55 protein-coding genes and 3 tRNA genes (2 of these 58 running past the window's edge) are annotated in these 55703 nt (G+C 58.2%); 30 read left to right on the top strand and 28 right to left on the bottom strand.

The window, feature by feature from the left end; genetic code table 11:
- From gyrB to BQ8011_RS01885, 6 genes are all read left to right on the top strand, one after another.
- Positions 1–832 carry the final stretch of a DNA topoisomerase (ATP-hydrolyzing) subunit B gene (gene gyrB / locus BQ8011_RS01905; RefSeq protein ID WP_034501020.1) on the top strand. Its footprint begins 1199 nt before the window's first position, so only the last 832 of its 2031 coding nucleotides appear in the window; its start codon lies off the left edge, out of view; it ends in the stop codon at positions 830–832.
- Between the two features lie 62 nt (positions 833–894).
- On the top strand, positions 895–3516 hold the full coding sequence (gene gyrA / locus BQ8011_RS01900; protein WP_072457027.1) for a DNA gyrase subunit A: 2622 nt from the start codon (positions 895–897) through the stop codon (positions 3514–3516).
- The gene (locus BQ8011_RS01895) at positions 3513–3905 is read left to right on the top strand and encodes a DUF3566 domain-containing protein (RefSeq protein WP_072457025.1); all 393 of its coding nucleotides are present in this window, start codon (positions 3513–3515) and stop codon (positions 3903–3905) included. Before gyrA ends, BQ8011_RS01895 begins: the two co-directional genes overlap by 4 nt.
- Before the next feature lie 222 nt (positions 3906–4127).
- Positions 4128–4204 (top strand) — tRNA-Ile (locus tag BQ8011_RS01890).
- Positions 4205–4233: 29 nt separating this feature from the next.
- Positions 4234–4371 carry a DLW-39 family protein gene (locus tag BQ8011_RS09045; RefSeq protein WP_173656063.1) on the top strand — a complete coding sequence of 46 codons (138 nt, stop codon included), beginning with the start codon at positions 4234–4236 and terminating at the stop codon, positions 4369–4371.
- Between the two features lie 18 nt (positions 4372–4389).
- Positions 4390–4465, top strand: a tRNA-Ala gene (locus BQ8011_RS01885).
- A gap of 301 nt (positions 4466–4766) precedes the next feature.
- On the opposite strand, the gene BQ8011_RS01880 is transcribed toward BQ8011_RS01885, so the two are convergent.
- A complete protein-coding gene (locus BQ8011_RS01880) occupies positions 4767–5942 on the bottom strand; it encodes a diacylglycerol/lipid kinase family protein (protein ID WP_072457023.1) in 1176 nt (391 codons plus the stop codon).
- Positions 5943–6022: 80 nt separating this feature from the next.
- Here BQ8011_RS01880 and serS point away from each other — a divergent pair, with 80 nt between their 5' ends.
- Both serS and BQ8011_RS01870 read left to right on the top strand, forming a co-directional pair.
- Positions 6023–7303 (top strand): serine--tRNA ligase, encoded by a 1281-nt coding sequence (gene serS, locus BQ8011_RS01875; protein ID WP_034501029.1) that lies wholly within the window; start codon positions 6023–6025, stop codon positions 7301–7303.
- 9 nt (positions 7304–7312) lie between these two features.
- A complete protein-coding gene (locus BQ8011_RS01870; protein ID WP_072457021.1) occupies positions 7313–8224 on the top strand; it encodes an HAD-IIB family hydrolase in 912 nt (303 codons plus the stop codon).
- Here BQ8011_RS01870 and BQ8011_RS01865 read toward each other — a convergent pair.
- Positions 8178–9365: an alpha/beta fold hydrolase gene (locus BQ8011_RS01865; protein ID WP_072457019.1), complete on the bottom strand. Its 1188-nt coding sequence runs from the start codon at positions 9363–9365 to the stop codon at positions 8178–8180. The genes BQ8011_RS01870 and BQ8011_RS01865 overlap by 47 nt on opposite strands.
- Before the next feature lie 127 nt (positions 9366–9492).
- Between BQ8011_RS01865 and BQ8011_RS01860 the strand changes: the two genes are divergently transcribed.
- From BQ8011_RS01860 to BQ8011_RS01845, 4 genes are read left to right on the top strand one after another with little or no spacing between them, the layout of a single operon-like run.
- Positions 9493–10131, top strand: a complete 639-nt coding sequence (locus BQ8011_RS01860; protein ID WP_072457017.1) for a TetR/AcrR family transcriptional regulator — start codon at positions 9493–9495, stop codon at positions 10129–10131.
- A 59-nt stretch (positions 10132–10190) separates the two neighbouring features.
- Entirely contained in the window at positions 10191–11072 is an 882-nt protein-coding gene (locus BQ8011_RS01855; protein WP_072457015.1) for a DUF5926 family protein, read from the top strand.
- 35 nt (positions 11073–11107) lie between these two features.
- The gene (locus tag BQ8011_RS01850) at positions 11108–11959 is read left to right on the top strand and encodes a glycosyltransferase family 2 protein (RefSeq protein ID WP_072457013.1); all 852 of its coding nucleotides are present in this window, start codon (positions 11108–11110) and stop codon (positions 11957–11959) included.
- The gene (locus BQ8011_RS01845) at positions 11959–13365 is read left to right on the top strand and encodes a DUF2079 domain-containing protein (protein ID WP_407639759.1); all 1407 of its coding nucleotides are present in this window, start codon (positions 11959–11961) and stop codon (positions 13363–13365) included. The genes BQ8011_RS01850 and BQ8011_RS01845 overlap by 1 nt, the downstream gene beginning before the upstream one ends.
- A gap of 144 nt (positions 13366–13509) precedes the next feature.
- Here the strand turns inward: BQ8011_RS01845 and BQ8011_RS01840 are convergent, their stop codons facing one another.
- From BQ8011_RS01840 to BQ8011_RS01825, 4 genes are all read right to left on the bottom strand, one after another.
- Positions 13510–15951: an HAD-IC family P-type ATPase gene (locus BQ8011_RS01840; protein ID WP_072457011.1), complete on the bottom strand. Its 2442-nt coding sequence runs from the start codon at positions 15949–15951 to the stop codon at positions 13510–13512.
- A gap of 75 nt (positions 15952–16026) precedes the next feature.
- Positions 16027–16272: a heavy-metal-associated domain-containing protein gene (locus BQ8011_RS01835; protein WP_072457010.1), complete on the bottom strand. Its 246-nt coding sequence runs from the start codon at positions 16270–16272 to the stop codon at positions 16027–16029.
- Positions 16273–16325: 53 nt separating this feature from the next.
- Positions 16326–16610, bottom strand: coding sequence for a metal-sensitive transcriptional regulator (locus BQ8011_RS01830; RefSeq protein ID WP_019126729.1), 285 nt, complete (start codon positions 16608–16610; stop codon positions 16326–16328).
- Positions 16611–16764: 154 nt separating this feature from the next.
- On the bottom strand, positions 16765–18027 hold the full coding sequence (locus BQ8011_RS01825; protein WP_072457009.1) for a hypothetical protein: 1263 nt from the start codon (positions 18025–18027) through the stop codon (positions 16765–16767).
- Positions 18028–18189: 162 nt separating this feature from the next.
- On the opposite strand from BQ8011_RS01825, the gene BQ8011_RS01820 reads away from it, so the two are divergent.
- On the top strand, positions 18190–19575 hold the full coding sequence (locus BQ8011_RS01820; RefSeq protein WP_072457007.1) for a hypothetical protein: 1386 nt from the start codon (positions 18190–18192) through the stop codon (positions 19573–19575).
- Entirely contained in the window at positions 19575–20123 is a 549-nt protein-coding gene (locus BQ8011_RS01815) for a hypothetical protein (RefSeq protein WP_072457005.1), read from the top strand. The genes BQ8011_RS01820 and BQ8011_RS01815 overlap by 1 nt, the downstream gene beginning before the upstream one ends.
- A 17-nt stretch (positions 20124–20140) precedes the next feature.
- On the opposite strand, the gene purB is transcribed toward BQ8011_RS01815, so the two are convergent.
- On the bottom strand, positions 20141–21607 hold the full coding sequence (purB, locus tag BQ8011_RS01810) for an adenylosuccinate lyase (protein WP_072457003.1): 1467 nt from the start codon (positions 21605–21607) through the stop codon (positions 20141–20143).
- Between the two features lie 150 nt (positions 21608–21757).
- Here purB and BQ8011_RS01805 point away from each other — a divergent pair, with 150 nt between their 5' ends.
- Together BQ8011_RS01805 and BQ8011_RS01800 are read left to right on the top strand one after the other, a co-directional pair.
- Positions 21758–21988: a hypothetical protein gene (locus BQ8011_RS01805; protein ID WP_072457001.1), complete on the top strand. Its 231-nt coding sequence runs from the start codon at positions 21758–21760 to the stop codon at positions 21986–21988.
- Positions 21985–23601 carry an alpha/beta hydrolase family protein gene (locus BQ8011_RS01800; protein ID WP_072456999.1) on the top strand — a complete coding sequence of 539 codons (1617 nt, stop codon included), beginning with the start codon at positions 21985–21987 and terminating at the stop codon, positions 23599–23601. The genes BQ8011_RS01805 and BQ8011_RS01800 overlap by 4 nt, the downstream gene beginning before the upstream one ends.
- A gap of 32 nt (positions 23602–23633) precedes the next feature.
- Here BQ8011_RS01800 and BQ8011_RS01795 read toward each other — a convergent pair whose 3' ends face one another.
- Both BQ8011_RS01795 and BQ8011_RS01790 read right to left on the bottom strand, forming a co-directional pair.
- The gene (locus BQ8011_RS01795) at positions 23634–24014 is read right to left on the bottom strand and encodes a phage holin family protein (RefSeq protein ID WP_072456997.1); all 381 of its coding nucleotides are present in this window, start codon (positions 24012–24014) and stop codon (positions 23634–23636) included.
- Positions 24015–24047: 33 nt separating this feature from the next.
- On the bottom strand, positions 24048–24845 hold the full coding sequence (locus tag BQ8011_RS01790) for a YwiC-like family protein (protein ID WP_231945338.1): 798 nt from the start codon (positions 24843–24845) through the stop codon (positions 24048–24050).
- A gap of 133 nt (positions 24846–24978) precedes the next feature.
- On the opposite strand from BQ8011_RS01790, the gene BQ8011_RS01785 reads away from it, so the two are divergent.
- Positions 24979–25971, top strand: coding sequence for a bile acid:sodium symporter family protein (locus BQ8011_RS01785; RefSeq protein ID WP_034501061.1), 993 nt, complete (start codon positions 24979–24981; stop codon positions 25969–25971).
- Between the two features lie 92 nt (positions 25972–26063).
- Here BQ8011_RS01785 and BQ8011_RS01780 read toward each other — a convergent pair whose 3' ends face one another.
- The 5 genes from BQ8011_RS01780 to BQ8011_RS01760 form a co-directional block, all read right to left on the bottom strand.
- Positions 26064–27260 (bottom strand): glutamate--cysteine ligase, encoded by a 1197-nt coding sequence (locus BQ8011_RS01780; RefSeq protein WP_034501063.1) that lies wholly within the window; start codon positions 27258–27260, stop codon positions 26064–26066.
- A gap of 12 nt (positions 27261–27272) precedes the next feature.
- Positions 27273–28037 carry a glutamine amidotransferase-related protein gene (locus BQ8011_RS01775; protein WP_034501066.1) on the bottom strand — a complete coding sequence of 255 codons (765 nt, stop codon included), beginning with the start codon at positions 28035–28037 and terminating at the stop codon, positions 27273–27275.
- Between the two features lie 112 nt (positions 28038–28149).
- A tRNA-Pro gene (locus BQ8011_RS01770) sits at positions 28150–28223 on the bottom strand.
- A 108-nt stretch (positions 28224–28331) separates the two neighbouring features.
- Positions 28332–29309, bottom strand: a complete 978-nt coding sequence (locus BQ8011_RS01765) for a metallophosphoesterase (protein WP_034501068.1) — start codon at positions 29307–29309, stop codon at positions 28332–28334.
- Positions 29310–29312: 3 nt separating this feature from the next.
- Complete coding sequence (locus tag BQ8011_RS01760; protein WP_034501180.1) at positions 29313–31484, bottom strand: transglycosylase domain-containing protein; 2172 nt, start codon at positions 31482–31484, stop codon at positions 29313–29315.
- Positions 31485–31628: 144 nt separating this feature from the next.
- On the opposite strand from BQ8011_RS01760, the gene BQ8011_RS01755 reads away from it, so the two are divergent.
- Together BQ8011_RS01755 and BQ8011_RS08905 are read left to right on the top strand one after the other, a co-directional pair.
- Positions 31629–32042, top strand: a complete 414-nt coding sequence (locus tag BQ8011_RS01755) for a WhiB family transcriptional regulator (protein WP_407639758.1) — start codon at positions 31629–31631, stop codon at positions 32040–32042.
- Between the two features lie 31 nt (positions 32043–32073).
- Positions 32074–32235, top strand: coding sequence for a Sp36 family protein (locus BQ8011_RS08905; protein ID WP_072456996.1), 162 nt, complete (start codon positions 32074–32076; stop codon positions 32233–32235).
- 83 nt (positions 32236–32318) lie between these two features.
- Here the strand turns inward: BQ8011_RS08905 and BQ8011_RS01745 are convergent, their stop codons facing one another.
- The 5 genes from BQ8011_RS01745 to BQ8011_RS01725 form a co-directional block, all read right to left on the bottom strand.
- Positions 32319–33002: a Crp/Fnr family transcriptional regulator gene (locus tag BQ8011_RS01745; protein ID WP_034501070.1), complete on the bottom strand. Its 684-nt coding sequence runs from the start codon at positions 33000–33002 to the stop codon at positions 32319–32321.
- A 196-nt stretch (positions 33003–33198) separates the two neighbouring features.
- Positions 33199–34113: an alpha/beta fold hydrolase gene (locus tag BQ8011_RS01740; protein ID WP_072456994.1), complete on the bottom strand. Its 915-nt coding sequence runs from the start codon at positions 34111–34113 to the stop codon at positions 33199–33201.
- A complete protein-coding gene (locus tag BQ8011_RS01735) occupies positions 34110–35603 on the bottom strand; it encodes a hypothetical protein (RefSeq protein ID WP_072456992.1) in 1494 nt (497 codons plus the stop codon). Before BQ8011_RS01735 ends, BQ8011_RS01740 begins: the two co-directional genes overlap by 4 nt.
- Positions 35604–35687: 84 nt before the next feature.
- Complete coding sequence (locus BQ8011_RS01730; RefSeq protein ID WP_072456990.1) at positions 35688–36593, bottom strand: hypothetical protein; 906 nt, start codon at positions 36591–36593, stop codon at positions 35688–35690.
- A 15-nt stretch (positions 36594–36608) separates the two neighbouring features.
- On the bottom strand, positions 36609–37466 hold the full coding sequence (locus BQ8011_RS01725) for an HAD family hydrolase (protein ID WP_083430016.1): 858 nt from the start codon (positions 37464–37466) through the stop codon (positions 36609–36611).
- Between the two features lie 123 nt (positions 37467–37589).
- On the opposite strand from BQ8011_RS01725, the gene BQ8011_RS01720 reads away from it, so the two are divergent.
- From BQ8011_RS01720 to BQ8011_RS01695, 6 genes are all read left to right on the top strand, one after another.
- The gene (locus BQ8011_RS01720; RefSeq protein ID WP_072456988.1) at positions 37590–38621 is read left to right on the top strand and encodes a hypothetical protein; all 1032 of its coding nucleotides are present in this window, start codon (positions 37590–37592) and stop codon (positions 38619–38621) included.
- Complete coding sequence (locus BQ8011_RS01715) at positions 38618–39757, top strand: TadA family conjugal transfer-associated ATPase (protein WP_072456986.1); 1140 nt, start codon at positions 38618–38620, stop codon at positions 39755–39757. Before BQ8011_RS01720 ends, BQ8011_RS01715 begins: the two co-directional genes overlap by 4 nt.
- Complete coding sequence (locus tag BQ8011_RS01710) at positions 39757–40794, top strand: type II secretion system F family protein (RefSeq protein WP_072456984.1); 1038 nt, start codon at positions 39757–39759, stop codon at positions 40792–40794. Before BQ8011_RS01715 ends, BQ8011_RS01710 begins: the two co-directional genes overlap by 1 nt.
- Positions 40795–40926: 132 nt before the next feature.
- Positions 40927–41127, top strand: a complete 201-nt coding sequence (locus BQ8011_RS01705; protein ID WP_072456982.1) for a DUF4244 domain-containing protein — start codon at positions 40927–40929, stop codon at positions 41125–41127.
- Positions 41124–41516 (top strand): hypothetical protein, encoded by a 393-nt coding sequence (locus tag BQ8011_RS01700; protein ID WP_072456980.1) that lies wholly within the window; start codon positions 41124–41126, stop codon positions 41514–41516. Before BQ8011_RS01705 ends, BQ8011_RS01700 begins: the two co-directional genes overlap by 4 nt.
- 5 nt (positions 41517–41521) lie before the next feature.
- The gene (locus BQ8011_RS01695) at positions 41522–42031 is read left to right on the top strand and encodes an Rv3654c family TadE-like protein (RefSeq protein ID WP_231945337.1); all 510 of its coding nucleotides are present in this window, start codon (positions 41522–41524) and stop codon (positions 42029–42031) included.
- Between the two features lie 26 nt (positions 42032–42057).
- Here the strand turns inward: BQ8011_RS01695 and BQ8011_RS01690 are convergent, their stop codons facing one another.
- From BQ8011_RS01690 to BQ8011_RS01665, 6 genes are all read right to left on the bottom strand, one after another.
- Complete coding sequence (locus tag BQ8011_RS01690; RefSeq protein WP_072456976.1) at positions 42058–44499, bottom strand: DEAD/DEAH box helicase; 2442 nt, start codon at positions 44497–44499, stop codon at positions 42058–42060.
- The gene (locus tag BQ8011_RS01685) at positions 44496–45083 is read right to left on the bottom strand and encodes a type III secretion system chaperone family protein (RefSeq protein WP_034501087.1); all 588 of its coding nucleotides are present in this window, start codon (positions 45081–45083) and stop codon (positions 44496–44498) included. Before BQ8011_RS01685 ends, BQ8011_RS01690 begins: the two co-directional genes overlap by 4 nt.
- On the bottom strand, positions 45080–45529 hold the full coding sequence (locus tag BQ8011_RS01680; RefSeq protein ID WP_034501088.1) for a YbjN domain-containing protein: 450 nt from the start codon (positions 45527–45529) through the stop codon (positions 45080–45082). Before BQ8011_RS01680 ends, BQ8011_RS01685 begins: the two co-directional genes overlap by 4 nt.
- 244 nt (positions 45530–45773) lie before the next feature.
- Positions 45774–46631 (bottom strand): DEAD/DEAH box helicase, encoded by an 858-nt coding sequence (locus tag BQ8011_RS01675; RefSeq protein ID WP_077209660.1) that lies wholly within the window; start codon positions 46629–46631, stop codon positions 45774–45776.
- Positions 46628–47215: a type III secretion system chaperone family protein gene (locus BQ8011_RS01670; protein ID WP_034501087.1), complete on the bottom strand. Its 588-nt coding sequence runs from the start codon at positions 47213–47215 to the stop codon at positions 46628–46630. Before BQ8011_RS01670 ends, BQ8011_RS01675 begins: the two co-directional genes overlap by 4 nt.
- Positions 47212–47661, bottom strand: a complete 450-nt coding sequence (locus tag BQ8011_RS01665) for a YbjN domain-containing protein (protein WP_034501088.1) — start codon at positions 47659–47661, stop codon at positions 47212–47214. The genes BQ8011_RS01670 and BQ8011_RS01665 overlap by 4 nt, the downstream gene beginning before the upstream one ends.
- 233 nt (positions 47662–47894) lie before the next feature.
- Between BQ8011_RS01665 and BQ8011_RS01660 the strand changes: the two genes are divergently transcribed.
- The 5 genes from BQ8011_RS01660 to BQ8011_RS01640 all read left to right on the top strand — a co-directional run bounded on the left by BQ8011_RS01660 (position 47895) and on the right by BQ8011_RS01640 (position 53001).
- Positions 47895–48965, top strand: coding sequence for a phosphatase PAP2 family protein (locus BQ8011_RS01660; RefSeq protein WP_083429966.1), 1071 nt, complete (start codon positions 47895–47897; stop codon positions 48963–48965).
- A gap of 210 nt (positions 48966–49175) precedes the next feature.
- Positions 49176–51047 carry a ribonucleoside triphosphate reductase gene (locus BQ8011_RS01655; RefSeq protein ID WP_072456974.1) on the top strand — a complete coding sequence of 624 codons (1872 nt, stop codon included), beginning with the start codon at positions 49176–49178 and terminating at the stop codon, positions 51045–51047.
- Positions 51044–51769, top strand: coding sequence for an anaerobic ribonucleoside-triphosphate reductase activating protein (locus BQ8011_RS01650; protein WP_072456971.1), 726 nt, complete (start codon positions 51044–51046; stop codon positions 51767–51769). The genes BQ8011_RS01655 and BQ8011_RS01650 overlap by 4 nt, the downstream gene beginning before the upstream one ends.
- Positions 51770–51963: 194 nt before the next feature.
- Entirely contained in the window at positions 51964–52362 is a 399-nt protein-coding gene (locus BQ8011_RS01645; RefSeq protein ID WP_072456969.1) for a DUF1304 domain-containing protein, read from the top strand.
- A gap of 39 nt (positions 52363–52401) precedes the next feature.
- A complete protein-coding gene (locus BQ8011_RS01640; protein ID WP_034501097.1) occupies positions 52402–53001 on the top strand; it encodes a LytR C-terminal domain-containing protein in 600 nt (199 codons plus the stop codon).
- Between the two features lie 16 nt (positions 53002–53017).
- On the opposite strand, the gene BQ8011_RS01635 is transcribed toward BQ8011_RS01640, so the two are convergent.
- The 3 genes from BQ8011_RS01635 to BQ8011_RS01625 form a co-directional block, all read right to left on the bottom strand.
- Positions 53018–53572 carry a TetR/AcrR family transcriptional regulator gene (locus BQ8011_RS01635; protein ID WP_034501100.1) on the bottom strand — a complete coding sequence of 185 codons (555 nt, stop codon included), beginning with the start codon at positions 53570–53572 and terminating at the stop codon, positions 53018–53020.
- Positions 53559–55022: an MFS transporter gene (locus tag BQ8011_RS01630; RefSeq protein ID WP_072456967.1), complete on the bottom strand. Its 1464-nt coding sequence runs from the start codon at positions 55020–55022 to the stop codon at positions 53559–53561. The genes BQ8011_RS01635 and BQ8011_RS01630 overlap by 14 nt, the downstream gene beginning before the upstream one ends.
- A gap of 132 nt (positions 55023–55154) precedes the next feature.
- A protein-coding gene (locus BQ8011_RS01625; protein ID WP_034501103.1) for a uracil-xanthine permease family protein crosses the window boundary here: on the bottom strand, positions 55155–55703 show its final stretch. Its footprint extends 819 nt past the window's final position; only the last 549 of its 1368 coding nucleotides appear in the window; the start codon falls outside the window, past its right edge — the gene reads right to left on this strand; its stop codon occupies positions 55155–55157.

Below are 55703 nucleotides of genomic sequence, written 5' to 3'. Positions count from 1 at the left end.
CCCCGCAGACGCGAAAGCCATTATTTCGAAGGGTCAGGCCGCTCAGGCCGCTCGCGTTGCCGCACGAAAGGCGCGTGAGGCGACCCGCCGTAAGGGCGTTCTGGAGTCGGCCTCGATGCCCGGCAAGCTGCGCGATTGCTCCTCGCGAGTGCCCTCAGAATGCGAAATCTTCATCGTCGAGGGTGACTCCGCAGGCGGTTCGGCCGTCGGCGGACGCGACCCCGAACACCAGGCAATTTTGCCGATCCGAGGCAAGATTTTGAACGTGGAAAAGGCTCGCCTGGACCGCGCCCTGAGCTCGGATACGATTCGCTCTCTGATTACGGCTTTCGGCACCGGAATTGGTGAGGATTTCGATCTGTCGAAGCTGCGTTACGGCAAGATTGTCATCATGGCGGATGCCGACGTGGACGGCCAGCACATTGCAACCCTGTTGCTCACGCTGCTCTTCCGTTACATGCGTCCCCTGGTCGAACAGGGACACACCTTCATCGCTATGCCTCCGCTGTACCGCATCAAGTGGTCGAATGCGGAGCACGAATTCGCCTACTCGGACAAGGAACGCGACGAAATGCTTGCCGCGGGAGCTGCAGCAAACCGCAGGCTTCCCAAGGAAGGCGGCATCCAGCGCTACAAGGGTCTGGGTGAGATGAATGATCACGAGCTGTGGGAAACCACCATGGATCCTCAGCACCGCATCCTCAAGCAGGTCACTCTCGAAGATGCAGCAGATGCCGATGAGACCTTCACCATCTTGATGGGTGACGACGTCGAGAGGCGCCGCACGTTTATCCAGCGCAACGCCACCGACGTGCGCTTCCTCGACATCTAAAGCCCAGCGACGGGGCCACACACGTGCGGCCTCGTCAGTAGAAAACGAAACGAAGGACCAAAGTGAGCGACGAACAGACAGTCGATGCCGAACACATCCGCGACATCGAACGTATTCGCCAGGTCGACCTGCAAAAGGAAATGCAGCGCTCCTACCTCGACTACGCAATGAGCGTGATCGTCGGGCGCGCGCTGCCCGACGTTCGTGACGGACTCAAGCCCGTGCACCGCCGCATTCTCTACGCGATGTACGACGGTGGTTACCGTCCCACCTCTTCATTCTCCAAGTCATCGCGTATCGTCGGTGACGTCATGGGTAACTACCACCCGCACGGTGACGCGGCGATCTACGACGCGCTCGCACGCCTCGTGCAGCCGTGGTCGCTGCGCGCCCCGCTGGTGGCGGGCCAAGGTAACTTCGGAACTCCCGGTAACCTCGGCCCGGCAGCACCGCGTTACACCGAATGTAAGATGGCACCCCTGGCCATGGAAATGGTCCGCGATATCGACGAAGAATGCGTTGATTTCCAGGACAACTACGATGGCCGCAACCAGGAACCGACCATTCTTCCCTCCCGATTCCCCAACGTCTTGGTGAATGGTTCGGAAGGTATTGCCGTCGGTATGGCCACCCGAATCCCCCCGCACAACCTGCGTGAAGTCGCACGCGGCGTGCAGTGGGCGCTGGACAACCCCGAGGCCTCGCGCGAAGAACTGCTTGACGCACTCATCAAGCTCATTCCCGGCCCCGATTTCCCGACCGGCGCAACGATTTTGGGCCACCGTGGAATTGAGGATGCCTACCGTACGGGACGCGGCTCCATCACTCAGAGAGCCGTTGTTAGCGTCGAAGAGATCCAGGGACGCCAGTGCTTGGTGGTCACCGAACTGCCCTACCAGGTCAACCCCGACAACCTCGCTGACAAGATCGCTCAGCTAGTTCGCGACGGTCAGATCCAGGGCATCGCGGATATTCGCGATGAGACTTCGGGACGTACCGGTCAGCGTTTGGTGATTGTCTTGAAGCGTGACGCTGTTGCGAAGGTTGTTTTGAACAACCTCTACAAGCGCACCTCCCTGCAAGAGAACTTCTCGGCAAACATGCTCGCGCTGGTCGACGGTGTTCCGCGAACCCTGTCGATTGATGGCTTTATACGCCACTGGGTTGCTCACCAGATCGACGTAATTGTGCGCCGCACGCAGTTCCGCCTGCGCAAGGCTCAAGAGCGTCTGCACATCTTGGACGGTTACCTCAAGGCACTGGATGCACTGGACGAGGTTATTGCTCTGATTCGTCGCTCGCCCACGGTCGACGAGGCACGAAGCGGCTTGATGGAGTTGCTCGATGTTGATGAGATCCAGGCCGACGCGATCTTGGCTCTGCAGCTGCGCCGCCTGGCCGCTCTGGAACGTCAGAAGATTTTGAACGAGCACGCGGAACTGCGTGCACGCGTTGAAGATCTGCAGGATATCTTGGCTAAGCCCGAACGTCAGCGCGCGATTATCTCCGAAGAACTCGGTGAAATCGTTGAAAAGTATGGTGATGAGCGCCGCACGACCATCGTTCCCTTCGACGGGGAAATGTCGATGGAAGACCTCATCCCCGAAGAGGATGTTGTCGTCACCATCACTCGCGATGGCTTTGCAAAGCGCACCCGTACCGACAACTACCGTTCCCAGAAACGAGGCGGTAAGGGCGTTCGTGGAACCCAGTTGCGCGGCGATGACGTGGTGGAACACTTCTTCGTCACAACCACGCACCACTGGCTGCTGTTCTTTACGAACCTCGGTCGCGTCTACCGCGCGAAGGCTTACGAGATTCCCGAGGGCGGTCGCGATGCCAAGGGCCAGCACGTTGCAAACCTCCTGGCATTCCAACCTGAGGAGCGCATCGCACAGGTTTTGGCAATTCGCACTTACGAGGACGCACAGTACTTGGTGCTGGCAACAAAGTCTGGCCTAGTGAAGAAGACCCCGCTGGAGATGTACAACTCTCCGCGAAGTGGTGGCATCATTGCCGTTAACCTGCGTGAGGATGAAGAGGGCAACCCCGATGAGTTGGTCTCCGCTCAGCTGGCTAACGCTGATGATGATCTGCTGCTGGTTTCGCGTGATGGTCAGGCCGTTCGCTTCGCGGCAACGGACGAGCAGTTGCGACCCATGGGCCGCTCGACTTCGGGTGTGCGCGGTATGAAGTTCCGCGACGACGATGAGCTCTTGACCATGGACGTCCCGCGTGAAGGCACGGACCTGCTCATTGTGACGGAGTCCGGTTACGCCAAGCGCACTCCGATCGAGGAGTATCCGACCAAGGGCCGTGGAACCATGGGTGTGCGCGTGGGTCGCCTTGTTGAAGAACGTGGCGGACTCATTGGCGCGCTGGTCGTGGATCCCGAAGAAGACATCATGGTTATCACCGAGTCCGGCAAGCTTGTCCAGGTCAATGCTTCCGATGTTCGCCCGACCGCTCGTAACACCATGGGCGTGATCTTTGCTCGCCCCGATGAGAATGACCGAATCATTGCAGTGACGCGCAATCCTGAGCGCGACATTGACGAAGAGGATGGTGAGCAGTCGACCTTAGAAGAGGAAAACTCTCAGGTGGGTGTCGGCGAAAATAGTGACGAAACCCCTGCACAGGATGTAGCGTCAGAGCATGACGACTCACAGGAGGTTCAGGAATGAGTGATCACGCATCCAATGACCGCGATGATCTTCCCCGTCAGGTAGACCTCGCGATTGTGCGAGTGGACGCCTGGGGAGTCATGAAGGTGGCATTCCTTCTCAGCGTTGCACTGGGAATCGCCATGGTGGTCGCAGTGTTGATCTTGTGGCTCATGCTCAATGCGATGCACGTCTTTGCGTCGGCAGAGAGCTTCCTGCAGTCCATCGGAGCCTCGCAGATGGCCTCGCTCTTGGACTACGTCAGGCTTCCGAAGGTCATGGCCTACGCGACTTTGATTGCTGTGATGAATGTCGTCATGTTGACCGCTTTGTCGGCACTAGGCACATTCTTGTACAACCTGGTCGCTTCGCTCGTCGGTGGCATCAAGGTCACATTGATGGATGACTGATCGGGCATTCGAGCTCGTTGGCCCGGGGGTATTGATGGGGACATCAATACCCCCGGGCCTGTGTTTCGCCTACTGCGGCGGCAGCCGCTAGGTCGAACTTTGCAAGTGATTCCGGGCGATAGCAGCATCTGTCAGCAATGAGTGGGCGACGTCACGATCAACAATTTGGCGCGAACGCCCGCTCGCATGTACTATTTAACGCGTGCCTTTCGGCATGGCAATGGGCCTATAGCTCAGTAGGTTAGAGCGCAGTCCTGATAAGACTGAGGTCGGTGGTTCGAGCCCACCTAGGCCCACCATCCGCAGGAACAATTGAGCGGAGGCTCCCATGAAGAAGTTTGTGAAGACTCTTTCGCTAGTGGCTTGTGTCGCTGCAGTGGGGCTTGTGGTCCGGCAGATCTGCCAGGATCTCTCCGACAATGAGGAACTGTGGACATCCCTTACGGATGACGTCTCGCAGGCGTAAATCTGGGGGAACCCCTTTGGGGCTATGGCGCAATTGGTAGCGCACCTGCTTTGCAAGCAGGGGGTTACGGGTTCGAGTCCCGTTAGCTCCACCACCAAAGGTCCAGCTTCGGCTGGGCCTTTTTCTTGTCTACGGTGTCTAGCCTGGTATTCGGAAACCGCGAATGTAGTACCGCGTTTAACACCGCACGTGGATACGGCGCATAGCGCATAGCAGCGCATAGCTCGCCGCGAGATCACACGCACGTCACAGACGGTTTTAGCTCGTCCATTCCTGGTTTAGCTCACTCACCTACCGCCTTAAAACGGCAATAGGCCCGGAATGGGTGAGCTAAACCAGGAATGTGTGTGTGGGGATAGAGAGGTGGCCTTCAGTCGGTGTTTACCCGGCAATGTTCAGCCCGCGATCAGCAGCGCGCCCTGGTCGATACGCACACCAACTTTGCGTGAGCGACCGATAGCATCGCCATCGACTTCAACAATGGCAGCTTGATCCAAGGAAAGCTCGCCTTCCGTGAGCTGCCTAAATGACAACTCCGCGGGAGATGCGGGCATATTGACGGCCGGCAAGCCCAAGCTTTGCCCAAAGACCTTCAAAGACAGGTGCGCCCAACCGACAATACCAACCTGCGTATCTACAGCGATGACATCGACTAAACCGTCATGTAAGGAAGCTTCGGGAGCCAAAGTTACGACGGGCAAATCACCGCAGTTTGCAAAGAGAACGCAACGGGCAGTGAATCGTGTTGACACATCACTGCCGTCAGCTCCCTTTCCCTTCAGGCGCGCACCCATGCGGGGCACATTAAGCGAGTTCACCGCTGAAATGACATATGCCGCCCAGCCAATAGTTTTCTTGAGCTCGGGGTCCGTCTTCGACATTGTTTCGCCGTCAAAGCCCATCCCAGCCAAGGTCACAAAGGGGAACTCGTCGTCCAAGGCAAGTGCGGCCTCGTCAGTGGAACGACGAGAATCCGAAGTTAATGCGGAGAGCAGTTTTCCCTCGCAGGGAAGGGAAAAGCGTTCCTCGGGGTCAATCATGCGAAGCCACGCCAAATCAACGCTGCGAGTGGACTCACCCAAAGCAACTGCCAGAGCATCGAGGGGAGAATCCAAGGGAAGCCCAAGATTGCGGGCCAAAACATTACCCGTACCCTCGGGCAGGATGCCCATGCGCACCCCGGTGTGAGCCAGACCAGCGGCCACCGCGCGGACGGTTCCGTCGCCGCCGGCTGCAATCACATGCGTCGCACCTGCGCGCACGGCCTTACGTGCCTGAGAGACACCGGGATCTTCAATAGTGGTCTCGAGGAAGTGAATGTCTCGCACGCCAAGAGCGCGCGCATCCATGGTCACCGAATTGCGGAAAGCCTGGGGATCCTCGTGCTTGGAAGGATTAAAAACCACCCAGGGGCGGATATTCTCAGCGATGCCAGGGGGAAGTGAAATCGCCGAACGATGCGCGCGGCGAGCACGAGATTGAATGAAGTATTTAGCACCAGCCGTCACGCCAGCGCCAGCGATTCCGGCCAGCGCAATCAAGTAGGGCGACGGTGGATGAAACTTACGCATACTGCAAGTGTAAAGGGCATATCGGCGCACGCGCTGATATTCGTCGGCACTGACGCGGGTGCGTGAACTAAGATGGCCCCATGATTGATGTGCGTGCATTGCGTGAAAACCCTGAGCCCGCCCGCGCCTCACAGCGCGCTCGCGGAGCTGACCCCGCCCTTGTTGACCAGATCCTCGAAGCCGACGTCGCCCGTCGCGAGGCCTTGCAGTCTTTCGAGGCCCTGCGTGCGACCCAGAAAGAGGTCTCCAAGTCCGTGGGTCGCGCCTCAGCGGAGGAACGCCCTGCGATCCTTGCACGCGCGAAGGAACTGGCCGATGAGGTGAAGGCTGCCGAGGCCGCCGCAAACGCTGCCGATGCCGAGGCCGATCGCCTCGCTCGCCTGCTCCCGAACCTGGTCCTCGATGGAGTTCCCGTCGGCGGCGAGGAAGACTTCGTTGTCCTGCGCCACGAGGGCCCCGCGCCTCGTGATTTCGCAAGCGAAGGTTTTGAGCCCCAGGATCACCTGGCACTGGGTGAGGGCTTGGATGCGATCGACACCAAGCGCGGCGCGAAGGTGTCGGGTGCGCGCTTCTACTACCTCAAGGGTGTGGGCGCACGCCTCGAACTCGCTCTCATGACCATGGCCATGGACCAGGCCGTCGCCAACGGTTTCGTGCCGATGATGACTCCGACCCTGGTGACCCCGCAGGTCATGGGTGGTACGGGCTTCCTCAACGAGCACTCCGAAGAGATCTACTACCTGCCCGCCGATGACCTGTACCTGACGGGTACCTCTGAGGTTGCGCTCGCCGGCTACCACGCCGATGAGATCCTCGACCTCAGCGCTGGCCCCAAGCGCTACATGGGTTGGTCGACCTGCTACCGTCGCGAGGCCGGTTCGGCTGGTAAGGATACGCGAGGCATTATCCGTGTCCACCAGTTCAACAAGGCTGAAATGTTCAGCTTCTGCCGTCCTGAGGATGCAGAAGAAGAGCACGCACGCTTCCTCGCATGGGAAGAAGAGATGCTCGCTAAGGTTGAGCTGCCCTACCGCGTGATCGATACGGCCGCCGGTGACCTGGGCACTTCTGCTGCCCGCAAGTTCGACTGCGAGGCCTGGCTGCCGACTCAGGAACGCTACATGGAGGTCACCTCGACCTCGAATTGCACGACTTTCCAGGCACGTCGCTTGGGTATTCGTGAGCGTCGCGAAGATGGCATGACCGCGGTGGCCACGCTCAATGGAACCCTGGCCACCACCCGCTGGCTGGTTGCGATTCTTGAGAATCACCAGCAGGCCGATGGTTCGGTCCGCGTTCCCGAGGCAATGCGTCCCTACCTGGGTGGCCTCGAGGTTCTTGAGCCTGTTGCCGCAAAGTAACGAGGCTGTGTGACCAGCTATTTGACGGCGCCGCTGAGCGGTGAGGCTCCCCGTCCTTTCGGGGAACTTGTGGAGGAGGCGCTCAATGCGCTTCCTTCCACTTTCCCGCGTGATATCACGCAGGTGATGGTCGCCCTCGACATCGACGGGACGATCTTGAGTCCCAGTGGTGCCAGCGCACAGGTCGTTGAATCGATTGCAGCGCTGAGTCGCGCCGGTGCGCAGGTCGTCATTGCGACCGGTCGCTCGATGGGTGCGGTCCTGCCAGTTCTCCCGCTGCTGGGTTTTCGCCGCGGGTGGATCGTTGCTTCCAATGGTGCGATCCTTGCTCGCGTTCACGAGGCCGGCTACGAGATTGTGCATCGCCACGAATTTTCCCCCGCCGAGGTCATCGACGAGGCGTTGAAGACTCTTCCGCATGCGCGTTTCGCCGTCGAAGACCGTAATCTTCGCTTGATTTCAACAGGTTTTCCCGAAGGGGAGATCGTTGAAGACACCAAGCTGGTGAGCGTTGATGAACTCAAAGCGATGCGCACGCCCAAGCTCGTCATTCGCGAGCCCGCTTTGGACCGCGATGCTTTCGAAAGTATCTTGTGTGCCCTGCCTTTCGCGAAGACTCACGAGGTTTTCGTTGGTTGGACCTCGTGGGCTGATATCAGTTCACTCGGGGTGACGAAAGCCAGTGGGCTTGATGAACTCCGACGGGATCTCTCGCTTCCCGTTGAGGGAACGGTCGCTATTGGCGATGGCACGAACGACATTGCCATGATTCAGTGGGCGGCCTTCGGGGTCGCCATGGGCGGTGCCACCGAGGAGATTCGCGTTCACAGCGATTTTGTTGCGGCAGCAGTCGAAAACGATGGTGCGGCCGCCGTCATGCAGGCGATTTTGCGCTGGTGCGCATCTCATGCGTGTGAGTGAGCCAATCACCCATAATCTCGAAAGCTCGGTCAAGATCACCAAGTTGGCAATGCTCAGCCATATCCGGGTCATCTGCGGCGTGGAACTCCCGGATATCAAGGCTTGCCGCATTTCGTAGTGCTCGACGCACATCCTCTAAGCGTTCAAAAGGCACGTACTGATCAGCATCTCCGGCCATAACCAGGCAGTGCTGGTTGATCATTCCTTCCAATGGGGCCATAGTGAAAGCTCCCATTGCCGTTAAGACATCGGTGGGCACACGTAATCCGGTGAGATCACGCGCCTGCTGGAGCTTCCATGCCAGATCGGCATTCATGTGGGGCAAAACCCTCATGCTTGTGTTGATGAGCCATTCAGGCTCTGATCTATCGATGAATCCATCAATTGCTGGACGCAGTGCGCGAGGTAGCGGCATCGTTAGCCCGTCCAGAAGGCGGTACATCATGTCGAATGCAATGACGTGGCTAATACGTGGGGTATATGCCGCAGCGCGCATGACTAGGTAACCGCCAAAAGAAACTCCCAGTGCAGCAGCACTTTCAATTCCGAAGAAGTCTAAGACCGCGGCAGTTGGGCGCTCCCACTGTGGTTCCAAAGGCATTCCTGCCAGTGCCGTATGCCCCTGTCCTGGTCCGTCGAAGACGATGATGTCGAAGGGGCGAGTGGGAAAGTGCATAGCAAAGCTCATGATTTCTTCGGCGTAACCGTCGAAACCATTCATCATGATGAGGGTGCGAGGGCTATTCGCGCCGACGGTCTTTCGATCCATCGAATCGGCTTGCCAACGCATTGCTGTTAGTTTGCCACCGCCATAGGGGATCTTGTGGCGAGTGAAGCCTTGATCTGCATAGGCGCAATCGAAATGACGTGACATCGAGTCAATAGACTCTTGTTTGTGTGGATCATTTCTTGGCAGGTAGAAGGCGGCAAGTTCATAGAGGCGCCACGCTGCATCTGCGTCGTCCACTTTGTCGAAATGCCGTGCCGATTGGAGCGCTAGCCTTGTGATGTCGTGAGTGGACTTGATGCGAGGCAAGAGATCTGTGGAGACGGCATCCATTCCTTCTCGGTTGAGAAGCGGATTAAATACGCGGTTGAGTTGCAGATCGAATTGGCGATTACCGGTGTACTTAACGAACATGAAAGCAGCCTATATCGTGTAATCGCAGGATAAAACGCACAAAACCTAACAATATGTTCGATAATGAACACGTTGTCCTTAAACGGTAGGATAACTATGAAACGACACGGAAAATGATCGGATCATCATGTCTTTGAATGAAGTTGACGCGAGTGATGAAAATACGGATCTCCGTATCCGAAAGACTCGTCGAGCGATCCGCGCAGGCTTCCTTGCCGTTTGTGAAAACAAACCCTACGACAAGGTCACTGTGACCGATATATGTACCGCGTCATTGGTTTCACGAACAACGTTTTATAACCACTATGTCGACAAAGATGCCGTCCTTACAGAAGTTGTCACACTTTTCATCAAGCAAATGACTCCGGCGATCAAAGGCCTGTGGCTGCAGGACACTCGAATGAGCGATCCCGAAAAACTCCGCCACGACCTCGCAAATTTCTACGCACAAAACGGTCACGAGCTCAAGACGCTCCTTTCGTTGCGTCGTGGGGCTGAAGGAGACCTGAGCGCACAGATCGCGAACATGTGTCGTACGGTTTTTGACCAGTGGGCACGCGGCCGTATCAAGGAATCCCTCCTTCCCCTGGCTTCCGATATCTACGCTTCCGTCGTACTCACTTTCATTGAACGAGGCGCAAGCGAAGCTCTAACGAACGAAGAACTTTCCCTGATCGGCACTCTTCAGTCCCTCATCATCGAGGCGACCGCGCCGAATCCGCATGACGCAGGCGTTTCGGGTGGGGAAGTGACGACGAAGAGATAGCTTCCCGCCTCTGCGAGCTTCGGCCTCGTGAATGCTGGGAAAACCGCTACGATAGCCCCATGGGAAAAGCCTCACGTCGTAAAAAAGTAGCAGTCAGCGCGGATCAACCGGCATACCGCCCCCCGATCCCCTTCGTGGAACGCCCCTTCGAAGGGCTACCCAACGAGGTTGAACTGGTCGCAATGCGCGAAATTATCCCCTGCGCAGTGCTGAGCGGGCGCACCACCGAAGAGCACGGCGGTGCAGAGTTCGACATCGTCACCCTTCTGCCCGACGGCCACCCTGCGATGATCCGCCCCGATGGGCGCATCCTCGTTGGACTACAGACGCGCTCGAACTCGGGCGATCTCTCCCACGACGTTGCCGCAGCTCTTCTTGCTGCCCTTCAGGCACAGTCCGACGGTGTCGACGGCGTCATCGATATTGATGTGCGTGAGCCCGCCCCTCGCCTTCAGGACATTGTTGATCCGAAGGCGTTTAGCGACATGGAGATCACCGCCGACTTCGGCTACTGGTTCGATCCGAATCAGGAACTCACCCCCGAAATGCGCGACGCGCTCGAACAGAACCGCGCCGACGTCGTTCCCACCGTTGCAGTTCCCGGAACCGAGGGCATGTACTGGTGCGAAATGAACCGCAACTTCGTCCGCTACGTGTCTGCTGCTCCTGAGCACAAGCTTTTTGATGCGCTGGCACGTTTGCAGGCGGTAGGAAATGCGCGCTTGGGCGAAGGTTCGCGCTTCGTCGGAGCTTTCCGCGCATGCGGCCTGGCAATCCCGGTTTTCGAGCTCGCTGAGGGCGCTTCGGCCGAAGACGTAGCTCAAGAAGCGAAGGCTCTTGCGGAAAACGTTGAGAAGGCGCTGAAGGACACCACCCCGCTGAGTGCAGACGAACGTCGCGCGCGCCAGGGCCTCGTTTCGCGCCAGGTGACGATCCGCTAACCGATCCCGGGGGAAGGTCGGGATAAACTAGCAGGGTGACTCCCGCTCAATCCGTCGAACCCTCACCTTCCCAGAAGGTCGCGGCGATCATCTGCGCCCACAATGTCGGCCGCCAGATCGCCTCGACCGTGCGCGCATGCCGAGCAATCCCGGGCGTTGACCTGCTCATCGTCATCGATGATGGTTCCGATGATGAGACGGGAAAGTACGCACGCGCAGCAGGTGCGGTTGTCGTTCGCCATTCCGTTCCCCGAGGCCGGGCCTCGGCACGCGAAACGGGCGTTAAGGTTGCCGCAATGCGTGACCGCGTTGATGCGCCCGGTCGACACATCCTCTTCCTCTCGGGAGACCTAGGGGAGAGTGCCGTGGATGCGGCTTTCCTTGTCGAGGCCATTTCCAGCGGCCGTGCGGACCTTGCCTGCGCCGTTCCCGCGGGCCTTGGCAGCGAGGATCCGAGCAGTGCGCGCAAAGAGACCGCCGCGCAACGCCTCGCACACAATACGATTCGCCGCCAAACGGGTTGGGATTCTCAAGCGCCCCTGTCCGAACAGCTGTGTATCACCCGCGAGGCGCTCAACGCGATCATGCCTTTTGCCAATGGTTACGGCCTAGAACTGGACATGAAGGTCCGGTTGCTCGCTTTGGGGATGACCGCTATCGAATTGCCCTGCGCTTTTGAGCACACGGGTGATGACCATAGCCTGGTCGCTTTGAACCGGCCGGCGAGCCTAGCCGATGTCGCGTGGACTTCGACGATGCTTGCGTTGCGTAAGGTTCGCCTCCGTCGACGCTATCGCACTCCAGTTTCGGCGCAGCGCGTGGGCATTCCCTTCCCAGATCCCGAACACACTCCGATTTCCCAATCACATCCAGGAGAAGTCAGTTAATGTCTGAAAAAGGTACCCGTTGGCGCCCCTTAGAGCTGCTTTCGGCTTATCTTCCCGCGGCCCTGTCGGTCCTGCTCGGTGCCTGCTTATACATCACTTTCTCTGTGGGACAGTGGCGCTCGCTTGATGTCCCCTCGTGGGATCTGGCTATTTTCACCGAAGCCGCGAAATCCTATAGTCACTTCCAGGCGCCGATCGTTCCCGTCAAAGGCCCCGGATACAACCTGCTGGGCGATCACTTCCACCCGATTTTGGTGCTTTTGGGGCCGATCTATCGCTTCTTCCCCTCAGGATTGACCCTGCTGGTTGTTCAAGATCTTTTGATTGCGGTTTCAGCGTGGCCGCTGGTTCGCCTCGCGACAAAGCAGGCAGGATGGCTCCTCGCCTCGATTATCGGTATCGGCTACGTGACCGCATGGGGTTTCCAAGGCGCTGTCTCCTCCCAATTCCACGAAATTGCCTTCGCGCTCCCCATGCTTGCGTGGGCCTCGGCCGCTTTCGTTGAAGGCCGTTGGGTGGCAACGATGGCATGGTCTGCGCCGCTTGTTCTGGTTAAGGAAGACCTTGGCCTCACCATCATGATGATCGGCTTGATTCTGTCGTGGCGAGGCAGGGATTCAATCAAGAGCTTCGCGTACCCCCTGTTTTTTGCGGCTTTCGGAGTCATCGCTTTCGTCGTGACGATTAAGCTCCTTCTGCCCGCTTTCAACGCTTCAGGAACCTGGGCTTACAGTCTCGATGGTTCGCAGGGCCGCGGAAACGTCACCTTGATCGAGAGGGCTCTGTGGCCCTCACAAAAGTTCGGTGTGATTGCCATGGCTGTCTTGGGTGCGGGGATTATTGGTCTGGCCTCGCCCTGGTTCTGGGTGATCCTACCGACCATCGCATGGCGTTTCCTCGGTTCCGTCGACTACTACTGGGATTGGAAGCACTGGCACTACAACGCGATTTTGGTGCCGATCCTTCTGGGCGCGCTCTTGGACGCTCACCGCAGGTGGAGTGAGCGCGAGCAATCTGATATTTCACGAGGCCTGGGCTGGGTGATGAGCCGACAGCGTCCCTTCGTCGCCACGGTTGCCTTGGCGATTCCCTGTGCGGCAGCGCTCATCACGGCCCCGCAGCTTCCCATGTGGAAGATGACGAACCCCGGGTTTGGAGCAGTGAGCCCGAGGATGGCTCAGGTCGAGGAGATCAATTCATTGATCCCGGAAAATGCCAATGTCGAAACGGATCTGACCCTGCTCGCCTATCTGATCCCCGATCATGAGGTCTATTGGGTGGGATCCGCGAAGGATGTTGCCGTGGATTACGTTGTTGTTGATCAGCGCGGTGCTGCGTGGGGAGAGCAGAAGAACGTTGAGGCGGTTTCCTACGCGCAAGGAGCACACCCCCGGTTCCACCTATAAGTTGATTTACAACTCGGGCGGTTTCCAGGTCGCTCAGCGCGTCAACTAGAAACGTTTACGCAAATTGATTGAGCGTCATTTCAGTCAAGACACACGGTGCCCCCGCGAGAAATCGCGGGGGCACCTGCATGAGAGTGATACTTTTCAGTGCGCGCGACGCAGCCTCATGGAGTTGAGGACAACATACACCGAGGACATGGCCATCGCAGCCGAAGCGAGCATCGGGTTGAGAAGCCCGAAGATCGCGAGCGGAATCATGATGACATTGTAGAAGAAGGCCCAGAAGAGGTTTTCTTTGATGACCTTCAGTGTTGCGCGCGAGATACGAATCGCGGCGGCAGCCATCGTCGGGTCCGAGCTCACCAGCGTCATGTCGGCGACAGCGATTGCACTATCGGCACCCGAGCCCATGGCAATACCCAATCCCTGAGTTGAGGCCTGTGCCAGAGCGGCCGCGTCATTGACGCCGTCACCGACCATGGCGACCTGGTGGCCCTCTTCTTGAAGGCGCATCACCGCATCGCGCTTATCTGCGGGAAGAACTCCTGCAATAACCGAGTCAATCCCCACCTGCGAGGCAACAAAACGTGCTGCAGATTCATGGTCGCCAGTGAGCAGAGTTGGAGTGATCCCCAGGGCTTTCAGCTGGGCAATCGCATCCCTCGACGACTCTTTCACCGTGTCACGCACAACGAAAGCACCCAGTAGCACTCCGTTAAGGTGCTCGGGAAGTTCGCGTGTCTGGGCCGTGAGTGTCGCTGTGGGTGCTTGAGCGGAAGCAAGCCGACGCGAACGCACCTGCGGCTCGTAGCCCGCTGCCTTGACGACCTCTTCAAGCTCAGCGTCGCTGTAATCGTGCTTGAGGGTGATTCGAGCACTCTCAGTTGCCAGATTAACCTGCGCATGAACACCATCGAGCTTGCCCAACTTGCGCTCAACCCTGCGCACGCAGGAGGCGCAGGTCATGCCGCCCACAGCCATATCGACGATGATTCCGCCGTCCTCGGCCTCTTCTGCGGGCTGTGAAGCTTGCGCCGAGGCGTCCTCGGTGGAGGAGCTTTCCTGCCACCCCTCAACGCGCGCGCTGGCCACAACGGTCGCTCCCGTGGCCTCGGCCTCGGAAATGGCGGAAAGCGCGGACTGAGGAAGGGAAATACCGAGCTCACCCAGCCAGCTCACGCGGCCGGCCAGAAGGAGTGCGCCGTCCTCGGCGAGCGCGGAAACCCCAAGTCCGGGGTGGTTGCGCAGCTCGCGAACCGGGTGCGAGGAAAGATCGCGCTCGCGGGCGGCGGTAGTGAGCGCGCGGGCAATCGGGTGCTCCGAGGCCGACTCCAGCGAGGCGGTCACGCTCAGTGCATCCACGCTGGCCTGGGCATCGGGGGAATTCGCGCTTCCATCGGGGAGGATCACGGACTCCAATGACATCGCGCCCTTGGTCAACGTGCCGGTCTTATCAAGGAGGATCGTGTCGATACTGCGCGTGCGCTCAAGGACCTCAGCCGAAGAAATGAGGATACCCATCTGGGCGGCCTTACCCGAACCCACAAGAAGTGCGGTCGGAGTGGCCAGACCAAGAGCGCAGGGGCAGGCAACAACCAGGACAGCAACGGCTGCAGTGATTGCGCTTTGAATACCGGCTCCGGCAAGGAGCCAGCCCGCCAAAGTCAGTAAGGAGAGGGCGATAATCGTCGGAACGAAGACCGAAGAAATGCGGTCGGCAAGACGTTGGACGGGAGCCTTCGTTGCCTGGGCCTCGGTAATCATCTGGCCGATGTGGGCCAGCTGAGTCTCTGAGCCGACGGCGGTCGCACGGACGATCAAGGCACCCGAGGTGTTGAGGGTGCCTCCCGTGACCGCGCTGCCGGGGGATACTTCGCGCGGGAGTGATTCGCCCGTCATCAGTGAGGTGTCCAGGGCGCTGGTGCCCTCTTCGACGATGCCATCGGTTGCAACCTTGTCTCCGGGGCGAACCTGGAAGAGGTTTCCGACGCGAAGTTCAGCTGCGGGGATGGTGCGGAACTGGCGATCCGCGCCACTTCCTTCAACGAGGATTGCGTCCTTCGCACCAAGTTCTAGAAGGGAGCGCAGGGCGTCACCGGAGTGGTAGCGCGTCCGTGCCTCCATCAGTCGGCCGGCTAGAAGGAAAGTGACGATTGCGCAGGCACCCTCGAAGTAGATTTCTGCGTGCGTTGCGTGGCTGCTCGCGGGGATGAGCGACATATGCATGCGCATGCCGATCATGCCTGCGCCGCCAAAGAGCAGGGCATACCACGACCACAGGCTCGAGGCGATGACACCGAGGGAGACCAGGGTATCCATGGTCGAAGATCCATGGCGTCCCGCCTGGAAGGCAGCGCGATGGAAGGGGGCGGCACCCCAGATCACGACGGGTAGCGAGGCGAAAGCGACGACCCACTGCCAGCCGGGGAACTGAAGTGGAGGAACCATGGACAGGCCCAGAACGATGATGGTGAAAGGGAGGGTCACAAGGAAGCGGTTGCGTAGATCCGCAGCGCGGCGCAGTAAGCCGTCTCCTAAGTGTTCGCTTTCGGTATCGGGTGATGTGTGGCGAGTTTCGGGAGTCATTCTGAGCGATTCTGTCGTATGTGGTTCGTGGGATATTCCGGGGGGCACCTGGCGGCGCCCCCGGTTAGTTAGGGGTCAGAAGTCGCGAGTGATTCCGACCAGTTCGAAGCCGGCCTCGGAGACGGCGTCGCGCAGGGCGTTGTCGTCGAGTTCGGTGTTGGTGACGACGGTCGCCTTCGAGGTCGCGCCGGAGTTAAGGATGACCTCAACATCGAGAACGCCGGGAACCTCCTTGAGTTCTTCGGTGACCGATGCGACGCAGTGTCCGCAGGTCATTCCGTTGATGGAGAGCTCGACAGTGCGATCAATTTCCTGTGCCATGATGGCGCCTTTCTTTGGTGGTGGAAACGGAGGAGAAAACGTGTGGTGTGCGCTTAGGACTTCACCAGTCGCGCGATTGCCTTTGTGGCTTCTTGGATCTTTTCGCGTCCTTCTTCTTCGCTGTGTTGAGCGGCGTGAAGAACGCAGTGGTTCATGTGGTCTTCAAGGAGGCCCAGTGCGACGGAGTCCAGAGCGGACTGCACTGCAGAGATTTGCGTGAGGACATCAATGCAGTAGGTGTCCTCTGCAACCATGCGCTGCAGACCCCTGAGCTGGCCTTCGATTCTGCGTAGGCGCTTGAGGTAATGCTCGGTTTCTTCGGTGTATCCGTGAGCCATAGTGATCCTCCTTATGTTTCGAAATATACCCCCGGGGGGTATATGCGTCAAGAGGGGAAAAATGTCTGTCCCCCCACTCCGAAGCGGTGCCGAAGTAGGGGGACAGTGACTTTGCTGAGTGCCGAGGCCGCGGGTGCCTCGTGCGCGCAATCAGTTATGCGCGCCGACGCGTCGTAGCAACGGTGGCCACACCTGCGAGGGCGAGCAGGCCGCCCAGCGGAAGGACGAAGTCAGCCACACCTGTGCGCGCCAAGGGGCTCTTCGGGTTCGTCGAAGGAGCTGTTGAGCCAGTGATGGAGGCAGGTGTCGTGGTCCCGTTAGGAGCCGGGGAAGGATTCTGCTTGATGGTCGGGGTCCACTTCGTGTTGTAGGTGACGCCACCGCAGGCGGACTGAGTGCGAGTCATACCCGCATTTGCCTTCCAATCCCACTGGATATCAGCGGTGTCGACGACAGTCTTTGCCGGGCGAGGCAAGTCAGTGACGGGAGCAGATCCAATCGCGCCTTCTTGTGTGTACTCCATTGCGGTGATCTCCACGGGAAGCGCATGTGCCGCATCATCGGAGGAGTAGGTGACCGTGAGTGAGGGTTGCTGCTTGAGCTCGATGGTGACAGGAGCCCCCACACCGTTGGTGAAGTTCACGGGGCGCACGCCAGCGAGGAAACGAACCCCGGCAAGGGCGGGAATATCCAAGCTACCGGTGACGCTGGGAGAGGTTGCCTGAATCGATGAGCTTGCGGAGGCATTCATACGCGCCTGAGAAACCGTCAGGCTTCCTTCGAGGCTCGGGAAGTACACCTTGTTAGGACGCATGGATGCATTGTCCAAGGCGCCGGCTGTGGTTCCATCGACCCAATTTCCGCTGGCGTCTTGGTGCATGAGGCGGTAGGTCGCAGAGAAGGTACCATTCACGACCGAAACGCTCTGGACGCGCATTGCCTTTGAGAAAGCCTCACCAGTTGCGGCATTGGCCTTCTCGAACTGCTCTTGTACTGCCTCGACCGTGTAAGCGGCAGTGTCGATATCGACATCATTCGTGTCAACGGTCATGCTGGTCGTCCACTCACCAGTGATGACCAAACGGTTGAAAGCAGCGGGATCCATGAAGCGGCCATAGGTAGCCATGCGTTCGTAATTTGTCCACACATTGGTCATATCAAGAACGCCCTGGAAGCCAATAGCGTAGCTGTCCTTGGGAGAAGCTCCACGGCAGACAAGGGCGGCACGCTGTGCGGGATCAACATCGGCGGGTAGAGTCACGATGTCGCTTCCGGGAGTGTAAACCTCGCCCGAGACCGAAATCGGGATGTCAGTTGACGCCTGTGAGCTGTGGAAACTGCCGCCGCCGACAAGAATTGCACCGGCGAGTACGGGAACGCTGCACAGTGCGAATACGCGGTATGACGAACGCTTCATGGAGGTCTTCTTTCTACGGGCTGCCAAATTTCGCGGAAAAGCGCGAGACATTCTGGAAAATTCTAACAGCGGATATGACTATGAATCCAGTAGCATGACCTCAAACTGTCCCCACCTGCACCCATGCGGGGTTAGGCTATCGTGAAGGGATAGGAGGGATTCATGAAAACGCGACGCTATCGCAACTACTACGCACGCAGGCGTGCCCCGCACTCCCTCTCCTCTTTCTACCTGCGCGTGAAGCTGATCCCACTTGCCCCCAAGCTCCTTTCAGCGCTCGCGGTTGGTGCGGCCTCGGCAATGGGATTTCTTCCCACGGATATTCGCAGCCGTTTGCGCATGCAATCTGACCGTCTGGGTGAGGAAGTTTCGGAACAGTCTCAGTCGATCTTCTTCCGCGAACCCGGACTCGATGTTCTTTTCGTGCGCGTACTCGCATCGATCGCAGGAACAGCCGGTGCGATCGTTCATGCGGCAGCCGCATTCGATGCGATCGTGGGATGGGATCGCAGTGGGAAGCTTCAGCGTCTTGCCCAAGTGACGCCTCGAAATGGCTACGAAGCGCTGATGGCAGGGATGCTCATTGCGGGAACATCCCTGGGGCAAATGACGGGTGGAGCCGCTCACGCGGATAAGTACTTTGACTCTGAGATGGGGCCGGAGATCATCGAGTATCCCGGACATCCCACATCTTCGGCCCATCGCCTGTGGGCTCCGCGCTCTCTTCAGGATATGGCGGCAGATATTGATGACCTGTACTGGGCGGGAACGTACGGTCAATCGATCAAAATCACCAGGGTCGGCGAAGGTGAGCAGCGGCGCTGGTTAGTGTCGATTCCGGGAACGAACCACTTTGATACGCCATCGACCCCTAACCCCGCGGATATGGAAACCAATATCCGCGAAGCTTTGGGACTGAGCTCATCCATGCGAATGGGCATTATTCGCGCTCTTCACCAAGCAATGAGTGAAGACGGCATCGTTCCATCCGACTACGCAAACGAGCCCATCATCATCGTTGCCCACTCGCAGGGTGGCCTCATTGCAGTCAATCTGGGAAGTTTGCCCCCCGAAGATGTCGGGGTCAAGGTCCAGGGGATTTTGGGGCTTGGGTCGCCGGGGCACCGGGCATGTCTGCGTTCCGATGTCGTCATGGTGGATGTCGCACACGATCAAGATGTTGTCCCATCGACTGATGGAGCTGGCGCACGTATCCGCGATCAACGGGTCATGGTTGGACGAAACCTGACTCAGCCGCGGATACAACCCCTGTACTATGCACACTCCTCGTCGACCTACACCGAGACGGTTGGCCGCTTGGAACGCAGGTCAGAGGTCACGCGATGGGACCGCGTGGGACAGGCGATCCGCGCACTGCAAGAAATGCTGCCCCGTGATGGCGAGCCCACGCGCGTTCGTCTCTATGACATTTGGCAAGAACTCGATGACCCGCACGGAAGTGTCTGGGCCAGGGTGAATGTCCTTGACACCGCTCAATCGCAGGACACCGCAGCTGATGGTGACCACAATTCTCACGGGGGGAACTGATGGCGCAGAATCGTTCAATTGCGCGAATCCTTGGGATTGTCCAGCAAGGGGCAGAGCAGATTTCACTTCCTCGTATATCCAACCGACTCGGTCTTGCCGCCTTGGGTGTGGCAAGCCTCGGGGTGGGGGCGGCACTCACGCGCTTGCGTCCGACGGATCGAAGCGGGCGATCCGAACGTTTCCAAGCCTTGATCGAAGACGCGCTTGAACAAAGTACGCCGCAGTGGGTGTGTACAAGTTGCCAGGTTCAGGTCAACGAAGGTTTTGGGAAACCGACCATGGTGAGCTTTTCGATCAACATGGAAGAAAATCAGCCAATAGATGATGATCGCGTCGACTTTGCCCGGAAGCTCCTTGAGGCTGTGGTGCGCGCCGTGTGGAAGAACCCCGAAATTGCACCAATCGGCATCCAAGGACGCATGAGCGTCAATGGCGAAGACACAGTCGATATGCGGGACCTCGGCTACTCTGCGCTCCAGGTACGCCCCGAAGAACTCTTCGAACGACTCGGAGCCCCGGCTATCGACCGAGGATGGACACCCGCCTAAGGAAGCGGGAAGCGACTCTACTCGGCGCTGATCCACTCAACCATGTCTGGGGCATACCCGGTATAACTCGCGGGAGTGAGCTCCATCAGTCGGTCTTTCGCGTCCTGAGGAAGATCCAGCGATGAAACGAAATCGCGCAGGCGAGTGGCGTCGATATCGTGTCCGCGAGTGAGTTCCTTCATGCGCTCATAAGGGTTGTCCATCCCCTGACGTCCCTCAAGGGAAGCAAGACGCATCACCTGCTGAATGGCCTCGGAAATCACTTCCCAATGCTCATCGAGCTCGGCGGACATGATCTGGGCGTTCAACTCAATGCCCTCAAGGCCGCGGGTCAAATTATCGATTGCGACAAGAGAGTGGCCAAGGGCAACGCCGATATTACGCTGGGTTGACGAATCCGTGAGATCACGCTGAAGTCGCGAGGTCACCAGGGTTGCCGCAAGCGTTTCAAGAAGAGATGAGGCGATCTCAAAGTTAGCCTCAGCATTCTCGAAGCGAATCGGATTGACCTTGTGAGGCATCGTCGAAGAGCCCGTGGAACCCTGAGCACCCAACTTTTGGTGGAAGTAGCCCATGGAAATGTAGGTCCAGCAATCCGTTGCAAGGTTGTGGGCGATGCGACCAAAGCGCGAAATATCGCTGTAGAGTTCGCTTTGCCAGTCATGGGACTCGATCTGAGTTGTCAGCGGATTCCACGACAATCCCAGCCGTTCAACAAAGTCCTTCGTGAGCAGTGGCCACGGGACAGCGGGCAAGGCGACGCGGTGCGCTGCCCAGGTGCCCGTCGCACCGTTCATCTTCCCCAGGTACTCAGTGTCTTCGATGCGTGAAATTTGGCGGGAAAGTCGGTAGACGAAGACAGCCAATTCCTTGCCGATCGTGACCGGAGTCGCCGGCTGACCGTGTGTTCGCGCAAGCATGGGGATACCGGCGCCGGCCTCGGCACAATCAAGTAAGCGCGCGAGAAGTCCACGTGCGCGCGGCAACCAGACCTGGCGGACTGCGGCTTGAATGTTCAGCGCGTGTGCAAGGTTATTGATGTCTTCGGAGGTCGCGAAGATGTGAACCAGAGGACGCAGCTGGGGAAGGACCGTATCGGGACCAAGGAGGGAACGCGCTTCTTCAAGTCGATTGTCGATGTAGTACTCGACTGCTTTGACGTCGTGACGGGTTTCGGCTTCGATTTGGGCGAGTTCGGCAATGGAATCAGCGTTGAATTCCCGCGGAAGCGCGCGCAAGTAGTCGACCTCAGCGTCAGAGAGCAAGGGAGCGTGGGCAATGACCCCGCGGCGAAGTAGCTCAATCATCCACTCGATCTCAACATAGATGCGGGTGCGGTTGAGCGCGGCCTCGGAGAGGTACTGGGTCAGTTCCTGCGTGTGCTGGCGATAGCGGCCATCGAGGGGCGACAAAGCTTGGCCTGCTGCTGCCAAGTCTGCATATCCGGTCTCGGGTGAAAACATGGATTCCTGCTGCGATGTCATGTCTTAATCATCTCAGACCTGCGGCATCGTGCCATGCGGGCGCTCGCGTCAGAGGGAAGGTCTATCCACAGGGATGCACCGTCATCGGCGTTTTCCACAGATTTTTGGTGCGCTCTGTGGGGGCGGGGTAGGCAATTTTAGGCTGAGCTCATGTGGTTCATTGCGGTGTGCCAGTCACTGAAGGTGATTGAAGACAATTGCGTTGCGATCAGCGAAGAACTGCGTGCTCATTCTTTTGATTCGTGGACGGGGCAGGGAAGTGAAGGGGCGCGCGCAGAAATTGAGCAGATTCGCAATGACTGTCGGGTGTGGGCGGCGTTGGCAATCGAAGTGCGCGACCTAGCCGAAATTGAGAGCGCGGCAGCGGGGGCTCAGACATGAGTGGGCAGTGCGTGTCATGGATGGTGGTTTCTTCGGATACAACGCGCATCGATACTGAGGCGCTTGTCGATGATGTTCTATTCCTGCGAAGGATTCGCGAGGCCCTTGATAGTCAGCTCGATGCGGCGCATTCGCTCAATCAGGAGTTGTGTGCACATCAGTGTGGGGGCGCTTTGCAACGTCTGTGTGCTCTGGGTGCACAACTGAGCGAGCAGATTGGTAGTTGTGCGGACAGGCTTGCTTACGTTGCGTCCATCCATGCCGCTGCCGAGGCCGACGCCGCTTCCTACCAGAAAACCGTGCGCAGGCTGGGCGGCAGCATGGGAGAGCTTTCGTGGGCGGGAGGATTGACGGCATCGCGAAAGATCGCAGGTCTGGGCAAATACCTCAATCCTTATGCTCCTTTCCTCTTTGCGCCGCTTGGCGTCTTTCATGGGATAGGAACGATTAGCACCCATGGGTTGTCCTTTGTTTACCAGCCATCGGATGCGTTTTTGGGGTTACGTACACAAATGGATGTTGCTGAACTATCTCGGCTGGTCAATGGGACTTCATCGCGTTCGGACGTTGAGGTTACTCGAGATGCTGCTGCACAGATGTCAACGCTGTATGCAGCAATGGGATGGTTGATGTTTGGTCGGCACTCGGGGGTGAGGATTTCAGCGCAGAACCTTCCCGATGACGCGCCGTCTGGGCCGACAAGCCAAGTACTCTTGGGAGTTGCGCAGGGAGGGCGCCCGACGGAATATTGCGGTTCTTTCGGCGCGGTCGTCTATGCGGTTAACGCTGTAGCAGCTTATCCACCGCATACTGCCTCTCCTCAATCGCAGGTTTCGCGTCCCCAGGCGGGTTCCAAGCTGGAGAAGGTCGAAACCCCGTTGAAGGCTTCGGAGGCGTTGGAACGTATCGGGCAACTTCGCTCCAGTGCAGACGAGGGGCAAATTGAAATTCTTCAGCACGTGACGGTAGACAGTGATGGAAGGGAGCATCGAGCGTGGTCGGTCATGATCAGGGGGACGCAAAAGTGGGGGCCGGGCGAAGATAATCCCCAAGATATGCTGACGAATCTTCAAGCAGTTGGGCAATCGAATTCCGATCAGCTCAGGGCAGTAAAAACTTCTATGGATATGGCGGGGATCAAGTCCGATGAGCCCGTTGAGTTTGTGGGTCACTCTCAAGGTGGGATTATTGCCGCACAGTTGGCCGCAGATCCGCAGGTGCGCTCGCACTACCGCGTTGCCTCGGTGCTGACCGCAGGGTCACCGGTCGCGGGATTCCATCCCGACTCAAGTGTTCCCATGCTGAATATGGAAAACACGCGTGACATTGTCCCCGCACTTGACGGTGGAGCGAATGCGAATCGCGGCCACGCATTGACCCTGCATTTTGACAGTGAGCACTTAGAGAGGAAACAAGGGCAGGACAATCCCATTGCCGCTCACGATATTGCGACCTACACCGAAGCAATTCGAGAGTGCGAATCGGTGGACGCGAGCCGCTATCGCAATATCGAGGACGTGCTTCACTGGGAAGAGGAAAGAAGAACTCGGCTGGGTATCACCGAGGCGACGCGCACGCGTTCCTACATTTTTGATACCCGCCGAGTTTCTTAAGAAGTGGCTCGAGGCCAGACGGCACTGGTGAATTACTTCTTCTTAGCGCCCGTGAGTCCTCCAAAAAGCGAGGAGACAACAGCGGTAATGATGGCACCAATGACGGCCGCGCCAAGGCCGGAAACGGAGAAGGGCAGGCCCATGGAGTCTGCAATCGAACCCGCCACCAGGAAGCCAATGCCGTTTGTGATCAGGGCGAAAAGGCCGAAGGTGAGGATGTAGAGCGGGAAGGTAAGAATCTGAATGAGAGGTCGAACAATGGAGTTTACGACGGTGAATACCAGTGCAATCAAACCCAAGATGACGACGGTTTCCGTTAGGGATGTACCGCGCGCAATGGTAATTCCCGGGACAAGAGCAGCTGAGACCCATAGGCCCAGCGCCGTTCCAATGAGACGCAGAATAAAGTTCATACGCCCCATTATCGCCGATCGGGTAATAGTCGACTAGGCGACGATTGCCAGGACCGCCGAGAAGAGACAGGCACAGGAGACGTATTCCCCAAGACCGATGATCAGGGGAGGGATCTTGAGGTGCTTGATCTTACGCAGTGCGGGGATAAGGATCGCGCGCAGGGCGATCACGACGAAAGCCAGAAGTACTCCGCCGGGAAGAACATGCATGAGCACTCCGATCAGGCATGCGACCACAAGTGCCAAGTGCCAGGCAACGGAGACGATATACACCGATGGCTTATTTGCCCCGCGGATGAGGGAGCGGACGTAGACGATAGACCCCAGCATGTAGGCGGCGACGGCTACCGCTGCGCACCACAGTTTGTACTGCGAATAGCTCTCTGAGGTAATCCAGATCGACAGGGGGAGGGTGCACGAACTCGCAAGAACGCTCGACACATGGGAGGCAATGGAGCGGCGGCGCTTGCGGAAGGCCTCGTAAGTCGCAACTGCGCAAAAAAGGGTGATGGGAATGATGATCCGTGCGATGGCATGCGGGCGCATGACAATAATCGGAACCCCGCACACGACAGCTATGCTCGCCCAGGTGAGGAAAGCCGGAAGGTAGGTGCGGCGGCGCTTGGGAGAGGCTGACCAGTACAGGCTCAGAGCATGGAAGCTGCAATAGGCGGCGGTCCAGGCTGCAAGGAGCAGGAATTGAATGGGCTGGGGATGGACAGTGCATATTCCGACAGCGATCGGAAGAATGGTCATGACCCAGGCGCCGTGTTCGTTTGAGAGCCACCCGTGCCGGACCAAGCTTCGCATCTTCGAGCCACGTTGATTCATGGGCAACAGTGTAGTGGGCCTATTCACTTAGGGAAACCTAAGAAATACGCGGAAAATGTGCCCGCGCTCACCGATATCCCATGCTCTGAGATGAAATTTTCGCGAACTGAATTCTCGGCGCAATGTTATAGGTATGTCAACAAACGATACACGCGAAGAAACCGTCCCATCCTCGGTTGCCGCCAAGCCCGAGCTTTCTCAAGAAGATCGTTCTGCCCGCATTGCGGTTACCGTATTTCCGCTCATCATTATTGCGGCATTCGCTCTGGGTCTGATTTTCCCGACCCATGCAGCAAAGCTCGCCTCGGGTGTGAACATCGGCCTGGGCATCATCATGTTCGGCATGGGCTTGACCCTGACCCTTCCCGACTTTGCCCTTGTCGTGAAGCGCCCCCTGCCCGTCATCGTCGGTGTTATCGCGCAGTATGTGATCATGCCTGGAGTTGCCTTTCTTCTGGCCAAGCTGCTCCACCTCGATCCGGCAATTGCAGCCGGCGTCATCTTGGTCGGTTGTGCCCCGGGTGGCACTGCCTCGAATGTCATCTCTTACTTGGCTAAGGGTGACGTTGCACTCTCGGTGACCATGACCTCGATTTCCACTCTTCTGGCGCCCTTCATGACCCCCCTTCTCACCAAGTGGCTGGCCGGTCAGTACATGCCCGTTGATGCAAAGAGCATGGCGCTCGCAATCGTTCAGATCGTTCTGATCCCCGTCGTCGCAGGCATCGTCGTCCGTATGCTTGCCGGTCGCTACGTTGAAAAGATCCTCCCGGCTCTTCCCTGGATCTCGGTCCTTGGCATCTCCTACGTGCTGGCAGCAGTCGTTGGCAAGTCCGCCGACAAGATCATGGAATCCGCACTCATCGTCTTCGTCGTGGTCATCCTCCACAACCTGCTGGGCTACTTCTTCGGATACTTCGCAGGCCGTATCTCGGGCGGCGATTACCGTGCAGCTCGTACGACCGCAATCGAAGTTGGTATGCAGAACTCGGGTCTGGCAGCCGGCTTGGCAACGAAGTACTTCAGCCCCGAGGCCGCGCTTCCCGGCGCAGTCTTCTCGGTTTGGCACAACCTTTCCGGTGCACTCTTGGCCATGTTCTTCCGCCGTTTCGGCAAGCAGGGCTGACCTAGATCTCACCAATAGTCCCGCTCTTTGCGGGCACGAAAAAGTGGGCGACGCGCGCGAAATGCTGCGTCGCCCACTTTCATTGTCTGCGTTTACTTCCGGTTTCCCGGACGAGGCGAACGTGCCCCTTCCGTCGTGGTCCCAGCAGTCACCTGCGGGGCGAGCGGGCGTCCAGCTGCGGTCTCAGCGCGCAAGTGAGCGACGACGGCCTCGAGACTGCCAGAGCCATCGGCGACCGCTTTCTGGCGCTGGTAACCCACGCCGACACTGCGCAGCGTGTGGATGAAGTCGAGTTCTTCTTGGCACTGAAGATCGTCAGCGATGGGCTCCAGTTCGCGCACGGTCTCATCAAGAAGATCGTCAATATGCCGTTCGTTGCCGTGGATGTCTTCGATGAGGACGGCATCCATTCCATATCGCGCCGCGCGCCACTTGTTTTCCGCGAGGAACCACGGCGATGTCCTCGGCAGTTCTTCGCCGCGGTCCAGGATGCGTGAGCCATATTCGACGAGGCAGTGGATCAGTGCAGTGATCGCGCCAATTTCGGCGACATTGGAGGCAGAGTCGCATACGCGAACCTCGAGGGTCCCAAGCCTGGGCGAGGGGCGAATATCCCAGCGGATCTCATCGAACTTTGAGATGATTCCGGTCTTCTTCATGTCCTGGGTATAGCCCTCAAGCTCTTCCCACCTGGTGAAGAGCTGCGGAACTCCAGCGGTAGGCAGCTGCTGGAAGACCATCGCGCGGTTGTCGCAGTACCCCGTGTCCGTGCTTGCCCAGTAGGGCGACGAGGCCGAGAGTGCTTGGAGCCTGCCAAGGTGGGTTGCGAGGAACCCAAGCAGTGGAAGAACCTTTGAGCGGTCCTCGATCCCAACGTGGACGTGGGTGCCGAAGAGCAGCATTTGGCGACCCCAAAACTGCGTGCGATTCACGAGTTCTGCATAGCGCTCAGAGTCGGAAACACGCTGATGGGCGGGATTTGCAAAGGGATGCGAACCTGCGCCGGTCAGGTCCACGCGAAGCGCAGACGTCACGGGGCGTAAGAGATCGAGTCCCTCATTGAGATCTGCAATCGCGTCCCTCACTCGGGTTTGTTTGCGCGAGACCAACTCGATCGTGTTTCGCAGCATCTCACCGTGGATGAGAGTGTCGTCGGGATAGCGGGCCGAAATCTCACTGAGGATGGCTCCCGCACACTGGCGTAGATCTTCTGAATCGACATCGATCAGCTGGAGTTCCCATTCCACGCCCAAAGTTGAACGCTCGGACTGAGCAAAAGAAATGGCCATAGCTCCCCCTCGTCAGGCTCGCTTGTAACGGTGGATAAACGATGCCAAAAGGTCGTGGGCGGGTTGTGTATCTGCCGCATCGCAGCGCGCGATAACGGCAGGCTTTTCTTCCGCAGGATAGTAGGTGTCCCCGTAGGTATCAATGCGAAGATGCATGCCTTCACGCGTAATTTCAGGATGGAATTGAGTGCCGTAGATATTGTGGCCCCAACGCAAGATCTGAACGTGGCAACGTGAGCCCGTTGCCAAGAGCTCGGCGCCGGTGGGAATGGCGCCGATGGCATCCGCATGCCCGGTATATGCGTAGAAGCTTGGGGGAAGAGCCCCGGTGAGCGGATCTACGCGCCCGGCCTCGGTCAAAGTGATCTCAGGAGCTTGGAGATCTTCGGAGAACCCCTGAACAAGGGGAGCCCCGGAAGCTCGTGCAAGGGATTGGATGCCGAAGCAAATTCCAAAGGTCGGGAAATCACGCTTGAGGAGGACGGCGGCAAGAGCATCAATTCGTTCTTCTACGCGCAGGTGTTCGTCAGTCTTCTTCTCGTGCGGGTGCTCGAATCCGAAGGGAGAACCCGTGATGATTACGCCCGAGTACTGCTCAAGGTCAATGTCGCTCACCGGGTGAGGTGATGCCTCATCGACAAGGGGAAGAGCGTGAAGATCACGGTCGTCAAGACTGCCGATAGCCTTCATCGAGGCCAGTTCATCGCGCGCAAGAATGCCATCTGGACGGCAGACGGCCACCAGGAAGGGGCGGTGAGCTGGTTGAGAAGCGTTCATAGCGCCACGCTATCAGGGCAAGTGCTCGGCGTGCGCGGACAACGAAGAAGTTGGGACTGTGTAAACGGGTAAGAAAAAACCCGCAGCATCAAAAGATACTGCGGGAATCACGTCGGGGTGGCGGGATTTGAACCCACGGCCTCTTCGTCCCGAACGAAGCGCGCTACCAAGCTGCGCCACACCCCGTGACCGTATGAGTATAGCCGCCTGAAGCTACTGCGCCAAATTCACATGCGCGGCGCGCGCCAAAAAGGGCACAATCACCGTGATTCAGCGGAGAGAAAGCTCTACTAATCAGTCGTGAATCGTCAGAATTGATACTTCGGGGCGCGTCGCAATCCGAACCTTGGCGTAGGGAGAGGTTCCAAGGCCAGCCGAAACATGCAACCACGAGCACTCATTCACTCCGGTTTCCCACACGTGCAATCCCTTGCCGAACTCGCGGGGAAGATCGCAATTCGTCACCAGCGAGGTCACGCCCGGAAGACCAATCTGGCCACCGTGTGTGTGCCCAGCGAGAATCAATTCGGTTCCCAAGTGAGTCATCGAATCGAGGATGCGCGTGTAGGGCGCATGAGTGACACCGATACGAATGGCATCGGGGCTGAGCCAACGCTGCGAGAGGCCATTGATGGAATCACGATTAATATGCGGATCGTCAACACCAAGGAGGGCAAGGGGCGCGGGAAGCACCATGGGGAGGTCAGGCTCGGCGATCCTTTCGTTTTCCGCCTGAAGATACGCCGAGGCGTTCGAGAGGTCCGCCCACCCCATCGAGCGCAGGTGCGCAGCCAGTTCCGTCCACGGCAAGTCCACCGCGCGGTCCACCTTCGCCGATCCCCGAGGCCTGAGGTAGCGCGTCCAGCTCTTGCGCTTGGGGGAGTAGTAGTCATTTGAGCCGAAAACGAAGGCGCCGGGGAAGTCGGCAAAAATCTCATGTGCCTGAATAACCGCGCCAAGAGCATCGGGGCTTCCGAAGTTATCCCCGGTTGAAATGACGTAATCGAATTCCTCGGTATCGCGAACTTGCTGAAGGAAATCGATGAGGAATTCCTGGCCGGGGAAGAGGTGAAGATCCGAAAAGTGAAGCACCTTCGCCATGCGGGTCTGAGAACGCAGCATGGGGGTCGATAGTGCAGATAAAGGAACGTCGAAGTGACGGACTATGGGACGGCGTCGCTCGACGCTCCCCCAGGCGAGAGCAGCAGTACCGCCCAAAGCAAGGGCAGCTACGCCTCGGAAGGCGCTAGTGGCGAGGCGACGCGTACTCATCGGTCAGTCATCCCCTTCATCGTCATCATCCCCAGGCCCGTTTCCTTCTCCCTGGTTCTGGGGAGCAGCGGGCGTGGCGCTGGGAGTAGGTGCTTGAGTTGCCCGCGTGACCGCCTGAGGCGCGCCAATGTTTGCATTGGGCATGGGCTTGTTGGGTGTTCCCTCTAGAGCCGTGCTCATGTACGGCGCCCAAATGTTTTGACCAACGAAGGTTTCACCGAAGATTTGCGAGTAGTAGCGTCCGTTAATGCGAACGTTTTGAACCGGGGTCGTCGAGGCGTTGCCGTGGCCAACCCACGCCGCGGTGGTGAGCTCGGCGGTCGATCCGGTCAGCCAGGTGTTCGCCGAATAGTCGGTCGTACCAGACTTAGCGGCGAATTGGCGACCACCCGACAGTCGCGTAGCTGTGTAGTACTGGCTTGCCGACTTCGTCAGGGTTGTTGCGACCTTTTGGGCGACCTGGGAATCGATGACCTGCTTGCAGTTCGCAGAACCTTCCTTAAGAACGTTCTCTTGGCGGTCAGTGACCTTCGCGATCGAATAGGGCTGGCACATCTTGCCATCGTTGATGAAGGTCGCGAAAGCACGAGCCATGTTCAGCGGCGAAGCAGAAGCAGAACCCAAGATGTTACCGGGAACGGCCAAGATCGGTTCGCCGTTTCCGTCATCAATACCCATATCGGCCGCTACCTGGAAGATATTGCAGAAGTTGAGCTTGGAGGCCATGTTGACGAAGGAGTGGTTCACCGAAAGGCCGGTTGCGCCGATGACATTGAAAGCACCGTCCTTGCCCGCCAAGTCGACGACGTTCCAGCTTTCAGTGTGGACGGGCTCGCCATCACACTTAAATGACCCATTGGGGAAGTTCGTCCGCCCATCGATGGTTTCGTAGCCGGATCGACCTTCCTTGTACCATTCGGCCAAGACGAAGACCTTGAAGGTTGATCCAACCTGGAAGGAACCATCAGCCGCGTAGTTCGACATGGTTTCGTCTTCACCCACGCCATACACGGTGTTCTGCGCCATGGCGACAACTTCGCCTGTCTGGGGGACTAGAGAGACCAAGGCATCGTCCAAACCAGAAGCATCGTTGGATGGAATGGTCTTCGTCAAGGATTCATAGGCCGCGTGCTGCTTCTTGGGATCCAAGGTCGTGCGGATGGTCAGACCGCCGGTCTTGAGCAGGCGCTCACGTTCAATAGAGGTCTTCCCAAAGGCTTCATCGGCGAGGAATTGGCGCACGGCATAGGAACAGAAGTAGGCGTTCTCATCCCCTGCCCCCGAGCAGCCTTCACGGATCTGCGTGGGGTGAAGCATGTCGGAGACACTGACGGCCTTTGCTTCTGCTTCTTCTTGTTCGGTGATGATGCCCTGGTCAGCCATCACGGAAAGCACGGTATCGCGGCGTTCTTGCGCGGCCTCGGGATGCTGAAGGGGGTTGTACTGCACCGGGGACTGCACGAGGCCGGCGAGGAGGGCGGCCTCGCCAGTGGAAAGTTCGCTTGCGGACTTGGAGAAGTAAAGCTTGGAGGCGGCTTCGACACCGTAGGTGATGGGGCCGAAGGGAGCGATGTTCAAGTAGCCAGTGAGGATTTGATCCTTGTCCATCTGCTTTTCGACGGCGAGGGCGTACTTGATTTCGCGAAGCTTACGTTCAGTGGTTTGCTCGGTTGCGGCCTCGACTTGGTCGGCATCGCCTTCCATATAGCCCTTTTCAGCCAAAGCATTACGCACGTACTGCTGGGTAATGGTCGATGCGCCTTGCTTACCGCCATCATCACCGAGGTTATTGACCATTGCGCGGGCAATACCCGTGGGGTCAACACCGTGGTGTTCGAAGAAGCGTCGGTCTTCAATGGCGACGATTGCCTTCTTCATGACGGGTGCGATTTTGTCCGAGGGGATAACAATGCGCTGCTTATCGTAGAAACGGGCAATCACTTGGCCGTTCGTATCGAGCATCGTGGACTCGGTCGCGGGGGAGACGACTTGGATGTCGGTTGGGATCTCATCGAAGATCTCCATCCCCGCCTTCGCTGTGATTGCACCGGTTCCGACGGCCGGCACTAAGACGCCAGCACTGACCACGCCGATAAGTGCGGATGCGGCCAAGAATGACAGCAAAAGCGCCACCAGCTGTGCGGGTCGAACGAAGCGTGTATGCGACTGAGCCATAGGTACAGGATACGTGCCCGGCGCGGTGAAAGGCAGAGGAAGACAGGCAATGCCTTGAATATCAAGGACAAGGGGGCAATTGGATCGAGATAGTCCCAATTTCACTTATGTGAATTTCATGTGTAGTCTCTTAAAGGGAGGTCAATGTTGACCGCAGATGTGGAGAGGGTGGAATCAATGATTGATGACCACAGCTGGGTGGAGTATGCATTGTGTGCAGAAAAAGAACCCGATGCACTATTCGTACAAGGGGCAGCGCAGAGGCAAGTTCGGATGCGCTGCATGGAATGTCCAGTTCGCCTCGAATGTCTTGCTGATGCGCTTCAATCGCGGATGACCTTCGGCGTCTGGGGAGGACTTACGGAACGCGAACGACGCATGATCTTGCGGGTGTACCCGAATGTTGACGATTGGTCGAAGTGGCTCAACTATTCCCCGGACCCCCTTGCCGTTGAGCTGCGTAAGCCTCGGGTCCCGCAGAGTTTATCGATGAAGTCTATTCGAGCCTCAGCCAAGGTCCTCCGAGAAAGGCCCATCGCCGTGCCCGTTGGAGCATGAGGCCTTGGTGAAGGTGTCGTAGGATAGCGCTATGACTACATGGGAATATGCAACAATTCCGCTTCTGACTCACGCGACAAAGGCAATCCTCGACCAGTGGGGTGCCGACGGTTGGGAACTCGTCCAGGTTGTTCCAGGGCCGACTGGTTCGGATAGCTTGGTGGCGTATTTGAAGCGACCGAAGAACGACTGATCCCGCTCATTTAAGCGGGCGACAAAACGGTGGGCTGAGCAGGTGATGTACCTGCTCAGCCCACCGTTATACGTCGTACTGAATCAGCGCGCGCGACGTGCCAAGCGATCAACGTCCAGCAGAGTGACGGCGCGGCCCTCCAGACGGATCCATCCGCGGGAGACAAAGTCGGCCAGCGACTTGTTCACGGTCTCACGAGAAGCGCCAACGAGCTGTGCGAGCTCTTCCTGGGTGAGGTCGTGAGGAACGTGGATGCCCTTATCGGTTGCAGTGCCGAAGCGATCAGCAAGATCGAGGAGAGCCTTGGCGACGCGACCGGGGACATCGGAGAAAACCAGGTCCGAGAGCGATTCATTCGTGCGGCGCAGACGCTGAGCCAGTGCACGAAGCATGTGCTTTGCCAGGGTCGGGTTTGCCTCGACGATTTCCATGAGGTCGGTGTGCTGCAGGTGGAGCAGCGTCGCGGGAGAAACAGCAGTTGCGGTGGTTGAACGCGGGCCTGGATCAAAGAGGGTGAGTTCACCAAGAATCTCGCCGGGGCCGAGGACTGCAAGCAGGGACTCGCGGCCATCATTTGAGGTGTGCCCCAGCTTCACCTTTCCTTCGGTGACGATGTACAGGCGGTCGCCAAGATCGCCTTCATCAAAGAGGGTCTCACCGCGGCGCAGCGTCGTTTGACCCATCTTCTGCTGCAGCGATACCTGTTGGGCCTCATCAAGTCCGCTGAAAAGCGGCACTTGGTTGATGAAGTTTGCGTCTCCATACATAAAGCCGGAACTCCGTTCTGTTCGCAAGCGCCGCTAGCCAGCGCCGCCGACTCCTGAGCTGTCCTATTCCTCTAAGACGGCAGCCCAGCACGAAAGAGCCACCGTGTGATAGTCGTAACTATTATGCATGGTGAACGAGCTAAAACACAGATTTGCACACACTTTGCGTAAATTCGTAGCGATGCGTGCCAATTCTCTACTCCAGCGAGGCAGCCTCGCGAATAAAGGGAAGGATTGCAGCGACGAGTGCGCGCGGATTTTCTTCCTGCGGGAAATGACCACTCTCAGAAAGCGCGCGCATGGTGAATTCGCCCGAGGTTGCCTGAACATCATCGGCGAAGTCGACGTGTGACCACAGCCCGTCATTACGCGTTTGAATCGACAAAACTGGAACTTCGACCTTGCGCGTTAAAACATCCTTTGACGCGAACGAGGGCCTAAAAGTGGCCTGAAGAGACTGCCACGCAGAGCGAATAGCAACGTGACGCGAAAGCGCCTCACGATACACACCCGCCTGCGAAAGCATGTGGTCCTGCGTGAAAGGCGCTGCCCACTGCGAAATCGAACGATCCACCCACGCTGACTTTGACGCGAAGAAAGTCAGGCGCGGCCGGCGCGAGAGCAGGGTTGAGAACCAGCGGCCTCGGCCTCGTGAAGAAAGTCCACGAAGGAAGTGCACACCCAGGGGGTGGGGAGCACACACGGGAACAATCGAGCGCAAACCGGCGGGTTCGAGGGAGCCGAGCATCCACGCGATTACCCCGCCCATTCCGTTACCGACGACCGTGTAGGAAGAAATTCCCAGCGCCGAGGCCACGGCCGCCACATCCGATGCAAGCTGAGTGAGCTCGACTTCCCCGGGAGTGAGATCCGAGGTGCCAAAGCCGCGGATATCCATGGAAATCGTGCGGATTCCAGCCTCGGTGAATGCGGGGATCACCTCGCGCCACGTCCACCACGTCATGGGGAAGGAGTGGAGCAAGATCACGGCAAAAGAGGAGTCCTCGGGACCCGCGTCAGCGACGTGGAATGAGGCCCCCGAGGCCGAAACCCGGCGGTGAACCCACGGGCCGGGCGCCTCGAGAAGGGTGCGAGAAACCTCGGGCTTCACCGCAGACCAGCTGCCTTTGCAGCGCGGCGGCGCTCGCGGGCGGTGTAGTGCGCGCCCGTCGGATTCACGCGCTCGACCTGCTCACGCATGGCTTCTTCCGCGCGCCCACGTCGACGTGCCGAGTGAGACAGCGAGGCAACGCCCATCAAAACAATGCCCAGGATCAGGAGGCGACCAGAGTAGCCCGATGCCTGCAAATGGTGGGCAAGGTTCGAGCCGAAGGAGCCGGCATTTTGCAGGAAATGCAGCAGGGAGACGGTGTGTGCGCTGGTGAAAGCCGGGGCGAAAACCCAAGGAATACCAGCGGCAAGGAAGCACATTCCCGCAATCCACGCTCCCAAGGAAGAACGCTTGAATGCTTCAAAAAGCGCGATGATCGCAACGAAAGCGATGGCCAGTTCCGTGATTGCCAGCCAGTTGATGACGCCGGTCGCTGCCGGGTTGCCTTCGGGCAGGGTCATTCGGGCACCCGCGTCGGCGACGAGGTACCAGGTGATAGGCAGGGCAAGGATCCCCAAGATGAAGGAGAAGAGGTGCGCACCGGTGCGTGATGGCATTTCGGGAACGATGGAGGCGCCCTCGAAGAGAACATCATCGAGGCTCTCAGGGGTGTCCTGAGGAACGCTGCGCTCAGCGGCGTCTTCACGAGGCTTCCACGCGGCCTCGGTGACGGGAGATTCTTCTTGCGGGGCAACGAAAGCGCGACGACGAATGGTTGTGCTTTCGAGTTCGTCTTCTTGGAAGTCGTCAGAAACTTCAGCTTGGTCGCCAAAACGACGCGAAAGCGCATCGGGAACTTCACCGACAGGGGCCGAGGCCTCGTCCGCCTCGGGTGTTTCTTCGACCGCGTCGCTTGCGGCGGGGATCGTCGTGGTCGTGTGAAGATCCTCGGCTGCTTCTTCGGGGGAATCCTGGGTAGTTTCGTCAACGAGCACTGCTTCTTCCGAGGCCGGGGCTTCCTCGTGTGAGGCCGAGGCGTCTTCGACATCGTGGGTTTCGGGTGCCTGGGTGGGGGTTTCCTCGAGCGGAGCATCCTCGTGTTCGACACTCACGGGCTCGCCGTTGCTCTCCGGCTCTTCGGGGGTGTCGCTTGCGGCCTCGACGCTCGCTTCGGCTTCTGCGGGCTCTTCGGCGGGAGAGGCTTCGTGCACGGGTTCTTCGGCGAGGGCCTCACCCTGGGCCTCGTCGGAGGAAGAATCGGTGGACTCCTCTGCGGACTGGTCTTCGGAAGCGCTGTCCTCAGGCTGTTCGTCTTGCGCGCGCGAGGCAAGAACATCGTCGAGGGAAGTGGGGGTGACGCCCATGTGAACCGGCTCAACCTGGCTGGTCTCAGTAACTGAAGCGCCGCCGATAATGTCTTCGGTAGCAGATGCTTCGCCCGGGAGAGTGACTTCTTCACCGGTCAGCGGCAATTCTTCGTTTTCGTTGCGGTGAATCGCTTCGTCCTTGACTTCTTCGGGCGATGCTTCGTTGTGTTCCTGGTCAGACATGAGGCCTCCTCTTCTCGTGCTGACGATAACGAGAAAACGCTCGGGATGGGGGATTACCCGCCGAGAAGCGCCACATTTAGCGAATTAATCGTTTGAAGATGAGTCGCTCGTAGCGTAGCGGCGCGCCCAATAGATTCCCAGAGTCGATGCCGCGAGGATCATTCCGTAGGCGGCGATCGTCGAAGCAGACATGAGGACCTGTGTCCCCAAAGAGGGACCCGGAGTGACAACGACGCCAGTGAGGGTCGTTCCCAGAGGGATCAACAAGAACCCGGGAATGATGTAGGTCCATGCGATGACTTGAGGGCCGATCATTGACCAACGGGAAGCCAAAGCTACGAGGCCAAGAATTTCAGCGACCGCGGCGCTGAGGAATGGCTGGAGCGGAGTTTGTGCGACAACCCCGCTCAGGCCTCGTGCGGCCATAGGAAGAGAATCGGTAGGAGCGCAACGAATGAGCAGCGCCAGGGCGCCAATACCCAAGGGGAGGGAAGCAACAGCAACAGCAATACGTTCGCTTTGGTGGCGCTCGAAAGGCATGAGCTCCTCAGCCTCTGGGTTCTTCGCGCAGGCGCGGTGTGTCAGGGCCAACGCAACGCCCGAACCTAGAAGGATTGCGGCCACGCACACCGGGTAGAGATTCCAACGCTGAGCAGCGGACATGTCATCGGCTGAAAGGTTTGCCGCAACAAGGAAATGAATGCGGAAATAACCAAAAGTCTGCAGGAAACCGATAATAAGCGCCCAAGCGGCCGCGACGAACATTCCGATGGAATGACGCTCGCAGTTAATTGAAATCATGCCCAAAATGATGGCTGAAAACGCCATACCAATCATGCCCTCGACGGAGGCCAAGGGTACGCCGATAGCCGCACGTGCTTGAAGATCCGCAAGGGACATTCCCATGAGGATCAAAGCAACGGGCGCAAAGATGGCAGCGAAGAACGCTGAGCGCAGAGCGGAGCCGGGCGGCAAGGACAGTTTGGACATATGTCAAGTATGCCGCTATTTGCTGGGAATTGAGCGGCGTGCCCAATACCCGATTCCGATCCCACCCACGAGGGCCAGTGGAATCATGGCCAGCGTCATGCGCGTGCGCTTTCGACTGCGAATCCGAACGGTCTGGGTGAAGGTATGGATGGGCCATTCGCGCTCGCGGGCGATTGCGGCAAGGGACCGATCAGGGTTGACGGCCTGGGGATGGCCGACAAGCTCAAGCATGGGCAGATCCGACACGGAATCGGTGTAAGCGTAGGACTGACTGAGATCCCACCCGCGTTCTTCGGCGAGTTTTCTGCAGGCTTCGGCTTTTCCGGCTCCGTGGTTGAAGTGAGTGATCGTCCCATCGACCAGCCCGTCTTGTCCGCGTCCAACAATGGTGGATAGCGCATCGGGAATTGAAAGCAGGTGGGCGATTGGCCGGACTATCTCCATGGGTGAGGCGGAGGCGATGACAACGTGGTGACCCAGGAGTCGGTGGTGGTCGATGAGCGCAAGGGCTTGGCGGTAGCACAGGGGCGCGATGCTTGAACTCGTGACACTGTTGACGATTTTCTCTACATATTGAGGGTCCCAGCCGCGAGTGAGTTCACCGAGGGCATGCATCATCGATCGCATCCGGTCATCGTCCGCACCGGTGAAGAGGTAGGGGAGCTGGACGATGGTTGCACGCAGGGAATCCCAGCGACTCATGACACCCGCGTGGACCAGCGGGGTGCTCAGCGCCATTGCCGAGGCCGTGGCCAAGATGGTCTTGTCGAGATCGAAAAATGCGGCGATGTGGCTATCTTCTGCGAGTGCTTGGCGATTTTTCCCCGGAAAAGGAGGTTTCGGGGAATCGATGTTTTCGTTGAGAGTGGACATCATCGGCACCTTCAGTTGGTGTGGATGCAACATTGCTATCCACAGAATTGGGATTACTCCTAGTTTTCCACAGATTCAGATGGGGCACGTGCATTCTGTACAAGGAATATTCACGCTTGAGGAATGACGCGAATGGGAATCGTTGCGTGGAATGGGCTTGAAGGGCGGGCAGTGGAATCACTGCGTGCAGTGTGTGCCGTTCTTGGGATGAGCATGTGGCAGGGAAGCCCCCATGAACTCAATGATGGTCGAAACGGATCCTCGCGCAGCACTTCGCACGAGGAGGGAAGAAGGATCCAGGACCTCGTCAGTGTGGTAATCGCGGATTCCTCACAGCGCTCAGTTTGGGAGCACTTGGGACTTCATGTCATCTGTGTGGGTGAGAGTGTTCAACTTCCCGGTGGTGAAAAGCTCCTTGGCCAGTTACTCGCGGCCGATATGGCTCGATGGATGGCTGCTCAAGGTTCCATGGCTGGCCGCATGTGCGTGGGGATCGCGGGATGGAGCGGGGGAGCGGGCGTATCCACCCTTGCATGGGATCTGTGTCGCGATACTGGCAGTATTTGCGTCAATCTTTCTGGCCCCGGTCCTTTGCGTGCTTCACGAGGGACTCTTCTCACTCCCCCTGCCGAGGCTGCAACCTGGTCTGCGATCAGCGTCCGTGAGCGCTTCTTCCTTCCCTCACTGATCCGAGAACTTCCGGTGAGCCGCGGAGTCTCCTATTTGGGAGGGGATGCACGCGGCGGCGCATACGCAGACGATTCACGGGTACCCGCTGTGATTTCAGCGCTGAAGGGCGAAAAAAGCATCGTCTGTGATTTGGGACTGTGGGGACCAAGATGTGCGGAAATTGGGGAGTCTATCGATGTCCTCATTCTCCTTGGTCACGGTGACGCGCTTGGAGCGGCACGTTTATGTGCGCTCAGCGCTGCCAATCCTCCACCGTGCCCAACGTATGCACTCATTGCTCCACAAGCCTCGTCTTGCTTTTTGGCGCGCAGGGCGAGCATCGGTCTGATTTCGCTTTCGCAAATCACGCGTATCGTGCACACCAGTGCCCGTCCGATCTATGCAGTGGGGATGCGGCCTCGTCAGGGGAGAAGGGGAAGGAAAGCGCGCGCACAACTGTGGGAACGCATGGAGGCGCAAGAATGAGTGTGGCTGACGCGCTCCTGATGGCGAGCACTGCGGGAGAAGCGCTCGATGAAGCGATTATGCGTCTCAAAGCCCCGGGGAAGGGCATAGGGGATGTCGGATCCGCGCTAGAAGAGCTCGATGCGCGCCTCAATGGACTCGGGGAAGTCCTTGCACCCTTGCTTCGTCTTCCGGGAATCACCGATATTTTGGTCAATTCCACTCGGGTCTGGGTCGATTGTGGGCAGGGTGTGGAGCCTATCGACGATGGCTTTTCTAGTGAGGAAGAAGTGCGAGCCTTGGCCATCACAATGGCGGCGATCTGCGGCAAACGCCTCGATGATGCTGTGCCGATAGTTGACGGAATTTTGCCCATGGGGGTCCGAGTTCATGCGGTGATTCCGCCGCTTTCCGGTGAGGGAACGATCATTTCTTTGCGTATTCCGGCTCGGGGTGGCCTCACTCTTGAACAGATGCGCAAGGGAGCGAGTATTGATGACACCACGCAACAAATTCTGAGTCGAATGCTTGAAGTGCGTTGCAATGTCCTCATTTCTGGGGCGACGGGGAGTGGGAAAACAACGCTGCTCTCCGCGCTTTTGAGCAGTATTTCGGTAAATGAACGCTTGATCTGTATTGAAGAAATGAGCGAACTGCACCCCGCGCACCCGCACGTCGTGCACCTTCAAGCACGTCAGGCCAACACTCAAGGCCGAGGCGAAATTACTCTTTCTGAGCTTGTGCGCGCTGCAATGCGAATGAGACCCGATCGCATCATTTTGGGAGAGTGTCGAGGTGGGGAGGTGCGCGACATTATGAGTGCCCTCAATACCGGGCACCGCGGTAGTTTTGCGACGATTCACGCCAATACTCCCGCGGAAGTTCCGGCCAGGCTCAGCGCTCTTGGAGCACTCGCGGGGATGAGCGCTGAAGCCACACACGTGCAGGCCCGTGCGGCTTTTGACCTTGTCGTACACATGGAAAGGAGCGTGGGATGTGATGGGAATACTGGCCGACGCGTTGCCCAAATTGGGGTTTTCGGGCTCGAGCGCGGGGAGCTCACCTGTTCGTGCGCCTACCGCATTGATCGCCGAGGCCGCGGTTCGACCGGTCCTGCTTGGGAAGAATTGCGTCGCGTGCTCAGTCGGGATTCGTAATGCGAGCGCGGCAGTTCACTCGCGTTCAAGCCTGGGATCCGCACCCTGCGGAGAAAGTCGTGCGCTGGCCTCGTTCGGGAAGAAAGAACGAGGGCGGCCAAAAGACATCCATTGACGCCGAAAAGCTTGCGCAGAAACTTCGCAAAGTCAGTGCTTTGCTGCAGGTCGGTATTCCCGCGCAACAAGCGTGGCAGGAAGTGAGCCGAGTGAAGAGTTGCGGGGAAGGGGAGTGCGATGAGTGGGGAATTCCTAGGGAGGTCATTACTCAAGCTGGCGAACACTTTCGGAGTATTCGTGCGGCTTGTGGGATCTCAGCAGTTCTTGGAGCACCTCTTGCCCAGGTTTTGGATTGTCTTGCCGATAGTTTCGATGATCTTCACGAGGCGCAAGAAGCCAGGAGAATTGCGGGAGCCGGGCCCGCGCTCTCGGCAAAAATCCTCAACTTGCTTCCGGTTGTAGCTCTGCTTGCGGTGAGCGTGATGGGGATTAATCCTTTTCCTGTCCTTGCCGATGGAGGTGCGGGGACGGCGTGCGGCATCGTTGGATTGGCGTTTTTACTTGCCGGACGGTGGGTATCAGTGTCGATGATCCGAGCGTCCCAGCGCAGATGGGATGAAGACGGAAGTGAAGATACGGCGCTTGTCTGCTCCCTCATAGCAGCAGCTTTGGATGCTGGAGCATCAATTCCTCGGGCATTGGAATGTCTTGGACGCTGCTCAGATCGTGAAGAGTTGAGTCTTGTCTCGACGCGTTTGACTGTGGGACTCGAATGGGAACTTGCCTGGGAGGACTGCCCAGAGCAATACCTTGAGGTCGCTGAGGTCCTTCGCGAGGCATGGACGCGGGGTGCAGCAGTAGACGAACAATTGCGCCGTTTTGGCGCTACGGCCCGAAAGAAGCGTCTTACAGATGCGCGGGCGGGCGCCGAAGAACTGGGTGTGAGGCTTGTTGTGCCCCTTGGGCTTCTCATGTTGCCGGCATTTATCTGCTTAGGTGTCGTTCCCGTGTTGATCACGCTCGCTCACAGTGCAATCTGACAGTTTTCAAGGAAGTTTTCCACAGTATTCGCGTGCTGACGATTCATCCACAGATTCGTGAGGCAGAAGAGATAAGCAGGCTAAAAAAGGGGCACTCTCGAAGACGTGGGACAACACAGGAAGGAGACTCCCATGAATAAGAACATGACAACGCAGAGTGCTGACATGCGGGAAGAAAATTGCGACGCGGAAGAGGGCTCGACGACCGTTGAATACGCGATCGGTGCCCTTGCGACCGCTGGATTTGCCGGTTTGCTTCTCGTCGTTCTCAAATCCGGTGTCGTTCAGTCGGCGCTGGAGCACCTCATTTCAACGGCACTGAGTTTTTCATGAGTAGGCGCGCTCAGCTCACCGTGCCTTCGCCTGATCGAAAGGGAGATGAAGGCATGGTGAGCGTTGAAATTGCACTGGGAACGTTCTCAATCGTCGTCATGATCGCAATAGTCATTTCGGTGTTTGCGGCATCAATGACCACTCAGACATTGTGTTCTGCACTGGGAATTGGCGTGCGTGAAAGCGCTCGCGGAGGTAACGGCATGCAAGCTGCCCAAGCAGTAGGCGCAGGACTGAGTAACCTTCACTTTGAATTCAGCAGCGATGAGCGCTGGATCTATGGCTCAGCTGAAAGTTCTTATCGGGGTCCTGCTGGAGTCCTGGGCTTTCACGCGCACTGTCGCTACCAAGGTTTACGTGAGAGCACTCTTGTCGGCGGTGAAGACTGATGTCTGTGGTGGATCAATCTGGGGCCGATAGAACGAAAGGACGGAGCGCTGACCAGGGCTCGGGAACCGTGATGGTGATCGGAGTTGTCGCACTTGCCATGGTGCTCGCCTGTGCGGGAATTGTGTGCGCAGTTTTCCTTGTATCCTTGAATCGGGCTCAAGATATCGCGGATCTGAGTGCCTTGGCAGGCGCGGACATTTCTGCGACTGCTCAGTGGGAGGACGTTGAGGACAAAGCGTGCCAAGTAGCGCAAGAAGTTGCAGAAAGCAATGGCGCGCAACTGAGCTCATGCCGGTGCGAGGGCGTCGATACCATCGTGAGGATTCGTCTTAAAGGTGCATGGGGATGGATGATTGGGCGCTCCGCTCGAGCGGGTGTTGACCCCGTAGATGCACTTGAGGGGCCTGCCCCCCGGCTGGCCCCTCAAGTATCCCATCAACACAGTGCGAGTTTCCCGAAAAGTCTTTCGGTGTGGCATCCCCGCTTAAGCGGGGTCCAACTCTCGATGACTTAAATATAAGAAACCATGCTGTGTGGATACTATTTTGTATCTGGAAGTTTTCTGGGAATCTCTTCGAAGGGGGAATGCTCACAGAGGAACTCCAAGAGGCGACGCGCCCCCTCCTTCGACAGGGGTTCATTTCCGTTGCCGCATTTGGGAGATTGGATGCATCGTGGGCAGCCATCGTGACACTGGCACTCTGCGACAGCCTGGTAAGTGCGCTGAATCCACTCTCTGGCATGCTTAAATCCAAAATGCGCATAACCCGCGCCACCAGGATACGAATCGTGGACGAAAACCGTCGGCAAGTCCGTATCCGTGTGCAGATTTGTTGACAATCCACCCAAATCCCAACGATCGCAATTTGCACACAGTGGCAGTAGGGCGATAGATGCGTGCTCAGCAGCGTGAAGAGCACCCAAGATGCTGCCTCGATCAATTCCTAGAGAAGCCATCGTTGATGGCGAGAGGGTGTACCAACACGCTTGGGTACGCAAAGTACGTTCGGGCATAGCAAGGCGAGTATTCGAAATGAATTCCAGACCAGGGAGACGAAGAAGATCAAAATCAGTCACCTGGCGCGTGACATCGACACTACCTCGATACCAATGAACCAAGGAATCTGGACTGACCCACTCTTCATCCACATCAACGATGCGAATGGAGACAGCGTCTTGTGCTCTGGTTCGTAAGGGGGTGCGAACTTCTTCAACGTATGCCAGCCTTGCGGGTCCCTCCTCAAGAGAAAGGACATGGAAAGTACGTCCCTGATGAACATAAATCGCATCGGGAAATACTTGAGAATCCGCAGAATCTTGAGGGACCGACCCGATAATGCTTCCACTTCGAGCATCAACGATTTGAACATCCCGACCACTGCCACGGATCTGAATTCGATCCCAGGGTTGCTCACCGGAGGTGATATTCCAGCGCCAGCCACCACTGCGGTTTACAAGCTGGCCTTCGGCGCCAAGCTGCGCTAAAAGTGCGGGCGCTCGCGGTCCAAATACTTCGGTGGCTTCCCTGTCAGAAAGAGGAATTTCTCCAGCGGCGGCGCACAGGTGATCGCGCAAAACCCAGGGGTTATCGGGGTCAAGAACTGCGGCCTCGACAGGGGAAAAGATCTCATCGCTGTGGTGCACAAGGAAAGAATCAAGGGGGTTATCACCAGCAATCAGAACGGAAATACCCTCCGCGCCGGCTCGTCCCGACCGACCAACCTGCTGCCAGAAAGATGCTCGCGTACCCGGCCAACCGGCAGTGATCGTGACGTCCAAACCGGAAATATCGATCCCCATCTCCAAAGCGGAAGTGGTTGCCAAGGCTCGAAGCTGACCCGAGCGGAGCGCGGCTTCCAAGGCGCGTCGCTCTTCGGGGAGAAAACCTCCCCGGTATGCGGCAACGGTAGAGGCAAGCTCGGGACTGTCGTGGAGATTCTCGCGAGTTTGAGCAGCGACAGTTTCTGCGCCGCCTCGAGAGCGGACAAAGGTCAAAAGGCGCGCATTATTGCGGACCAGCTCTGCGGACAACAAAGCGGCTTCGGTTTGTGCAGAAATGCGCTGAGTAGGTGCCTCAAGAACTGCTTCTTCACCCGCCTCGGCGGCTTGCAGGGCAGAAAGGAAAGACTCAATTGAGACTTCATCTTCGCGAGGAACCTCGCGCCCCTCCCACATGAAAACGTGATGAGTGCCGCGCCCCGATGTGTCTTCGGTGATGGCATCGACCTTCTCGCGTCCGATCATCGTCTGCGCAACAGACTGCGGATCTGACAAGGTCGCCGACATCATGATCACCTGAACGCGTGCGCCAAGGTGTCGTGCAATACGCAAGAGTCTGCGTAAAACCAAGGAAATATGGCTTCCGCTCACACCGCGCCACTGGTGCATCTCATCAACAATCACATAACGCAAGGATGCCAACACGCGCATCCAGCGTTCGTGGTTTGGAAGCATGACGTAGTGCAGATAGTCCGGATTTGTTAGGACAATGTCGGCGTGAGCGCGCGCCCAATTCTTAGCTTCACGAGGGGTATCTCCATCAGCAAGCGCGACGGACAACTGCTCGGGGAGCGCGCCAATGAGCTCATTGAGCGAGTGGAGCTGATCCGCAGCCAGGGCCTTCGTCGGCGAGAGATATAGGCACGTGGGCCGATGGTGGATATCGGAAATGCGGCTCGAGACCTCGGCATTGAGGAGGTCAGAGAGGATGGGCATCCATGCGACCAGGGATTTGCCTGAACCTGTACCCGTCGCAATGACAACATCGTGACCGCAGTGAATTGCCTGGAGCGCTCGGAGCTGGTGAAGCCATGGAGAATCTACGCCTTGTTTCTTCCATGCAGAAACAAGGGACGAGGGGAGCCAATCAGGCCAGGAACCATACTCAGCCGCGCGCGCGGGAAGAAAACGGTAATCAACGAATTGACCACTATTTCCGCGAGCGCGAATGATGTCAAGAAGGGCCTGTGAGTGAGTGCTCATCCCAAGCCGAAAGCCGCACCGGAGCGGGCGGGCGGAGCGCCGGCCTCGTCAGTTTGAGAAGGGAAGGGCACGTCAGTATCAGACTGCGTATAGGGAGCACTTTCGGGAGCGCTCCACCCAAGAGTCTGAGTCGCTGCCTCTTGCATGTAACGGATTGCGTCGATACCCGTCGAAATTCCGGCTCCCAGGTGGTCGGTCAATTGCTGATCTGACAATCCTGCGGAGGTATCAACGGCAAAATCTGCGCAGACCTGAAGGGAGCCCTCGGGGTCGAGCATCCAATACACGGTCGGGAAGTACTTCTCACGATTCCACGAATCTGCAGCGGCGAAAAGCGGGTGCCCCGCGGTTTCGGCATCAAAATCGGTGTCCCATACCGCGCGGATCGATAGGAAACGCTCGGCAGAATCCATGCTCAGCAAGAAGGGGATGCCGTCGAAGACTGCACCGGCGGCCCGGTTTTCGGCCAAAACATCGGCCTGGAACTGGAGATCGGCCAAAGCGCGCATCAGACGATCAAAAGTCACCTTGTACGGAGTCGTTGAATCGTTCGGAATAGCGAAGGGGCCTGGAAGAGTGCTCATGCGTGATCTTCCTCCTCGTTCCACGTCACAAAGTCGGAGAGAGTCTCCTCAAGGTCGGAGAAGAACCCCATCATCATCGACATCGAGGTTTCGAAAAACGCATCGAGCTGAGCTTCTGAAAGCCCGTTCGTCGCCACAATGTCGCATTCGGCGATCAAGCCGTATCGGCGACCGTCCTCGAAAGGAGCGAGATACGCCTTCGGGCCGGTTCGCGTTGAATTGCAGCGCCGCACCTCTTCAACAAGGGAAGCGAACTGAGCGTCATCGGTTGCGATCCCACGCCAATGTGCGCGCAACTGAAGGATGTGGGGATTTGAGGTGTTCCAAAAATAGACAGCATTACGCGTCGGTACGGCGAGTTCTTCTTCCGAAGACTCTCCGAAATTCAGATCGTGGCCGTGGAGAACCGCGCGAATACGGTCGGTGTTGACCGGTGAAAGCGACACGTAGCACCCCTGATCCGAGTCGTAAGGTAGCGTTTCGTCACCGTGACTGACGCTTGTTGACTTCTCCACTTTAACCGACGTACGGGGTCAAGGCTCGAGATAAGGGATGGGAAAAATTCGGCAAAGTCATCCCGGTCAACCGAGCAAAAACCAAGCATTCAGATAGATAAACCTCTGTATTGATGACTAAAATAAAGCCTTCGAAGGCGGTGCCTAGAGGGAAGGAGTAGTCGATGACAGAGCGTCAGTCGCACCCTTCCGAAACTCCCTTCGCCAATGGTGAAACCGAAGTCTTTTCCGCACCTTCCACGGGTGCGTCATCCGTGGGGGAGGGTGCAACGCGTACCCTTCCCGAGGCCTCGGCCCACNGCGCAACAGACTGCGGATCTGACAAGGTCGCCGACATCATGATCACCTGAACGCGTGCGCCAAGGTGTCGTGCAATACGCAAGAGTCTGCGTAAAACCAAGGAAATATGGCTTCCGCTCACACCGCGCCACTGGTGCATCTCATCAACAATCACATAACGCAAGGATGCCAACACGCGCATCCAGCGTTCGTGGTTTGGAAGCATGACGTAGTGCAGATAGTCCGGATTTGTTAGGACAATGTCGGCGTGAGCGCGCGCCCAATTCTTAGCTTCACGAGGGGTATCTCCATCAGCAAGCGCGACGGACAACTGCTCGGGGAGCGCGCCAATGAGCTCATTGAGCGAGTGGAGCTGATCCGCAGCCAGGGCCTTCGTCGGCGAGAGATATAGGCACGTGGGCCGATGGTGGATATCGGAAATGCGGCTCGAGACCTCGGCATTGAGGAGGTCAGAGAGGATGGGCATCCATGCGACCAGGGATTTGCCTGAACCTGTACCCGTCGCAATGACAACATCGTGACCGCAGTGAATTGCCTGGAGCGCTCGGAGCTGGTGAAGCCATGGAGAATCTACGCCTTGTTTCTTCCATGCAGAAACAAGGGACGAGGGGAGCCAATCAGGCCAGGAACCATACTCAGCCGCGCGCGCGGGAAGAAAACGGTAATCAACGAATTGACCACTATTTCCGCGAGCGCGAATGATGTCAAGAAGGGCCTGTGAGTGAGTGCTCATCCCAAGCCGAAAGCCGCACCGGAGCGGGCGGGCGGAGCGCCGGCCTCGTCAGTTTGAGAAGGGAAGGGCACGTCAGTATCAGACTGCGTATAGGGAGCACTTTCGGGAGCGCTCCACCCAAGAGTCTGAGTCGCTGCCTCTTGCATGTAACGGATTGCGTCGATACCCGTCGAAATTCCGGCTCCCAGGTGGTCGGTCAATTGCTGATCTGACAATCCTGCGGAGGTATCAACGGCAAAATCTGCGCAGACCTGAAGGGAGCCCTCGGGGTCGAGCATCCAATACACGGTCGGGAAGTACTTCTCACGATTCCACGAATCTGCAGCGGCGAAAAGCGGGTGCCCCGCGGTTTCGGCATCAAAATCGGTGTCCCATACCGCGCGGATCGATAGGAAACGCTCGGCAGAATCCATGCTCAGCAAGAAGGGGATGCCGTCGAAGACTGCACCGGCGGCCCGGTTTTCGGCCAAAACATCGGCCTGGAACTGGAGATCGGCCAAAGCGCGCATCAGACGATCAAAAGTCACCTTGTACGGAGTCGTTGAATCGTTCGGAATAGCGAAGGGGCCTGGAAGAGTGCTCATGCGTGATCTTCCTCCTCGTTCCACGTCACAAAGTCGGAGAGAGTCTCCTCAAGGTCGGAGAAGAACCCCATCATCATCGACATCGAGGTTTCGAAAAACGCATCGAGCTGAGCTTCTGAAAGCCCGTTCGTCGCCACAATGTCGCATTCGGCGATCAAGCCGTATCGGCGACCGTCCTCGAAAGGAGCGAGATACGCCTTCGGGCCGGTTCGCGTTGAATTGCAGCGCCGCACCTCTTCAACAAGGGAAGCGAACTGAGCGTCATCGGTTGCGATCCCACGCCAATGTGCGCGCAACTGAAGGATGTGGGGATTTGAGGTGTTCCAAAAATAGACAGCATTACGCGTCGGTACGGCGAGTTCTTCTTCCGAAGACTCTCCGAAATTCAGATCGTGGCCGTGGAGAACCGCGCGAATACGGTCGGTGTTGACCGGTGAAAGCGACACGTAGCACCCCTGATCCGAGTCGTAAGGTAGCGTTTCGTCACCGTGACTGACGCTTGTTGACTTCTCCACTTTAACCGACGTACGGGGTCAAGGCTCGAGATAAGGGATGGGAAAAATTCGGCAAAGTCATCCCGGTCAACCGAGCAAAAACCAAGCATTCAGATAGATAAACCTCTGTATTGATGACTAAAATAAAGCCTTCGAAGGCGGTGCCTAGAGGGAAGGAGTAGTCGATGACAGAGCGTCAGTCGCACCCTTCCGAAACTCCCTTCGCCAATGGTGAAACCGAAGTCTTTTCCGCACCTTCCACGGGTGCGTCATCCGTGGGGGAGGGTGCAACGCGTACCCTTCCCGAGGCCTCGGCCCACCCCGAAGGACCCCGAGGTGCGCGTCCCGCATTTGCGCGCATCAACCGCCCGGCCTCGCCCGCGCCCACAAAGGCCGCCTCCAGGCGCTACCGCCCTCGCCTTTTCCGGCGCATTAGCGCCGCGGCAGGGTGCGCGCTCCTCAGCGCCATCATCGCTTTCCTCGCAATCTTTACCGTCAAGGGCCAAGCAATTGACACCTTGTCAATGGAAGCGGCAATGCGCTGGGCCGACCCGCTCGGCTCCCTTGGCCGCACGGTTACGCACATCATCTCTGTTCCGGCAATGATCATTATCGGGGTAGTGGTCGTTGTGATTGCCTGGCTGCGTCGTCGCCCAACTCTTGCGGGCCGCGCGCTTGGAATGGTGATCGCAGCCAATACGACGACCCAGGTTGCCAAGCTTCTGATTGAGCGCCCCGACTACCACATGTCCGCTGCGACGGTGAATTCGCTTCCCTCGGGTCACACGACTGTTGCGATGTCCCTTGCACTGGCCTTGGTGATGATTGCTCCCGAATGGTTCCGAGGCCCAGCGGCGTGGATCGGGTACCTGTGGACCTCGCTTGTGGGAATTTCCGTCATGATGTTTGGCTGGCATCGTCCTTCAGATGTGCTGGTGGCGATGGCCGTGTGCGGTTTTTGGGCGTTGATCCTGTGTCCTCTGGAGGACAGGCCTCGCCACGGGGTTCCTGTGCAAAAGGCGATGGTTGTTATTGCGCTTGCAAGTGCGATTGTCGCTGCCTTGGGCTTGGTGTATTCCCTGTGGGCATTGACTCCCAATGATTTGGCGCAGATGGGCTCCGGGGGTATTACCTACGCGGAGTTCTTGGATGCTTTGCCACGCAGGGCTCATGTGCTTGCGGGGATTTCTTCTTTTGCGGTGATTGCAGTTGGTGGCCTCGTGATCCACGAGGTTGATCGCCTCTCAGGCGAGTAAATACGCAAAACTTATTCACAGTCTGTTCAGGGCTTTGATCGAGGCGTGCACCGCCGCGCGTAAATTGTGCATTTTGCGCGAGTCGCGACACTCCGCATGTCGCCCCCACCCCTTCAGTATTGCCACTAGATATTGTGGGATGCGTTCGTCTCAAGCACTAGATATTGTGCCTCCACAGCGATGATGCCAAGTAAGCCTGAAAGGTCAATCGTGACTACGTCTCCCTCAACACGCTACGAAATCGACGCGATCTCAACGGTCGAGGAATACCTCGACCGCTCTGACTGGCGCGTCAACGCAAACGCCAACCAGGGATACTCACTGGGTGGTTTGATCCTCAACTCCGCCGGAAAGATGATTGCGAACTACTGGTTGGAGCGCGTCTATTCTCCCGAAGCGGGCGTGGCACACCGCAACGGTGACATTCACATCCACGATCTCGATATGTTCGCCGGCTACTGTGCAGGATGGTCACTCAAGCGACTCATTCAAGAGGGCTTCAACGGGGTCAGCGGCGCGATCGCCTCGGCGCCCCCCAAGCACTTCTCTTCCGCGTGCGGTCAGATTGTTAACTTCCTTGGCACGCTGCAGAACGAGTGGGCCGGAGCCCAGGCCTTCTCCTCCTTCGATACCTACATGGCGCCTTTCGTTCGTCTGGACAATATGACCTACGACGAGATCCTTCAGTGCATGCAGGAACTGATCTACAACCTCAACGTGCCTTCGCGTTGGGGAAGCCAGTGCCCCTTCACCAACCTCACCTTCGATTGGACCTGCCCCGATGACTTGGTTGATGAGCACCCGCTGATCGGTGATGAGATCGTTGATTTCACCTACGGTGAGCTCCAGAAGGAAATGGACCTTGTTAACCGTGCCTTCATCCAGGTCATGACCGGGGGAGACGCCGATAGCCGCGTCTTCACCTTCCCCATCCCGACCTACAACATCACTCCCGACTTCGATTGGGAGGGCGAAAACGTTGAGGCACTCTTCGAAATGACCGCAAAATACGGTCTGCCCTACTTCCAGAACTTCATCAATTCCGATCTGGACCCGCACATGATTCGCTCGATGTGCTGCCGTCTCCAGCTGGATCTTCGCGAGCTGCTCAAGCGTGGAAACGGACTTTTCGGTTCAGCAGAACTGACCGGTTCCATCGGTGTTGTCACCATTAACATGGCACGCCTGGGGTACCGGTTCGCGGGAGACATGGACGGCCTCGTCAAGGAACTGGACCGACTGATCAACGTCGGTTCAGAGAGCCTGGAGGCAAAGCGTGAAACGATTCAGTACCACATGGATCACGGGCTCTTCCCCTACTCCAAGCGCTACCTCGGCCACCTGAACAACCACTTCTCCACCATCGGCGTCAACGGCATGAACGAGATGGTCCGCAACTTCTCGGGCGACGCCTACGACATCACCGATCCCGCGGGATTCGACATGTGCTGCGCAATCCTTGACCACATCCGTGAGCGCATGGTCGAGCTCCAAGAAGCCACCGGCCACATGTACAACCTCGAGGCAACCCCCGCCGAAGGAACGACCTACCGTTTCGCGAAGGCCGACCGCTTGCACTACCCGGGAATCCTCCAGGCCGGAACCGAGGAACAGCCCTACTACACGAACTCCTCGCAGCTTCCCGTGGGTTACACCGACGATCCCTTCCAGGCTTTGGAAGATCAGGAAGTCTTGCAGGGCAAGTACACGGGCGGCACGGTCTTGCACCTGTACATGGGCGAGCGCATGAGCTCGGGTGCGGCCTGCAAGGAAATGGTGCGTCGTTCACTCACCGCCTTCAAGGTCCCCTACATCACCATCACCCCGACCTTCTCGATTTGCCCCGTACACGGCTACCTCGCCGGCGAACACTTCACCTGCGAGAAGTGCGCTCACGCTCACCCCGAGCGCGAACCCCAAGAGTGCGAGGTCTGGACCCGCGTCATGGGCTACTTCCGCCCCGTGAAGTCCTTCAATATCGGCAAGAAGGGCGAGTACGCCGAGCGCACGATGTTCTCCGAGGCTGCGGCGTCTGAGCATGGCGAACTGGTGAGCGCTTTCCCGCCCGTGGACCAGCGATGAACCTTGCAACCCTGACCGCCTCGGACCTGCAGATCGCGGGTCTGACCCCGATGTCCAGCGTGGACTGGCCGGGGAAGTTTGTGGCGACAGTGTTCGCCCAAGGGTGTCCTTGGGCGTGCCCGTACTGCCACAATCAGGCGATTATCGACCCGAAGATCCCGGGAGTGGTCTCGTGGGAGAGTGTCGAGGAACTGCTGGGTCGGCGTCGGGGTCTGCTCGACGGCGTGGTCTTTTCCGGTGGCGAGGCCACGCGCCAGTTGGCCGTCCTCCCGGCCATGCAACGCGTGCGTGAGCTTGGTTTCGAGGTTGGATTGCATACGGCGGGTCCCTATCCCGCGCGTCTGCGCGAGATCCTACGCACCGGCCTTGTGGATTGGGTCGGTATCGACATCAAGGCGATGTCCGGTCCCAATTACGAGGCCGTGGCTGGGCGCCCAAATGCGGGGCCGAAAGCGTGGGAGAGCTTGGGTGAAGTCCTCGATTCTGGGGTTTCCTACGAGGTGCGCCTCACGGTGTACCCCGATGGGCCTCGTGATGGTTACGAGGTTGCCTCTTGTGTGAAGGATCTGGGGGCAACTCACTTCGCTTTGCAACAGGCTCGCGCTTTGGGCACGGCCCAGGGTTTTAACGCCGGCGATGCTGCGTGGGACTTCGAGGTCCAATCCTTGGCCGACGACATTGAAAAACTTGGGTTTGAATCTTTTCAGTTCAGACCTGCCTAGAAAACGACGAGCTCGGTTGCTCCGTGTGTCATGGGGAGGAGCCGAGCGTGTCAATGGCCGCGATGTGCACTGAAGTGGGGTTGAGTGCAGCGGCTATGGGTTGTCGGGAGCGCGTGATATCGCGCTCCCGACAACTGCTATCCGGCGTAGACTCATTGAGTCTCAAACATCAACATGCGTGAGGAGCTTTCCCCATGATGATCCTTGCAATGGCTTTTGCCATTCTTTCCGCGCTGCTTCACGTTTTCATCTTCTATATGGAGTCAATCTCCTGGACCTCCGAGCGCACCCGCGCAACCTTCAACATGAGTGCAGAAGCGGCTGAAAACACGAAAGAAATGGCCTTCAACCAAGGCTTTTACAACCTCTTTCTCGCGCTTGAGGTATTCGTAGGGGTCCTCGTCTACGTGTTCGCGTCCCCGGCCGTTGGCCTCGCCCTCATGCTCTTTGGGACCGGCTCGATGCTCGCTGCAGCACTGCTCCTCTTCATCACCTCGCCGGATAAGCGAAGCGCAGCCATTAAGCAGGGAGCCCTTCCGCTTTTCGCCGTCATCGCCTTGGTTGCAACGATGACACTGATTTTCCTGGTCTAATTCGTGCACAAAGTAGCGTCGGTGAAGTAGGTTAGTTCTGTGAGTGCACCACAACCTCAACTGTCCCGACGCGAGCTCTACCGCCGCGAACGCCAGCTCAAGCAGAACTCGATCTTCTCGATCGTGTTCTCAGTCATGGCTGGCGTCAGTGTGTTGAGCCTTTTGGTGCTGACGGGAATCCTTCCCATCCCCTTCCTCAACGGTTTTTCCGCGAAGGTCGAGTACGCCTCGGCGGGAGATATCCCCTGCCCCAGCGAAGAAACCCAGCCCCTTGCGGCCTCGGGAATCAAGGTCCAAGTACTGAACACAACCTCGCGTTCAGGGGTTGCGCGCGACGCCTCGGACATGCTGAAGACCGTCGGTTTCCAGGTCGCTGACCCCTCCAACTCCTCACCGGAGTACGCGGGATCGGCACAAATCCAGGCAGGCCCGCAGTCAGTGGACCAGGCCTACACGGTGGCGCGTTTCTTCCCCTCATCGCGAGTGACCCTGACCGACAATACCGAACCCGGCGTCACGGTTCTTCTGGGTTCGCTCTACAACGGCGCACTGACCGCCGAAGATCTGCAGCGCGTGCAGGAAAACCACGACAACCTCAAAGGCCCCAGCACCTGTCTGCTGGTGAAATCGACGAAGTAAAAGTCGCCGGGCGCCGCTAAAAGCGAGCGTGCGAAAGGTCTGGAAGCGAGTCCAGATAGGCCAGAGCCGCAGAAATCAGTGCGCGGCGTTCCTGGGTGGTCAGATCGTAGGAATTGATGTGGTCGTGGACCCACAAACCATCGGCGATGATGTACAGCAGGTAAATGTCTGGATCCGCAAGGATTTCCTCACGCGGGAGCAGCCAGGGGCCCAAAATGTTGTCCCACACCTCGGCGCCTTCTTCGCTGGTGTGCGTATCCAAAGCAAGCAAGAGGTCTGCGCGGGTTGCGCTTTGTGAGAGAACCTCGACGACGGCACGCAAGCGTTCGCGGGGGGAAAGTTCTTCGGGCGGGGCGCCCGCGGCCTCGAGCAGGCTTGCTCGCCACGACGAGGCCAAGTGCTCGTTGAGCGCCAAAAGCAGCGCCGCGCGCGAGGGGAAGTGGTAGAGCAGGCCGGACTTCGACATTCCTGAAGCCTTCGCCAGCGAATCGTAGGTCAGGGCGTCCAGGCTCTTCTTATCGATAATCTCGAGGGCGGCCTGAATGAGCAGGGATTTTTTACTCGTGCGCATACTTGGTCTCCTTCGGGTTGTCTGTCAGAAGCGCGGCGGTGACGACGGCAGCGGTGAAAGATACTGCAATCGCGATGCACAGCGTCCACGTGTAGGCGGTATCGATAGCAGAGGCGGCCATGGGGGCAAGAGCCGGATTATGAGCCGAGGCATCCATACTATGTGCAACTTCGGGCGCGGCGTTGATTGTGTAGAAAAGTGACATCAGCGAGCCGAGGATGGCGACCGAAAGCATGGTTCCAAATTCGTAAGAAACCGATTCAATTGCCGAGGCCATGCCAGTGCGGCGCGCGGGAGCGGAGCCGATGATCGCAGTGGAAGTGACGCTCATGGCCAGGCCGGTACCCGTACCAACGAGGACCAGGGCAATCATGAAGAGCGGGAAGAAACCTTCGCGTATGGCAAAGACCGCAAGGATTCCAGCGATGGTCGCGATAACGTAGCCTCCCGAGATGACCGTCCGAAAACCGATGCGATCAACGTAGCGGCCACCGAAGATTGCGCCGGGGAAAGCAGCGATTGCGACTGCGCCGGTCACGAGGCCGGCTTGGAGCGGGGTGAATCCGGCGGAGAGCTGGAAGCGCTGGGTTGTGAGGATTTCAATTCCTGAGACGACGAACATTCCAAGAAACGCTCCGAGGAAACCGGCGGTGAAGAGGCGGCTCTTGAAGACGTCCAGGGTGAGGAGTGGGGTGTCAAGGAAGCGCTGGCGGTGGACGAATAGGGCGAGGCCGATCGCAAAGAGGACGACTCCCGTTGTCACCAAAGTGGTGTCGATGGGGGTGTGTGCAAGATTTTCGATGGTAAGGACCAGGCCGACCATGGTGACGGTTGCGTAGAGGGAGGACATGAAATCCCAATTTCGCTTGGGATTGGGGAAATTGTCCGGCGCAATGAGATAGGTGCCCGCAAGAGCGATGATGACGATCGGGATGTTGATGAGGAAGACTGCGCCCCACCAGGTGTGGGTCAGGAGGAAGCCGCCCAGAAGGGGGCCGACGGCGGAGCCGACTGTCGCGACCGAGCCCCAGATTCCAATCGCGGTGTTGCGCTCGCGGGGTTCGAAGAAGGTCTGGCGGATGAGGGCGAGTGTGGAGGGCATCAGGACTGCTGCTCCGGCTCCGAGGAATGCGCGGGCGCCGATGAGAACACCAACGTTGGGTGCGAATGCTGCAACCGCCGATGCGATGCCGAAAATCGTGAGTCCGATTTCGAACATGCGACGGTGCCCGATTTTGTCTCCGAGCGTCCCGGTTCCGAGGAGCAGGCCAGCGAGGACAAGGGGGTAGGCGTTGATGATCCACAGGCCTTGTTGGTGGCTCGTGTGGAGTTCGGCTCGAAGGGTGGGAAGCGCAACGTAGAGGATCGAGTTATCTGCAGCAACGATGAATAACCCGAGGGAAATGATTAGCAAGAAGGCCCAACGAGCTCGGGCCGATTCGGAGCGCATGCGAAGATGCTAGCACATAACTGTAACGGACGTCCGGTTTAGTTACTGGATAGGAGTATAGGCCGTTGTGGGTAAAAGTCGGGGCCGGGGGTGTCCTTTCGAACACCCCCGGCCCCGAGTAATCAGAGTCGATCAGGCTTGAGTGGAGCGATGCCGTGAAGCGTAGGGTTCGCTCTCGAGTTCGGATCCCGCGGGAGCCGAAGCGGGCGAGGCCTGCTCAAGGTTGGTTCCACGCAGCTTCGAGATGCCGCGCATGCCGTGGTAGACGATGATCGCAGCGCCGGTGCCCAGGGCGATACCGCCGAAGGTCATGCCGCTGATGTCCCAGGTGAAGTCTGCGATTGCGACGATCAGTGCGATAGCAGCGGTGTTGAGGTTGACCGGGTTGGCGAAGTCCACGCGGTTCTGGACCCAGATACGCACGCCGAGCATGCCGATCATGCCGTAGAGAACGGTACCGGCGCCGCCGAGGACACCGGAGGGAATCGTTGCGATGAGCGCACCGAACTTGGGCATGAGGGAGAGCAGGAAGGCGCAGCATGCTGCGACGATGTAGGCAGCCGTCGAGTAGACGCGGGTTGCGGCCATAACGCCGATGTTCTCGGCGTAGGTCGTCGTACCGGAACCGCCGCCCGCACCTGCGAGCATGGTGGAGACACCGTCTGCGAAGAGTGCGCGTCC

The sequence above is a fragment of the Actinomyces marseillensis genome, assembly GCF_900155605.1.
In the GTDB taxonomy this organism is placed as follows: Bacteria; Actinomycetota; Actinomycetes; order Actinomycetales; family Actinomycetaceae; genus Pauljensenia; species Pauljensenia marseillensis.
Note: the sequence above shows the minus strand (reverse complement) of the source record. Positions and strands in the feature narration are given on the sequence as shown.

What these genes read in the sequence shown, in the direction of transcription:
- BQ8011_RS01895 (WP_072457025.1), top strand. Translation starts at nt 3,513, where the DNA reads ATGAGTGATCACGCATCCAATGACCGCGATGATCTTCCCCGTCAGGTA.
- BQ8011_RS09045 (WP_173656063.1), top strand. Translation starts at nt 4,234, where the DNA reads ATGAAGAAGTTTGTGAAGACTCTTTCGCTAGTGGCTTGTGTCGCTGCA.
- BQ8011_RS01880 (WP_072457023.1), bottom strand. Translation starts at nt 5,942, where the DNA reads ATGCGTAAGTTTCATCCACCGTCGCCCTACTTGATTGCGCTGGCCGGA.
- serS (WP_034501029.1), top strand. Translation starts at nt 6,023, where the DNA reads ATGATTGATGTGCGTGCATTGCGTGAAAACCCTGAGCCCGCCCGCGCC.
- BQ8011_RS01865 (WP_072457019.1), bottom strand. Translation starts at nt 9,365, where the DNA reads ATGTTCGTTAAGTACACCGGTAATCGCCAATTCGATCTGCAACTCAAC.
- BQ8011_RS01860 (WP_072457017.1), top strand. Translation starts at nt 9,493, where the DNA reads ATGTCTTTGAATGAAGTTGACGCGAGTGATGAAAATACGGATCTCCGT.
- BQ8011_RS01855 (WP_072457015.1), top strand. Translation starts at nt 10,191, where the DNA reads ATGGGAAAAGCCTCACGTCGTAAAAAAGTAGCAGTCAGCGCGGATCAA.
- BQ8011_RS01845 (WP_407639759.1), top strand. Translation starts at nt 11,959, where the DNA reads ATGTCTGAAAAAGGTACCCGTTGGCGCCCCTTAGAGCTGCTTTCGGCT.
- BQ8011_RS01840 (WP_072457011.1), bottom strand. Translation starts at nt 15,951, where the DNA reads ATGACTCCCGAAACTCGCCACACATCACCCGATACCGAAAGCGAACAC.
- BQ8011_RS01835 (WP_072457010.1), bottom strand. Translation starts at nt 16,272, where the DNA reads ATGGCACAGGAAATTGATCGCACTGTCGAGCTCTCCATCAACGGAATG.
- BQ8011_RS01830 (WP_019126729.1), bottom strand. Translation starts at nt 16,610, where the DNA reads ATGGCTCACGGATACACCGAAGAAACCGAGCATTACCTCAAGCGCCTA.
- BQ8011_RS01825 (WP_072457009.1), bottom strand. Translation starts at nt 18,027, where the DNA reads ATGAAGCGTTCGTCATACCGCGTATTCGCACTGTGCAGCGTTCCCGTA.
- BQ8011_RS01820 (WP_072457007.1), top strand. Translation starts at nt 18,190, where the DNA reads ATGAAAACGCGACGCTATCGCAACTACTACGCACGCAGGCGTGCCCCG.
- BQ8011_RS01815 (WP_072457005.1), top strand. Translation starts at nt 19,575, where the DNA reads ATGGCGCAGAATCGTTCAATTGCGCGAATCCTTGGGATTGTCCAGCAA.
- purB (WP_072457003.1), bottom strand. Translation starts at nt 21,607, where the DNA reads ATGACATCGCAGCAGGAATCCATGTTTTCACCCGAGACCGGATATGCA.
- BQ8011_RS01805 (WP_072457001.1), top strand. Translation starts at nt 21,758, where the DNA reads ATGTGGTTCATTGCGGTGTGCCAGTCACTGAAGGTGATTGAAGACAAT.
- BQ8011_RS01800 (WP_072456999.1), top strand. Translation starts at nt 21,985, where the DNA reads ATGAGTGGGCAGTGCGTGTCATGGATGGTGGTTTCTTCGGATACAACG.
- BQ8011_RS01795 (WP_072456997.1), bottom strand. Translation starts at nt 24,014, where the DNA reads ATGAACTTTATTCTGCGTCTCATTGGAACGGCGCTGGGCCTATGGGTC.
- BQ8011_RS01790 (WP_231945338.1), bottom strand. Translation starts at nt 24,845, where the DNA reads ATGAATCAACGTGGCTCGAAGATGCGAAGCTTGGTCCGGCACGGGTGG.
- BQ8011_RS01785 (WP_034501061.1), top strand. Translation starts at nt 24,979, where the DNA reads ATGTCAACAAACGATACACGCGAAGAAACCGTCCCATCCTCGGTTGCC.
- BQ8011_RS01780 (WP_034501063.1), bottom strand. Translation starts at nt 27,260, where the DNA reads ATGGCCATTTCTTTTGCTCAGTCCGAGCGTTCAACTTTGGGCGTGGAA.
- BQ8011_RS01775 (WP_034501066.1), bottom strand. Translation starts at nt 28,037, where the DNA reads ATGAACGCTTCTCAACCAGCTCACCGCCCCTTCCTGGTGGCCGTCTGC.
- BQ8011_RS01765 (WP_034501068.1), bottom strand. Translation starts at nt 29,309, where the DNA reads ATGAGTACGCGTCGCCTCGCCACTAGCGCCTTCCGAGGCGTAGCTGCC.
- BQ8011_RS01760 (WP_034501180.1), bottom strand. Translation starts at nt 31,484, where the DNA reads ATGGCTCAGTCGCATACACGCTTCGTTCGACCCGCACAGCTGGTGGCG.
- BQ8011_RS01755 (WP_407639758.1), top strand. Translation starts at nt 31,629, where the DNA reads ATGTTGACCGCAGATGTGGAGAGGGTGGAATCAATGATTGATGACCAC.
- BQ8011_RS08905 (WP_072456996.1), top strand. Translation starts at nt 32,074, where the DNA reads ATGACTACATGGGAATATGCAACAATTCCGCTTCTGACTCACGCGACA.
- BQ8011_RS01745 (WP_034501070.1), bottom strand. Translation starts at nt 33,002, where the DNA reads ATGTATGGAGACGCAAACTTCATCAACCAAGTGCCGCTTTTCAGCGGA.
- BQ8011_RS01735 (WP_072456992.1), bottom strand. Translation starts at nt 35,603, where the DNA reads ATGTCTGACCAGGAACACAACGAAGCATCGCCCGAAGAAGTCAAGGAC.
- BQ8011_RS01730 (WP_072456990.1), bottom strand. Translation starts at nt 36,593, where the DNA reads ATGTCCAAACTGTCCTTGCCGCCCGGCTCCGCTCTGCGCTCAGCGTTC.
- BQ8011_RS01725 (WP_083430016.1), bottom strand. Translation starts at nt 37,466, where the DNA reads ATGTCCACTCTCAACGAAAACATCGATTCCCCGAAACCTCCTTTTCCG.
- BQ8011_RS01720 (WP_072456988.1), top strand. Translation starts at nt 37,590, where the DNA reads ATGACGCGAATGGGAATCGTTGCGTGGAATGGGCTTGAAGGGCGGGCA.
- BQ8011_RS01715 (WP_072456986.1), top strand. Translation starts at nt 38,618, where the DNA reads ATGAGTGTGGCTGACGCGCTCCTGATGGCGAGCACTGCGGGAGAAGCG.
- BQ8011_RS01710 (WP_072456984.1), top strand. Translation starts at nt 39,757, where the DNA reads ATGCGAGCGCGGCAGTTCACTCGCGTTCAAGCCTGGGATCCGCACCCT.
- BQ8011_RS01705 (WP_072456982.1), top strand. Translation starts at nt 40,927, where the DNA reads ATGAATAAGAACATGACAACGCAGAGTGCTGACATGCGGGAAGAAAAT.
- BQ8011_RS01700 (WP_072456980.1), top strand. Translation starts at nt 41,124, where the DNA reads ATGAGTAGGCGCGCTCAGCTCACCGTGCCTTCGCCTGATCGAAAGGGA.
- BQ8011_RS01690 (WP_072456976.1), bottom strand. Translation starts at nt 44,499, where the DNA reads ATGAGCACTCACTCACAGGCCCTTCTTGACATCATTCGCGCTCGCGGA.
- BQ8011_RS01685 (WP_034501087.1), bottom strand. Translation starts at nt 45,083, where the DNA reads ATGAGCACTCTTCCAGGCCCCTTCGCTATTCCGAACGATTCAACGACT.
- BQ8011_RS01670 (WP_034501087.1), bottom strand. Translation starts at nt 47,215, where the DNA reads ATGAGCACTCTTCCAGGCCCCTTCGCTATTCCGAACGATTCAACGACT.
- BQ8011_RS01660 (WP_083429966.1), top strand. Translation starts at nt 47,895, where the DNA reads ATGACAGAGCGTCAGTCGCACCCTTCCGAAACTCCCTTCGCCAATGGT.
- BQ8011_RS01650 (WP_072456971.1), top strand. Translation starts at nt 51,044, where the DNA reads ATGAACCTTGCAACCCTGACCGCCTCGGACCTGCAGATCGCGGGTCTG.
- BQ8011_RS01645 (WP_072456969.1), top strand. Translation starts at nt 51,964, where the DNA reads ATGATGATCCTTGCAATGGCTTTTGCCATTCTTTCCGCGCTGCTTCAC.
- BQ8011_RS01635 (WP_034501100.1), bottom strand. Translation starts at nt 53,572, where the DNA reads ATGCGCACGAGTAAAAAATCCCTGCTCATTCAGGCCGCCCTCGAGATT.
- BQ8011_RS01630 (WP_072456967.1), bottom strand. Translation starts at nt 55,022, where the DNA reads ATGCGCTCCGAATCGGCCCGAGCTCGTTGGGCCTTCTTGCTAATCATT.